Here is a 54,843-nt window from a genome sequence, read left to right on the forward strand (position 1 = left end):
TCTCCGCCAAGTCCCGCCTCGGCGAAAAGCTCGCCTATATCCATAACCACTGGAACGGGTTGCAGACCTTCCTGACCGACGGCCGCGTCGAGATCGACTCCAACAATGTCGAAAATCTGGTTCGTCCGATTGCCCTGAATCGCAAGAATGCACTCTTCGCCGGTCATGACGAGGGCGGCAGAACCTGGGGCCGCATCGCCTCGCTGATCGAGACCTGCAAGATCAACGGCGTGGAGCCCTTCGCCTAGCTCCCCCAACCCGGTCTCGCGCACCGTCCGCTCGAAATCCGGCTCGATCTGCTGGTGCAGGATCATCAGGACCATCGCGGAGATACCCAGCCACTTGTGGACCCGGTACATGCGGTCGAGCCCACCGAACAACGGCTCCAGCAGACGCGGTCGTGCGGCAAGGATCAGGGTCTGGCTCATGGCGACCACCGCCGCGGCCCCGACGGCAATACCAATGGCTGCCTCCGAACCGTAGGACGCATACGTGGTGAAGCCGAGCAGCCCCGCCAGAACGCACATCAGGGCGACCAGAAAGGGGCCAGACAGGTTCAGAAGGTCGCCAACGGCTGTCGTCCAGGAAATTGACGACCGGATTGGCCCCAAGTTGACGTTCTTTGCGAGCTGCGCCGGATCAGTCATCGCTTCGCTGCTCCCGATCCCTGCGAGAGCGATCATCTTCGTCCTCATCGTCCTCGTATTCCAGCTCGATCACCTCCAGCGTGCCAGGATGAACCGTGACCTCGATACGGCGCCCCTCGGCATCCCGGCCGTCGATCTCGTAGCAGCCGTCATCGATCTTGATGCGGCGCACGGTCCAGCCGCTGTCTTCGGCGAGGCGCTGAACGGCATCCCTCGGCTGCCAGTCCGCCATGGGCACGAAGCAGTCGTCATCGGCAAGCGCTACCCCAGCCGGGAAGACCGCGAGAAAGCCGAGAATTGTCAATGTCTTCTTCATGGGGCAAACTCCTCGTGGCACGCCTCTTGATGCAACACATGCGCGGCGAAGCTGACGGGAGCCTGAAGCTCGGAACCCGGCGGTGTCAGCTTTGCGTCAGCCAGACAAGTCATGGAGGATCATCGGGAAAGGATCGGGACCAACATGCGCATCCTGCTGATCGAGGACGACACGGTTCTGGGCGCTGCCGTGCGCGACCAGATCGCAGGCGACGGTCAGTCGGTGGACTGGGTCACGCGGCTGGATGCGGCGGGAGATGCCATGGCCGGCGCCGCTTACGATCTCGTGCTGCTCGACCTGATGCTGCCCGATGGCCGCGGCATCGGCTTTCTCAAAACCCTGCGCGCGCGCGGCGACGTGACACCCGTGATCATCCTGACCGCGCTCGACCAGGTGTCGGACCGGATCGAAGGATTGAATGCCGGGGCCGACGACTACCTCGTGAAGCCGTTCGACCTGTCGGAACTGTCGGCGCGCATCGGCTCGGTCGCCCGGCGCTACACCGGCAATCCGAACCCGATCATCAGCCACGGCGCGCTGGAGATCGACCTTGCCGCGCGCAGCATTCGCCGTGACGGCAAACTGATCGCGCTGACGGCACGCGAATGGGCGCTGTTCGAGGCGCTCCTGTCCCGCCCCGGGCAGCTTCTGTCGAAGGCGCAGCTGGAAGAGAAACTCTACGCCTTCGACGCCGAGGTGGAGAGCAACACCATCGAGGTGCATGTCAGCCGCCTGCGCAAGAAGCTCGGCAGCGCCATCATCGAGACCGAGCGCGGTATGGGCTACCGCCTGGGCAAGCCATGAGGTGGCCCGCGAGCCTTCAGGCCCGGCTCGGATTGTTCCTTGGCATTCTGTTGACCGTGCTGTGGATCGCTGCCGCCTCTGTGACGGCTTTGATCCTGCGGGGTGAGATGGACGAGGTCTTCGATTCCGCGCTGCAGGAAACCGCGCAGCGCCTGTTGCCGCTGGCGGTCGTGGATGTCGTCGGGCGCGAGGACGATGGTGTAACGCAGCGTCTCGGCGCGATCCGCGAGCACGACGAGTTCTTCACCTACATCGTGCGTGACGCCGCTGGTCGTATCCTGCTGCAATCCCACGAGGCCGACGTGGCGGTTTTTCCGGAATATGACGGCCCGGGCTTCCGCCATACCGCAACCCACCGCCTCTACAACGAAGACGCGCTGCAGGGGACCGTCAGGATCACGGTCGCCGAACCCCTGGAGCACCGCGCCTCCGTCGCGCGCGAGATACAGATGGGTCTGGGTCTGCCCTTGCTGATCGTGGTGCCCCTGGCGTTGCTGTCCATCGTTTTCGCCGTCAAGGCGAGCCTCGCACCCCTTCGACGCTTCGGCGAACGGTTGGATGCGCGCAGTGCCCGCGACCTGTCACCCGTTCCGGACGGTGACATCCCGTCCGAAATCGCTCCTGTGGCAGCCACCCTCAACAGGCTGCTCGACCGGCTGAAGGCCGCCTTTGATGCCGAACGAAGCTTCGCCGCGAACGCCGCGCATGAGCTTCGCACACCCTTGGCCGGCGCCATCGCCCAAGTCCAGCGCCTGCAGTCGGAAACTGGCGACACGGCCGCCAGGGCGCGGGCGGCCGAGATCGAGGCCACTCTCAAGAGACTGACCCGGCTGTCCGAACGCCTGATGCAACTCGCGCGGGCCGAAGGCGGACAGCTTCGCCTGGATCGATGCTCCGATCTCAGGATCGTTGCACGGCTGGTAGTCGACGATGTCGCCCGAAATGGATCGCCTGGCCGCATCGCGTTGACGCTGCCGGAGGCACCGGTGATGTCGGACCTCGATCCCGACGCCTTCGGGATCCTGTGTCGAAACCTCGTGGAGAACGCTCTGCGACATGGCTCGGACGCCGCCCCGGTCGACGTGACCTTGACGCGGGATGGCCAGTTGATCGTCGCGAACGACGGGCCCGTCCTGCCACCTGAAACTCTGGACCGTCTCACAGCCCGCTTTGAGCGCGCGGGCGCAAGTGCAGATGGCAGCGGGCTGGGTCTCGCGATTGTTGCCGCCATTGCGGATCGCATCGAAAGCCCGCTGGTTCTGAGATCCCCGCGTCCCGGCGCTGCTTCGGGGTTTCAGGCGTCCATCAAATTGCCGGGAGACAATTCCAGTGCTTCGTCGCGGTCAAGCTTGTCCACACGCTGAACACCTGCGAACAGGCGAGGGCAGATCAGGCTCGTCACGCTGTTGTTGTTTTCCGGACGACCCAAGGGGATGATCTTGCGGCGTTCGGGGTGATGCTGAGCATGGGGTCGATCACCTCCTTGTCCATGTGGGCGAATGGCTTGCCCCTCATGTCGCGGCTCTTTGTCTGCCACTCGTCCTTCCGCTCATCCAGAACGGCGCCGATCAGGTGCGTGATGGAGGCCTCGTTCGGGATCGGGCCCCGAGCTGGATGCGGCATCGTCACCACATGCCACACTTCGCCACCAACGTGAAGCCCGAGGTCGCGGTCGTGGCTCGGGCCCAACACACCGGCCCCAAGAAGCACTGTGGCGTCCTGCCCCATGTTGTGGCGAGCTGCGATGAAACGGCGCATCCGAATTCTGAGGATCAGGGGGATGGGATGATGAACTGGAACGACATGGGCTCCGGAATGGGTTTCGGAATGGAATTTGGCTGGCTCTTCGGCCTGCTGATCCTTTTGCTGGTGGTTTTGGACATCGCGGCGCTCATCAAATATCTTCGGAAATGAGAGAAAGGACTTCTCAATGGCCTATACGATCAATCGAATGATCTCCGCGTCGAGTATCGACGACGTCGACGCACGCGCGCGCAAGGCGTTGGCTGACCATGGCTTCGGCGTCCTGACCGAGATCGACGTCAAGGCGACGATGAAGAAGAAGCTCGATGTCGAGATGCCCGCCTATCGCATACTCGGCGCTTGCAACCCGAAGATGGCGCATCAGGCCATCGGGATCGAACCGCGCGTGGGTGCGATGCTCCCCTGCAACGTCATCCTGCGCGAGGTGGGGGGCGGCGTGGAAGTCAGCGCCATCGATCCTGTGGCGTCGATGCAGGCCATCGAGAACGCCGAACTGACGGCCGTGGCGGGCGAGGTGCGCGACCTCCTGGCGAAGGCCGTCGCGGCGGTCTGAGATGAGGCTGCGCGCCACCATTCTCGCGGGCCTTGCGATCCTCGGCATCGGACTGCTCGCTGTCTGGCAGTTCGCGCCTTCGGCATTCGCCGAGGCGCACAGTCTTCTGGACGTCGAGCGTCTGGAAATGCTGGTGGCGCGCGCCGGTCTCTGGGGGCCGGTCCTGATAGTCACTCTCATGACCCTTGCAGTCGTAGCCAGCCCCATCCCGAGCGCGCCGATCGCACTGGTGGCCGGAACGGCCTACGGACATCTCTGGGGGACCGTGCAGGTCGTTATTTGCGCGGAGCTTGGGGCACTGATCGCCTTCGGTCTCGCACGGGTTCTGGGGCATGATGTCTTGCGGCGGGTGTTCGGCGACCACGTCGATGCCGGGCTTCTCGGCTCGCAGACCGGGTTGACGGCGACGGTTTTTTCCAGCCGCCTGAAGCCCTTCGAGTCCTTCGACATGATCAGCTATGCGGCCTGGCTTAGGCGACTGCACGCCTGGCGTTTCGCACTAGCGACGCTGGCGGGCATCATCCCAGCAAGCTTCCTGCTCGCCCAATTCGGTGGCGAAGCGGTCAGCGGAGACCTGGGACGCGCGACGTGGGCTGTGCTTGGCCTCGGCCTGGTCGCCGGATTGCCGCTGCTCTGGGTGGCGATGCAGGGAAGGCCCGAAGATGACGCGCATGACCGACGTTCAAAAGGGCTTGAGCTTCCAATGAGTCGAAGCCGCAAACTGAAACGCGATACTGAAAGGCTGGCAGACCATGGAGCATGATCATCATCACGCGGCGCCTGAAATTCCGGCGGGGACCGAGACGGCGATGGACCCGGTCTGCGGGATGACGGTCGCGGTCAAGACGGACGGGCGTCACGCCGCGTTCCAGGGCGAGACCTTTCATTTCTGCTCCGAGAAGTGCCAGACGAAGTTCAAGGCGGATCCGTGGTTCTACGCTTCCGGCCGGGCCGCGGGACAGAAGAAGGCCGCTCCGGCCAACGTCCAGTACACCTGCCCGATGCATCCGGAGATCGTTCGCGATGCACCGGGATCCTGCCCGATCTGCGGCATGGCGCTGGAGCCGATGGTCCCCTCGGACGAGCCGAGCGAGGAGTTGACCGACTTCACGCGGCGGATGTGGATCTCGGCGGCGGCTGCGGTGCCGCTCATCATCCTGACGATGGGTGAACTGGTCGCGCTGCCAGTGCGCGACTGGATCGGGCATCAGACCGCCAGCTATCTTGAATTCGTGCTTGCCACGCCAATCATCCTCTGGGCCGCCTTGCCCTTCTTCCGGCGCGGCTGGGACTCGATCGTGAACCGCAGCCCCAACATGTGGACGCTGATCAGCATCGGCGTGGCGGCGGCCTACCTTTACTCGCTCGTAGCCACGTTCCTGCCGGGTGTCTTTCCGGACCAATACCGGATGGGCCACGGCGTCGGCACCTATTTCGAGGCGGCCGTGGTGATCGTCACCTTGGTCTTCGTGGGCCAGGTGCTGGAACTGCGGGCACGCGAACGCACCGGGGATGCGATCCGCGCACTTCTGGACCTCGCGCCCAAGACCGCGCGGCGCATCCTGCCGGATGGCACGGAGTACGACGCGCCGCTCGAGAACGTCATGGAGGGGGACAGGCTGCGGGTGCGCCCCGGTGATGCGGTCCCGGTGGACGGGACTGTGATCGAGGGCCGCTCATCGCTCGATGAAAGCATGCTGACCGGCGAGTCGATGCCCGTCGAAAAGGGTCCGGGCGATGCGGTGACCGGGGCCACGATCAACAAGAACGGCTCTCTGGTGATCGAGGCGGGCAAGGTCGGGTCCGACACTGTGCTGGCGCAGATCGTGGCCATGGTGTCGAACGCGCGCCGGTCGCGCGCGCCGATCCAGGGTCTGGCCGACCGTGTTTCGGCGGTGTTCGTGCCGACGGTGGTCGCTATCGCCGTAATAGCCTTCGTCGTCTGGCTGACCGTCGGCCCCGAACCTGCGCTGGTCTTCGCCATAGCATCCGCCGTTTCGGTCCTCATCATTGCCTGTCCCTGTGCGCTCGGACTCGCGACGCCGATCTCCATCACCACGGCCGCGGGGCGCGGCGCGCAGGCGGGCGTGCTGATCAAGGACGCCGAGGCGCTGGAGCGCATGGCGGGTGTCGATACGCTGATCGTCGACAAGACCGGCACCCTGACCATGGGCAAGCCGAAGCTGACCGATACGGTTGCGCTCGGGGACGTCACCGAGACCGACCTGCTGTCGCTGGCCGCTGCCCTCGAGCGCGGTTCGGAGCACCCGCTGGCCGAAGCGATCGTCGAAGGGGCGGAGGCGCAGGGTGCGGCGCGTCTGGAAGCGACCGACTTCGAGGCCGTCACCGGCAAGGGCGTGCGTGGCAGTGTCGGGGGACGCGCGGTGGCGCTTGGAAATGCCGCGATGATGCGGGAGATGGGATTGGACACTGGCGCCGCAGAGGCAAAGGCCAACACTCTACGCGCCGAAGGGAAGACGGCGATGTTCATCGCGGTCGATGGTGCGCTTGCCGGCATCGTGGCGGTGGCCGACCCGATCAAGGACTCCACCGCGCAGGCCATCAGGGAACTTCATGCCCAAGGGCTGCGCGTGATCATGGCGACCGGCGACAACGAGCGCACGGCGCAGGCGGTGGCGGGCAAGCTTGGCATCGACGAGGTGCGCGCGGGCATCCTGCCCGAGGCGAAGAAGGACCTGATCGACCAGCTGCGCCGCGACGGCCACAAGATCGCGATGGCGGGCGATGGGGTGAACGACGCCCCGGCACTGGCCGCAGCCGATGTCGGCATCGCCATGGGCACCGGTGCGGATGTGGCGATGGAGAGCGCCGGCATCACCCTGCTGGGCGGCGACCTGATGGGAATCGTGCGAGCGCGCAAGCTGGCCCGCGCCACCCTGCGCAACATCAAGCAGAACCTGTTCTTTGCCTTCGCCTACAACGCTCTTGGCGTCCCCATCGCGGCCGGACTGCTGTATCCCGTCACCGGCCTTTTGCTCTCGCCGATGATCGCCGCGGCGGCCATGAGTCTGTCCTCCGTTTCAGTGATCACGAACGCGCTGCGGCTGCGGCGGATCGATCTGTGAAAGGGTTGGCGGCAGAATCCCGGAACGGTCTAACGGCTACCAGAGTGGGCAGGTTGGAGTATAGCGAATGAGCGGCCTGCTTTCACTGCTCGACGACATAGCCGCGCTTGCCAAGCTCGCGGCTGTTCATATTGACGATGTCGCGTCTCAGGCTTCGCGCGCAGGTGTGAAGATCGCCGGCTCGGTGATCGATGACGCCGCAAAGGCCGGCACAAAATCGCTCGGCGTCGTGATCGACGATGCCGCCGTTACGCCCAAGTACGTTCAGAACCTGCCCGCCGCGCGCGAGCTACCGATGGTCTGGAAGATCGCGCGCGGGTCGATCTTCAACAAGCTGGTCATCCTGCTGCCGGCGGCAATGCTGCTCTCGGCCTTCGCGCCCTGGCTTCTGACGCCCCTGCTGATGCTGGGTGGTACCTATCTGTGTTTCGAAGGGGCGGAGAAGATCCTGCATCTGATCCGCCCCGAGGCCGATCACGGACCCGCGCCCGAAACGCTTGACGCCGCGCACCTGGAGGCCGACCGTGTCGCGGGGGCGATCAAGACGGACTTCATACTCTCTGCCGAGATCATGACCATCGCGTTGGCGCAGATCACATCCGACAGCCTCTGGGTTACGGGATCGGCCCTCGCGGTAGTCGCCATCGGCATAACCATTCTCGTCTACGGCAGCGTCGCCATTCTGGTTAAAGCAGATGATTTCGGTCTGCGGTTGGCGCAGGTCGGGCGCTGGCCGGTCACACGCTCCCTTGGCGTGGGGATCGTGAAGGCGATGCCCTCCGTGCTGGCAGTGATATCCGCAATCGGCACGGCCGCGATGCTGTGGGTCGGAGGATCGATCGTGATCCATGGCCTGGACGTGCTGGGATGGGGCATGATCGGTCACCAAATCCATGATCTGGCGGCGGGTGCAGCGCGACTGGTTGGCATTGCAGGCGCCGTCGTGCAGTGGACAGTGACCGCCGGTCTGGACGGCCTCTTCGGACTTGCGCTCGGTCTCACAACGATCCCGCTCGTCAAGTACCTGGTGGCGCCCGCCGCCAGGTTAGTCTCGTCGTGGAGGAAGTGAGGCATGCTCCCCGGCACTACATCTCTGCCAAGGTCTGACCTGCAACTGAATCGAGACACGGCTTGAGCCACCCGAAACCGCATCGGAACAGACATCGCCGCCGGACCCCGCCGGGTGCCGCCCCCGGAACATTGACCGTGGCGCCGGAGGCCGTGCATCCGCAGATCCAGACGATTGCCTACGGTGCGGACAGCTTTGAAGAAACCGCGTCCGCGGTCCTCACCGACCTGGCCGCATCTGTGCATGCCCCGGCTGTCCGCTGGATCAATGTCGACGGGCTGGGAGACATCCCCACGCTTCAGCACATCGGCAAGGAATTCGGGCTTCATCCGCTGGCGCTCGAGGACATCGTGAACCTGCACCAGCGCCCCAAGGTCGAGGCCTATGACAGCTATCTCTTCATCGTCCTGCGCATGCCGGTGGCCTCTCCATCGACGGTGGACGTTTCACCGTCCAGACTGGAGACGGAGCAGGTCACCATGGCACTGGGGCGCGACTTCGTCGTGACGTTCCAGGAGCGCCCGGGAGACAGTTTCGACCCGGTGCGCCACCGGCTGCGCAATCCCGGCGGCCAGATCCGCCAGCGCGGCCCGGACTATCTGGCCTATGCGCTGATCGACGCCGCGATCGACGCGTTCTTTCCGATCCTTGAGGCGTATGGCGAGCAAGTCGAGGAACTGGAGGACGATGTCATTGCACAGCCCGGAAACCGGCAGATCGCCCGCATCCATGAACTGAAGCGGAACCTCTTGACGGCCCGACGCGCATTGTGGCCCCTGCGCGACATGGTCAATGCGCTGCTGCGCGAGGACTCACCCCTGATCGAGAAGCAGACCCTGATCTATCTGCGCGATTGCCACGACCACGCGATCCAGCTGATCGACATGATCGAGACCTATCGTGAAATATGCTCGGGCCTGGTCGACATCCATCTCTCCAGCGTCAGCAACCGGATGAACGAGGTGATGAAGGTGCTGACCATCATCGCCACGATCTTCATCCCGCTGACCTTCATCGTCGGCGTCTACGGCATGAACTTCGATCCCGAAGCAGGGCCATTGTCCATGCCGGAGCTCGGCTGGCGCTACGGCTATCCGGCGATCCTGATGCTCATGGCGATAATCGCGGCCGGGCTGCTGATCTGGTTTCGCAGCAAGGGCTGGATCGGTCGGGGGCGGGAGTGAGCGCGGATACGCCAGCTTCCATTCGACCCCGCCGACCTGGGATTCGGTTCATCGAACTGGCCGCCTTTATCCTGCGCTGCGTGTTTTTGACCTTTTCTGGCCTCTCCTGTTGCAGATGGACAGTGGGCTTCTATCGCTTCAATAGCCGTCACCTGCGACGGACCGAGTTTCCACCAGCAAGAATGCCGTTGATCAGGGCCGCGACTGCGGCGTGGACCTCGGTCTGTCCGTCATCACCCGTGTCATTCGCGTGCGCCGCGGCGGCATCGCGAAGGATTCCGACGATCTCGCGTTCCGGCAGGATGTTGCGGTCATTCAGTGCAAGCAGAAGCGACTCGCAGATCGCGAGCGCCGCACTTCCTGGCACGTCGGGGATGTGGGGCATTGGCTTGGCCTTCCGTGAACAGATGTCGGGTGTGAGACGCCCGTTGATCGGGATCAGTGCGCCAGTGTCGCAGATGTGTGGTAGCGTTGGCTGAGGCAGATCAGTTCGAACAGGTGTCCTGGCGCCTATGTGTCGTTTGCACAGACACAGTCCCATGTGCCCGCGTCCGTCCCTCCGGGACATCTGTCGTCAGAGGAGCGTTGGCATTGAGTGTCATTCACAGCCCATTCGCGCGTAAACTCGGTGCCTTTGTCGCCCTGTCCAACAAAGAGCAGTCGGCGCTTGACAGATTGCATGGTCGGCGAAAGGTCTTTCCCGCCGGCGTGGACATGGTGCATCAGGGGCAGACCGATCAGGCGGCCTATATCCTGGCATCGGGCTGGGTCTGTTCCTACAAGATCCTCGCGGATGGCACGCGACAGATCGTCGATTTCCAGATCCCCGGTGATTTCCTTGGCCTGCGGTCTGTGCTGTTCCGAACTTCGGACCACAACATTGAACCCGTGACGAAGGTCGAGGCTTCCGAAGTGCTGGTGCGCGATCTGCTGGAGACCTTCAACGAGACGCCCCGACTTGCCACCGCTGTGCTCTGGGCCGCGTCGCGTGATGAGGCCATGGTGGTCGAGCATCTGGTGAGCATCGGCCGTCGGGATGCGAAGGAGCGTACCGCGCATTTCCTTCTGGAACTGGGGGCGAGGCTGAAACTGGTTGGGCTGGGATCGACGTCGGGTTATGCCTGCCCGCTGTCGCAATACCTGCTGGCCGACACGTTGGGGCTGAGCGCGGTTCATGTGAATCGCGTACTGCGCGAATTGCGCGAGGACGGCCTTGTGACGTTCCAGCATGGTCAGGTCGAGATTCACGATCTGGACGGATTGGTGGCGCTTGCAGAGTTCGACAAGACCTATCTCGATCACGACGGACCATTGCTCAAGTGATCAGGCGGCCGTCATGCCGCCATCGACTGTATAGGCTGCTCCGTTGACATAGGCGGCATCGTCGGATGCAAGAAAAGCCACGACACCTGCGACTTCGTCCGGCGTCCCATAGCGCTTCATCGGAATCGTCGCCGCGAAACCGTCATGAACGGCGGCGGCTGCGCCGGGGCTGGCGCCTTCCTCGATCGAAGACATCATCCGGCTTTCGATCGGGCCGGGGTTGATGCAGTTCACGCGGATGCCCCTGGCCCCCCACTCGACCGCCGCCGCCCGCGTCAGGCCAAGAACCGCGTGCTTGCTGGCGACATAGGCACACAGGCCTGCAGATCCGGTCAGCCCGGCCACGCTGGAGGAATTGATGATGCTGCCGCGCCCAGCCTTGGCCATGATCGGGATAACCAGTTTCAGCCCGAGGAAGATGCCCGACACGTTGACGTCCATCACCTTGCGGAAGCCGTCAGTCGGGAAATCCGGGATGGGGGCGACCGGCCCTTCGATCCCTGCATTGTTGAAGAAGATGTCGATGGTGCCGAACCTCTCGACGGTCGCCGCTACGGCAGCACCGAACGCAGCCTCATCGGTCACATCGGCCTCAACGATCAGCAAGCGTTGCGCATCCGGGATTGCCGCGCGCAGTGGACCGAAATCCGCGCCCGCCATGTCAGTGGCGGCGATAGTCGCGCCTCGGTCTGCAAGCAACCTTGCGGCAGCCATCCCAAGAGCACCTGCGGCGCCGGTGACGAGAGCGATCTTGCCGGTCATGGAATGGGTCATCTTCTATCCTTCTGGGTCACCCACCGCCGCATCTGAGCGCAGGCATTGGACCGTCCACCCGATGCATCGGACGAGGGGGACAGGTGCATCGGGTGGGACGGGGTATCACCCTGCGGAGCCATCGGGGACGAGGCCTGCCGCAAGGTTGTAATCTACGATGAACCGTCAAGCATGGCCCCGCACTGATTCATGTTGGTGGTTCGCCAGCTTTACGGAGCTCTTTTCGCCGGGCAATCGATTTTCATCCGGCAGTTGTTCCATGCGCACTTGCGTGCCAGCGTGCCCTTCAACGATCCGGCGCGCGTCTTGCAGGCGGCCAATCCCGGCCATGGCACCGCCCGACCGCACGAAATCGCAGGCGGCGGTGATCTTTGGCCCCATTGAGCCTGCCGCGAAGCTCATGGCGTCGAGCGCATCCGGCGTGACCTGGCCGATGGCGGCCTGATGCTGCCCACCCCAGTCGCGATACACCGCTTCCACGTCGGTCAGCATCAAGAGGACATCGGCGTGCAGAGCCTGCGCCAGCAAGGCCGAAGTGCGATCCTTGTCGATCACCGCTTCGACGCCCTCCATCTTGCCATCTGCACCACGCACCACCGGGATGCCACCACCGCCCGCACAGATCACGCAGACACCGGCTTCGACCAGCAAACGGATCGGCCCGATGCCCAGAATGGCCACCGGCAGCGGGGATGGCACCACACGGCGCAACCCGCCCTTCGACTCTTCCACCATCGACCAGCGGTGTTCGGCGCGCACCAGTTTTGCCTCTTCCGCCGTGTAGACCGGGCCGATGGGTTTCGTGGGCTGGTCAAATGCGGGGTCTTGCGGGTCCACCTCCACCCGCGTCAGCAGCGTGGCGCAATCGGTGCCCTTCGGCAGGGCGTTCATCAGTTCCTGCTCGATCAGATAACCGATCATGCCTTCGGTCTCGGCGCCAAGGATATCCAGCGGCCAGGGGTTGTCCGGCGCATAGGCGGCAGAGCGCAGCGCCATCAGCCCGACCTGCGGGCCGTTGCCATGCGCCACGATGATCTGATGATCGCGCGCGAGATCGGCCAGAGCGGCCGCCGCGACGCGGACATTGGTATGCTGCGCCTCCGCGGTCATCGGCTCGCCGCGCTTCAACAGGGCATTGCCGCCCAGGGCAACCACGATCCGCATCTCAGGCGCCTATCGTGGCGACAAGAACCGCCTTGATAGAGTGCAGCCGGTTTTCCGCCTGATCGAACACGACGGATGCGGGGGATTCAAACACCTCGTCCGTCACCTCCATGCAGTCGATGCCATATGTCTGGAACATTACCTCGCCTGTCTTGGTGTCGCGGTTGTGGAAGGCAGGCAGGCAATGCAGGAACTTGGTGTGCGGGTTGCCGGACAGGTCCATCACGTCCCGCGTCACGGTATAGGGCGACAGCAATGCGATGCGTTCGGCCCAGACCTCTTCGGGCTCGCCCATCGACACCCAGACATCAGTGTAGATGTAGTCGCAGCCCTCCACCCCTTCGGCCAGTTTCTCGGTCCGGGTGAGCCGCGCGCCGCTGGTTTCCGCCAGTTTGTGACATTGATCGACCAATGCCTGATCGGGCCACAGGCTTTGCGGGCCGCACAGCCTGATATCCATACCGATCAAGGCCGCCCCAAACATTAGGGATGTTCCCATGTTGCTGCCGGTGTCGCCGATGAAACAGAACGAAATGTCGGACAGGTGCTTGTGGGTGTATTCGCGCATCGTCATCAGATCGGCAAGGATCTGCGTCGGGTGAAATTCGTCCGTCAGCCCGTTGTAGACGGGCACCCCGGCAAATTGCGCCAGCACTTCTGCATCCGCCTGGCCAAAGCCGCGATACTCGATGGCGTCGTAGAACCGGCCCAGAACCCGCGCCGTGTCCTTCATCGTCTCCTTGGTGCCGATATGGCTGCCCGAAGGTCCCAGATAGGTGACATGTGCGCCCTGATCGAAGGCGGCAACTTCGAACGCGCTGCGGGTCCGCGTGCTATCTTTCTCGAAGATAAGGGCGATATTCTTGCCCTTCAGAAGCTGTTTTTCGGTGCCTGTCGCCTTGGCCTCCTTCAGGCTGGCACCGAGGCGAAGGAGAAACCTCAACTCGTCGGGTGAGAAGTCCAACAGTTTCAGGAAACTGCGACCGTGCAGGTTTTGGGGCATGGGGTGGTCCTTTCACGAAAATTGCGCGCATCACACCGCATCGCGGACGAGCGGACAGGTCATGCAGTGCGACCCGCCGCGACCGCGCCCCAGTTCGGCGCCGGAAATGGTGATGACCTCGACCCCGGCCTTGCGCAGGAGCGTGTTGGAATGAGTGTTGCGCGCGTAGCCCACCACGACGCCGGGGCTGATGCACAGCAGGTTGTTGGCGTCGTCCCATTGTTCGCGCTGGCTTTCATAGGCATTGCCGCCAGTGGACACGGTTCGCAGTTTCTTCAGGCCCATTGCCTCGGCAACGACATCAAGGAATGGTGCCTTTTCTGCCGTAACCTCTACGCCGCCCTTTTCACCGGGCCGCAACGAGTAGGTCTGGATCGCATCGGTCACTTCGGCAAAGACCGTCACCAGATCGCGATCACAGAAAGTGAAGACGGTATCGAGATGCATCGAGGACCGGGCGCGCGGGAACTGGCAGGCGATCACCCGTTCCGCCCCGCCGCCGGCAAACAGCGCGCGCGCCAGTTGGCCGACCGCCTGCGGCGTGGTGCGCTCGCCCATGCCGACCAGCACGACCCCATTGCCAACTGGCATCACATCGCCGCCTTCGAGCGTGGCAAGGCCGTGATCCACCATCGGATCGCCATACCAGATCGGGAAACCGGCATTCTTGAAATCGGGGTGAAACCGGTAGATCGCGGCCAGGTTCAGCGTCTCCAGCCGGCGGGCGGGCCAGAACATCGGGTTGAGCGTCACTCCGCCGTAGATCCAGCAGGAACTGTCGCGCGTGAATATCTGGTTGGGCATCGGCTGCAGCAGGAAATCCTCGTCCCGCAGCATGGGGGCCACGACGCCCTTCATCGGAATGGGCAGTTCCGCCCGGCTCATTCCACCGATCAGGATATGGGTCAGCGCGTTGGCCGGCATCTCCATCAGACAGGCGTGCAGGTCGGCGGCCAGTCCCACGCCCACCGAATTGTCGTTGATCCGGGCATCCAGCAGCCAACGACGCGCCTCCGGGTTGGTGACGACCTCCTCCAGCAGTTCCCGCAGGAGAACCACCTCGACGCCGCGCTCGCGCAGCACATCGACGAACGCCATGTGGTCAATGCGGGCCTGCTTGACCCAGAGCACATCGTCGAACAGCAGACTTTCCGCATTGGCGGGCGTCAGCCGCGCCATTTCCGACCCGGGCCGGTGAACCATGACGCGGCGCAACTGGCCCGCCTCGGAATGAACGCCGTAAGTGAGTGTCATGCGGGGGCTCCAAACAGGACGGCGAGCGCGAGGGCGGCCATGACGATGACAGTGAGAACAAGAAGAAGCGGCCAGACAAAGCGCAGCCAGCGTTCATAGGGAACGCGGCCAATGGCCAACCCGCCCATGACCACGGCCGACGTGGGCGTGATCAGATTGACCATGCCGCTGGCGGTGGCGAAGGCGGTGACGACCAGTTCGCGCTTGACGCCCGCGAAATCAGCGACTGGGGCGAGAATGGGCATGGACAGCACGGCCAGCCCGGAGGTGGAAGGCACGAAGAACGACAGCCCGACCTGAACCCAGTAGATCACGAGGATAAAGGCGGTCTGCGACAGGCCGGCCACGCTGGTCTCCGCCGCGTGCAGGATAGTGTCGGTGATCATCCCGGCATCCATCACGACGACAATTCCGCGTGCGAGCCCGATGATCAGCGCGACCCCCAGCAGATCGCGCGCGCCGTTCACGAAAGCCTCCACCAGCTTGCCCTCACCCAGCCGGGCGACGATGCCGATCACGATTGCGGCGGCCAGAAACAGCCCGCTCATTTCCGCCATCCACCAGCCGCCGATGGACACGCCCCAGATCATCACGCCGAAGGTCAGCGCGAACAGGATCAGAACGATCTTGTGCAGCACGGTGAATCCGACGTTCTCTGACGGGGTCTCGGCAAGGAAATGCGCCTCGTTCGCTGCCTGTCTGTCATAGACCAGCGATTTCGTCGGATCGGCCCGAACCTTTGCCGCATAGCGCATCACGAAGGCCACCGTGACCCCCCAGCAAACCACCAGAATGATCAGCCGCAGCACCAGACCATCGGCGAAACTGATCCCCGCCGCATCGGAGGCGATGACGGTCGAGAAAGCGTTGACCGTTGATCCCAGGACGCCCACACCGGCCCCCAGCAGGATTACAGCCACCGCCGTCAGCGCGTCGTATTTTGCCGCGATCATCACCGGAATCAGCAGGACGTAGAAAGCCAGCGTTTCCTCGGCCATGCCATAGGTCGTGCCGCCAAGGGCAAATAGCGCCATCAGGATCGGGATCATCCAGTTCTCGCGCCCCTTAAGACGCACCATGGCCCGCGCAATCCCGGCATCGATGGCGCCTGTCCTCGTCACCACCCCGATGAACCCGCCGATGATCAGCACGAACAGCGACACGTCGATGGCACGGGCTACGTATTCGACGGGGTCATAGAAGCCCGCGATCGGGGCGAGGATGACGTCGAAAAAGCCCTGCGGGGCGGCGTCCGTGGGCGCATAGGTGCCCGCGACGGGCACATCCTTGCCAAGGGCCTCGGAGGCGACGCGCTCATACTGTCCTGCGGGGATGATCCAGGTCAGGACTGCGACCAGGACGATCAGCGCGAACAGAATGGTGAACGCCGACGGGAAGCGAAACCCCGATTTTATATCCGGTTCTTCAGTGGATGGCATGAGGCTGCTCCCGGAAGTGAAGTGTCGGGATCAGGGTAGCCGGGATGAGGCCGGGATGTGCTGACGCAGGTTAGGTGTGGACACTCTGAACCGCGCTGCGCCCTTGGCGGCCCGCCATCGCCCCAGACGCGATCTCGATGATCTCGGCGGTGATCGCTTCTTGCCGCTCTCTGCGTGCAAGGGCCTCCAGGACACCCAACTCATCCTCAATCTGGCGGGATGCGGCGGACATGGCGGCCATCCGCGCCTCGTTCTCTGCGACGAAAGCATGGAGTGCGGCACGGGTCAGTGCGGCGTGAAGTTGGTCCAGTGCCAGCGCGGTAGCAAGATCGGCGGCAGGCAGGTTGGTCAGCGGTGCGGCCCGAGGTGCGGCGTCTTTCGCGGGCGGCAGCGGGAACAAGGCGCTGCGCTCAACCGCCGCCTGTCCATGGTTCCAGATCGCATGAACCACGGACACCGGGCGCAGGTCGCCGTCTGCGAGCACCGCCCCCAGCACCCGGTCCGCGAACTTCGGCAGGCTGGCAGAGCGGGACGGCATCGCGGCCGACCATACGGGAAGGGTCCCCCGTGCCGCCGCAATCGCCGTCCCGCGATTTCCGATCAGGAACAGATCGGTGCCTTCCGGGATCGCGCCAACGGCGTCCAGCACACGCTCCGAGAATCCGCCGACGAACCCCTGTTCGGCGCAGAACACCAAAAGCGCCGGACGGGCCGTCAGATCAGGTTCTTCCTGCGGCATCCCCGCCAGGCCCTGCGACAATGCCGCGTCCAGCGTGGCGGCATAGTCGTCCACGGCCGCGATCTGGGCGCGGGCGGTGCGGGCGCGGGCACCGGCAATACCTGTCATCGCGCGCACGACGCTGCCCAGTTGGCGGATGCCGTCAATCCGGGCAGAGAGGTCGGCGTCAGACATCGGTGGTGGCCTGTGAAATGGCCAGCTTGCTCAGAACCGCCAGCAGCGCGGCCTCGTCAGCCGTCTCCAGTTTCCCCGTTGTCTCGATCTTGCGCAGCACGTCAGCGGCTCCTGCTTCCAGAGACTTGGCCAGTTCATCGCGAAATCTGGCGAGCTGATCGGGCGCCAGCGCGTCCAGCAGCCCCTCCTGCACCGCCAGCACCAGCGCCACCTCTTCGCCCAGCCGCATCGGCGTATGCTGGTTCTGGCGCAGCACCGCGCGCAGCCGCGCCCCGCGCGTCAGCTTTGCCTGCACCCGCGGCTCGATGGTGCCGCCGAAGCGGGTGAACACCTCCATCTCCAGAAACTGCGCATAGTCCAGCCGCAGGGATTTCGCCGCATCGCGCAGCGCGGGGGCCTGCGTCTTGCCGCCCACGCGACTGACCGACACGCCCACATCGACAGCGGGTTTCTGGCCTTCTTGGAACAGCCGCGCATCCAGCACGATCTGCCCGTCGGTGATCGAGATGAGGTTGGTCGGGATATAGGCCGACAGGTTCCCCGCCTCGGTCTGCGCAATCGGCAGCGCCGTGAGCGACCCACTGCCTTTGGCTACTGACAGCTTGGCTGCGCGTTCCAGCAGGCGGGCGTGGACGTAAAACACATCGCCCGGATAGGCCTCGCGCCCCGGTGACTGGCGGGTCAGCAGCGCAATCTCGCGGTGGGTGGCGGCGTGTTTGCTCAGATCGTCGATCACGATCAGGGCATGCTGGCCCTTGTCGCGGAAATGCTCGGCCATCGTCATGCCGGCAAAGGGGGCGATCCATTGCAGGCCGGGCGGGGTGGCGGGCCCGGCCACCACGACGATGCAACGGTCGAACGCAGCATGGGTCTGCAACGCATCGACGGCGCGGCGCACGGCCGACGTCTTCTGCCCCACAGCAACATAGATGCAGATCATGTCGGTGTCGCGCTGCGCGATGATCGTATCAATCGCCAGCGTCGTCTTGCCCGTCGCCGGATCGCCGATGATCAACTCGCGCTGGCCCCTACCCAACGCGAACAGCGTATCGACCACCAGCACCCCGGTTTGCACCGGATTGACGACCAGGTCGCGCTCGATGATGCCGGGGGCGTCGCGTTCGACCGGCAAGGTCGCGTCGGCGGTGATCGACCCCTTGCCATCCAGCGGGCGACCCAGCGGATCGACGATGCGCCCCAAAAGGCCGGCCCCCACTGGCACACGCACCACATCGCCCGTGCCGTGGACGGCGTCCCCTGCTTGCAGGGCGTGGGCGGCATCCAGCAGCACACAGCCGATCCGGTCGGGTTCCAGAACCTGCGCAAAGCCAAAAGGCCCGGTGTCAAAGCGCAGCAATTCATCGAGCCGCACGTCCGGCAGGCCTGAAATCATCGCAACACCGTCGGCAATCTCCTCGACCCGACCCCGGTGTTCGGCGAGGGGGCCGAGTGCGGTGGACCTGACGCGGGCGGCGGCGTCTTTTAGCCAGAGCGCATCATGCGGCATCAGAAAGATCGCCCTTTTCGCCAAGGGCCGCGGCGATGCGGTCCAGATCGGCGCGCCACGAATTCCGCAAGCTGAAATGCGGCGCGTGAAGTTCATGCCCCGCAATCAGCGCCGGTTCGGTGCGGAAGGTCAGCTTGGCAGGGGTGCCAAGGGCGTTTGTGATTGCTGCGGCAATCCGGTCCTGGACCGGGCTGTCCTGATCGGCGGCACTCACGAGCTCCAACTCCACACCCGCCAGCGCCGTGCGCTCGGTATCGGACAGCGCCGCAAGACCCTCCACCAGCCAGCGCAGAAACGCCGCATCGGTCGCCGGGCCGTCGAGCCGCGCAGCAAGTTGACCGGCAATGGTCAGCGCCAGGCCCTGGGCCTCGTCCATCGCGTTCGTCTTCAGAGTCTCGGCGGCGCGGACGCGGGCGGCCTTGGCGGTGGCGTACAGGGCTTCGGCTTCGGCCCGCGCTTCGGCCAGCAAGGTTTCTCGGGCGGCCTCTGCATCCTTGCGGGCCGTGGCCAGCATCGCGTCACGCTCGGTGGCAAGCCCCGCCCTTGTGGCGGCAATCTTGTCCAGTTCAGCCTCGGCCTCGGCCTGTTTTGCCTTTGCCTCGTCCAGCAGGGTCGCAACGGTTGCCTGCCGCGCGGCGATCATCGCAGCCACTGGTTTCCAGAAGAACCGGTGCAGCAACCAGATCAGGACAAGGACATTGACCGCCTGAAAGCCAAGGGTCCAGTAGTCGAACGTCATGGCATCATCGGGTTGGCGAACAGCAGCAACAGCGCGATGACAAGGCAGTAGATGGCCGTCGTCTCGATCATCGCCAGACCTACGAACAGCGTGCGCGAGATGGTGTTGGCGGCCTCGGGCTGGCGAGCGATGGCCTCCATCGCGGCGGCGACCGCGCGGCCTTCGGCCAAGGCCGGGCCAAGCGCGCCGAAGGACACCGCGAAGGCGGCGCAAAAGATGCTGACTAAGGGAACATATTCCATTCAGGACTCCTTGTTGTGGGGTTTGCCCTTCTCGACGGCGGATGTGATGAACACCATCGACAGCACGGCAAAGATGTAGGCCTGCACGGCGCCTGTCAGCAGATCGAGCACCATCAGCGGGATTGGCACCAACAGGGCGGCCAAGGATCCGACGATGGCGATTACGAACACCCCGCTCATCACATTGCCGAACAGGCGCACGAACATCGAAAAGCTGCGGGTGATGCTTTCGAGCATGTTGAGCGGGATCATCACGGGGTTGGGCAGGGCAAAGCCGCGCAGAAAGCCGCCCACGCCGCCGCCCCGGATGCCGAAGAAGATGATCGACAGGAACACGATGGCGGCCAGCGCGGCCGGCGTTTCCATCGTGGCGGTGGGCGGTGTGACGCCGGGGATGAGCGAGGACCAGTTGGCGATCAGGATGAACATGAAGAGCGTGCCGACAAAGGCGCGGTAAGGCGCCGGCGCGGCTCCGGTCACATCGCGGATCTGCTGATCGACGGTGCCGACCAGCAATTCCGCCGTCGCCTGCGCCCTTGACGGGACCATTGTCAGGCGGCGAGTCAGCAAGGCCGCGCCCAATACCAGCATCGCCATGATCGCCCATGTCACCACCACCGACGCCATGATCGGCACAGCGAACGATTCTGGCCCCACCATGAACAGCGGGAATGTTTCCAGCGGGCTGTCCATCACACCGCCCTCCGCATCATGGCAAAGCGCCCAATCAGCAGTCCAAGTGCGGCTGCCAGCAACGGCCCGGCCCCCTGCATCGCCGCGATGACAAGCACCCCGCCAAGCCCGGCCATCCGCAACAGCACAAGCGCCACACCGAACCATGGGCCGCCGCGCCGCCGCGACAGCATGAGATCGGCGCTGTGCCGCACCATGCGGAAGTAGATCAGGCCGATCAGCACCCCACCCGCCAGCCACAGCGTCAGGATCAACAGACCGCTCATGCGCTGCCCATCCAGCGCCAGGCGAACCAGCCACCAAGCACAAGCCCGACCATCAGCAGCGGTGCCGTCCAGAACAGCCCCGTATCGAACCGCCCGTCCAGCCAGCGACCCAGAGCAATCCCGCCCAGCATCGGCGCCACGATGATCCAGCCCAACACGCCGATCTGCGCCAGCCGCCGACCGACCGATGCCTCTCCGTCACGCGCCCATGCCGCACGCCTTGCCTGATGGGTGCGCACTTCGCGGATCAGGGGATCGTCGTCTTCGGGGTCGCTCATACACCCGCCCCCCGTGGTTTCGGCTGCAAGCGGGCCAGCATCTGCCGCATCGCGCTCAGGTGCAGGCGGGTGGTTTCCACATGCTCGACCCGTTCCTCGTCCATCTCGGCGCGGAACCGGGCCAGCACCTCGCGGTCGAGCGTTGCCAGATCGTCGCCCGTCACCGCCTCGCGTGTGGCGATGGCGACCTGGCCCGCGTTCACTGTCAGCGCCCCGCCGCGGACGGCGCAAAACCGGGCCGCACCGTCTGGCGCCGTCCACGAGACGACCGACACCGCAAGCCGGGTCAGGAAATCGGCATGGCCCGGCAGGATGCCAAAGCTGCCGCTGGCATCCATGGCGCGCAGGCTGCCGGCCGGCTGATCCACGATGATCGCCAGCGGGGTCATTATGCGCAGGGATATGGAGCGGGTCATGCGGCGGCCGTTTCTTTCGCACGCACGTCTGCAAAACGGCCAACCATGTAAAGAGATGCCTCGGCCCACTGATCCGCCTCGCCGTCCAGAATGGCGCGGCATCCGGCGAGTGTGTCAGCGCGCGTGACGGACTGGCCCGGTGTGCCGGTAAATGCCTCGGTCACGGCAAAGGGTTGGCTCAGGAAACGTTGCAGGCGCCGCGCACGCGTGACGATGCGCTTGTCGGCGCTGCCCAGCTCCTCGACGCCTAGAAGCGAGATGATGTCCTGCAATTCGGCAAACCGTGCCAGCATCTCGCGCACCTCGCTGGCAATCCGGTAGTGGTCATCGCCCACCACGGCCGGATCGAGCAGTGTGGAAGAGGATGCCAGCGGATCAATCGCCGGGTAGAAGCCTTGCCCCGCCAGCGCGCGGCTCAGCACGATCACGCAATCCATGTGGCCCGAAATCGTCGTCACTGCCGGATCGGTGAAATCGTCGGCCGGGACATAAACCGCTTGAATCGACGTCACCGCCGCGCCTGCGACCGAGGCGATGCGTTCCTGCAATCCCGCCACCTCGGAGGCCAGCGTCGGCTGATACCCGACGCGCGAGGGCAACCGGCCCAGCAGGCTGGATACCTCGGCCCCCGCCTGAACAAAGCGGAACACGTTGTCCATGAGCAGCAAAACGTTCTGGTGCTTTGTATCGCGAAAGTATTCCGAGATGGTCAGCGCGGTCAGTGGCGCGCGCCACCTTGCCCCCGGCGGTTCGTTCATCTGGCCGTAGACCAGCACCGTACGGGGCAGAACGCCCGACTCCGACATCTCGGTCAGCAACTCGTGCCCCTCGCGCGACCGCTCGCCGATGCCCGCAAAGACCGAGATGCCCTCATATTTCTCGACCATGGCGTGGATCAGTTCCATCACCAGAACCGTCTTGCCCACGCCCGCACCGCCGAACATCGCCGCCTTGCCGCCCTGCGCCATGGGCGTCAGCAGGTCGATCACCTTGATGCCGGTCTCGAACACCTCGGTCGTGGTGCTTTGCGCAGACAGCGGCGGCGGGGCGGCATGGATCGACCGGCGCGGCGTGTCCTCGGGCAGCGCCTCACCCAGATCGCGAAGGCCACCCGTCACATCGAGAAGTCGGCCCAGCACCGCGGCCCCCACCGGCACGGTGATCGGTGCACCGGATGCGCGCACGGGCACGCCACGCGCCAAGCCCGCCGTTGCATGCAAAGCGACCGCGCGCAGGGTCGTTAGGTCAAGATGGCTCTGCACCTCCAGCATCAGCGGGCCGGGGCGGTCCCATTCGACCAGCAGCGCCTCGTTGAGCGCTGGCAGCGTGCCCGAATCGTAACGCACATCGACCACCGCGCCGCGCACGGCATGGACCCGCCCTGCGGGTGTCGCCTTGGGCATCGGGTCTCCTTTCGGGGTCGTGACTCACGCCGCATCGGGCGTTTGACCCGATTGTGATCGAGTGGACCGGTCCCTGCACTGATGTGTATCAGGGACGGAGCAGACAATTGCGCGTTGACTGCCCTTGAGTTGGCGTCCGATCGGACGCCGCCAGATGCAGCCATGGAAAGGGAGACCGCGATGAAGGGCTATGTTGCCGATATCGAGAAGCTGACCGAGAAGAACGAGGATTTCCGGCATGTTCTCTACACCGGCGCGCATCTGCAACTGGTGTTGATGGCGCTGAAACCCGGGCAGGACATCGGGACCGAGACGCACGCGACCCATGACCAGTTCTTTCGCATCGAAAAAGGCAAGGGTGCCATCGTGATCGACGGCGTGACCCACAAGGTCAAGGACGGCGATTGCGTCATCGTGCCCGCCGGCGCGGTCCACAACCTGACCAATACCGGCGACAAGCCCCTGCATCTCTACACGCTCTATGGTCCGCCCGAACACATGGATCGTCTGGTCCAGCACAAGAAGGCCGAGGCCGAGGCTTCGCATGAGGCCTTCGATGGCGTGGCAACCGAGTAGCCGTCGCAGGCTTCTGATTGGCAGCGCAGCGGCTCTTGGCGCTGCGCTTGTCGGGACTGGTGGATTGTTGCGGGCCCTGAGCCCCGGTGAGCCGGCGCGGCTGTTGGGTGAGGCCGGGCAGCGGATCGCAGGGAGTTTGTCTGAACGGGTTTTTGCCCCGATCAACGGCATCCGTCAGGGGATGATCATCCAAAGCAGGGATACGTCCAATCCCGTGCTGTTGTTCCTGCACGGCGGACCGGGCGTGCCCGAGTTCTTTCTGAACACCACCCATCCCACGGGACTCGAGAATGACTTCACCGTGGTCTGGTGGGAACAGCGCGGTGCGGGCCTGTCATTCTCAGCCGATATCCCGCCACAGAGCATGACTGTCGCGCAAATGATCGCGGACACGGTCGCGGTGGCAGACTATCTGCGCGTCCGCTTCCAACAGGACAAGATCTACCTTCTTGGTCATTCCTGGGGCAGCTTTCTGGGCATTCAGGTCGCAGCGGCGGCCCCAGAGCGGTTTCATGCCTATATCGGCATGGGACAGGTATCCCATCAACTGCAATCAGAGGTCGCGGCCCACGCGTTCTTGCTGGAGCAATACCGCGCGCTGGGTGACACCGTGATGGTGCGCAGGCTGGAGGCGGCCCCCGTCAGCGTGACTGACGGCCTGTCGAATGCCTGGCTGCGAGCGCGGGACGATGCGATGCACGGGCTCGGCGTCGGCACGACGCGCGACACGAGATCGGTCATCTCCGGGGTGTTCATTCCCGTGTGGCGCTGCCGGGCCTATACCATCCGAGAAAAGATCGCGATCTGGCGTGGCCTCGCGTGGTCCAGACGTTTCCTATGGGATGAATTCATCGCAACGGACCTAACGACACGGATCCACCGGCTTGATCTGCCGGTGTACTTCTTTGCCGGCGCGCATGACCTGACAGCAAATCACGACCTGTCGCGCATGTACTTCGACCAGAGCGATGCCCCGGTGAAGGGGTTCTACACATTCGATGCATCGGCCCACAGTCCGCTGTTCGAAGAGCCGCTGCGCGCCCGCGAGATCCTGAGACAGGACGTGTTGTTCAATCGCGTCCGGTTGGCGGACGGGCCGGCAGGGGACTGACGCAGGTTGCGACCGGCTGAAGGCTTCCGCGTTACGGTGACTACTACTCCAAAAGGACTCAGTCATGTTGCGATCCCTGATTCTTGCCTCTTGCCTTCTGACGGGTCCGGTACTTGCCGACACCTCTTTGCTGACCATCGCGCAGGACCGATACGAGGCAGGCGCCAACCTGCGGTTCGACGGACCACCGGGGCAGAACCTGTTCATGGCGGGCAATCGCGTGGTCGTGGCGGTCCCCGTTGGGGGATCTGCGCATTTGGCCGGACGGCGCGTGACGGTCGAGGGGGCGGTGGCGGGCGATCTGTTCGCGGCAGGCTACCGGGTCGAGGTCACCGGAGCGGTGGGTGGCGATGCCACTGCCATCGGCTATGAGGTGATCACAGGGTCCATTACAGGCAACCTGCGTGCCACTGGGTCCGAGATCACGGTGGGGTCTGTCGGAGGCTATGCGCTGATCATCGGGGCCGATGTCAGCCTGAACGGCACGATTGCGGGCGATGCCGTGCTGGTGGCGGATGACATCACCTTCGGCCCCGAATCCACGGTTGCTGGGGCGCTGACGATCTATGCCGATGATCCCGCGCGCGTCAGCGTCCCTGATGGTGTCGCCCCGGCGGCGCGGGTCACCATCGAGCGGCGGGCGAACTATGACCGAGCGAACTGGTCAAGAATGGCGCCGCCGAGGCCCTCGCTGTGGCAGATCGTCGGCGGGTTTCTGGTCGGTGTCCTGATCTCGGGCCTGATCCTGGCCATGGTGATCGCCATCGCGCCCAAAGCGGTGCAAAGCTGGCGGGAACTGGCGCTGGCGCATCCAGGCCGGGCGATCTGGTCGGGGTTTCTCGTGTCCTCGGCGCTGGCAGGATCGGGCTTTGTGCTGATGCTGACCATCATCGGCGTGTTCCTGCTGCCGGTCATGCTGATCGTCACCGCCGTGGCGATCTTCGCGGGCTATGCGCTGGGATCCTATGTGCTGGGCGTCGGGCTGTGGCTGGCGGCGGGGCGGGCGATGCCAGACGGGATCGCGGGGAAGTTCGGGCTTGCTTGTCTTGGCGCCTTCCTTGCCGGCCTGGCCTGGCTGGTGCCGGTGGCGGGCTGGTTCTTCGTCCTGGGCCTGACAATGCTGGGGATCGGCACGCTTGCGGCTTTCGTTCTGCCGAGCGGCATGTTGCTACGACGTAGTGAGGCGGCGACATGACGATGGGTCGCAGACGCCTGCTGACTGGCGGCGGGGCGGTGTTGGGGGGTCTGGGCGCTGCGGGCTGGTTGGGATGGCGCGGCATGGGGTCGTCGGCGGAGATGGCGGCCCTTGTTACCCGTCAGCGGCAGACCCTGCCCCTCCCGGCATCCAGCCGCGATCTGATCCGCTATGCGACGCTCGCCGCGAACGGGCACAATACGCAGCCCTGGCTGTTCCGTTCGGATGCGCGCGGCATCGACATCCTGCCCGACGTCACGCGCCGCACCCCCGTCGTGGACCCCGACGATCACCACATCTTCGCAAGCCTCGGATGCGCGGCGGAGAATCTCGCACTGGCCGCTGGCGCGCGCGGGCAAGCAGGCGAGATTGGGTTCGATCCCGAAGGCGGCGGCAGGGTGCGCGTCGATCTTGGCACGGCTCAGGGCGGGAATACGGCCCTTTTCGACGCGATCCCGCTGCGGCAATCCACGCGGTCCGACTATGACGGCAGCGCGGTGAGTGCCGCCGATCTGTCGCAGCTTGCGATGTCAGCAGCGGTTCCAGGCGTCGATCTGATCCTGATCTCCGAGCGGGCGCAGATCGACCAACTGCGCGATCTCGTGATCGCGGGCAATACCGCGCAGATGGCCGACCCGGCCTTCGTGACGGAACTCATGCACTGGCTGCGGTTCAATCCGGCAGCGGCGATGACAACCGGCGATGGCCTCTACAGCGTCGCCAGCGGCAACCCAGCTCTCCCGGATTGGCTGGGGCCACGCCTCTTTGACATGGTGTTCACCGCGCAGGCGGAGAACGAGAAATACGCCCGCCAGATCGCTTCCTCCTCCGGGGTCGCGGTGTTTGTCGCAGCACAAGCCAACCCCGAACACTGGGTGCAGGCCGGTCGCGCCTGCCAGCGGTTTTCCTTGCAGGCGACCACGCTGGGATTGAAGACCACATACATCAACCAGCCCGTCGAAGTACCGGGTCTGCGGGCCGACCTCGCCGCACTGGTCGGTCTGCCGGGGCGCAGACCCGACATCGTGATGCGGTTCGGCCGCGCGGCCGCGATGCCGATGTCGGCGCGCAGGCCCGTTGAAGCGGTCATGGTGTGACCATGCCCTTCGCCATCGACGAGTTCCTGGCCGTCTTTGCTGCCTACAATGCGGCGATCTGGCCGTTTCAGATCGTCGCCTATGGGCTGGGGCTTGTCGTGGCCTTCGCACTTGTCGTGCAGAGCCGTGCGCTGATGCGGCTGGGGTTTGCGGGCCTGGCAGTGCTTTGGGCAGTCAACGGCGTCGGCTATCACCTGATCTTCTTTGCGCCGATCAATCCGGTTGCGCCGGTGTTTGCAGCGTTTTTCGTCCTTCAGGCCGTGCTGTTGCTGGCCAGTGCAATCCAACCCGGCGACCTGCGCCTGCGCCGAAGGTGGGGCTTTCGGTTCGTCGCGGGTCTGATGACGATTGTCTATGCGCTGGCGATCTATCCGGTCCTTGGACTGTGGGCGGGAAATGGATTGATGGCTGGCCCGATGTTCGGCGTGGCGCCATGCCCGACGACGATCTTCACGATCGGAATACTGATGATCGCCCATGGGCGCTGGGTCGTCTGGCTGTCCACCATCCCGATCCTGTGGTCACTCATCGGACTGTCCGCCGCAGTTCAGCTTGGCATCCCGGAGGATCTGGGAATGCCCATCGCAGGAGCCCTGCTTGCAGCACTTCTGGCGGCTGCCTTCTGGCAGGGTCGAGCGACACGATGATCGCCGCGACGCCTCATGCAACTGCGCAACGGCACCCGCAAGCTGCAATCTGGACCTTTGTTGCGCTGACCTTCGGATGGACATGGGGGTTATGGGCCGCCGTCTCGCTGATTGGCCCCTCAGCGCCGCGCCTGAGCGGGGCGCTGTTTCTGGCGTCAGCCTTCGGTCCGGGCGTGGCGGCTTTCGTCACGGTCCTGGGCTTCCACGGCAAGGCAGGCTTTGCGCACTGGCTCAGACGGTGCCTGCGCTGGCGGCTTGGATGGGGATGGTATGCGCTTGCGGTGGTTGCCGCTCCGCTGGCGATGGGGACAGCGCTCGGGCTGAATGCGATTTCAGGCGGCACCACACCCCCGATGCCCGTTCAGGGTCCGGCCCTGATCATCATCACGCAACTCGCTCTGATCACGGTTTTCGGCGGCCCACTGGGCGAGGAATTCGGCTGGCGCGGCTACGCGCTGCCTGCTCTGACGGAGCTCTGGGGCTGGCGATGGGCGGCGATCCTGATCGGCGCTGTCTGGGGGCTCTGGCACCTGCCATTGTTCTGGATGCCCGGCACGGTGCAGGCCGAGCTGCCGATGGGGCTGTTTCTGGCGAGCACTGTCGCGCTGTCGGTGGTCTTTGCGCGACTGTCCGTGAACACGCAGTTCAGCGTCCTGCCCGCAATCCTGCTGCACGGGGTGATCAACTGGTCTTCACTGGTGCTGCCGGTCATGCCGGCGGGCGGCGATGCCCGCCCCTACACCATCGTCATGGGGCTCGTGATGCTGCTCGCTGTTGCGGTGATGCTGAAACCTGGCCCACATCCAGCTGCGGCGGGAAATCCGCCATGATTGTCATCTACGTCCTGCAAACACTTCTGCCCCTGACGCTGGTCCTCTGGATGGCGCTTCTGCCGCCGCGCAACCTGGTCGGCTTCTGGCTGTTGTCTGTTGCCGCAGCGCTCCTGATCCTGATGGTCGCGTTGCAGGGCGTATGGGTGTTTCCGCCATGGTGGGTGCCATATCTGCTGGCCCTGTCGCTCGTTGCCGCCGTGACGTTGCACCTCATCCGGGCGCGGGGCAGACCCGTCTTGCCCACCAGCGGTCTCGGATACCTGCCAGTCGCGATGACTGTCGTGATCGCCGGATATTCCGGCGCCCAATCATGGACAGCGATTTCGGCGCGTCAGATCCCCCAAGGGCAAGCGATCGACCTTGGCTGGCCACTGGCGCCCGGGATCTATCTTGTCGCCAACGGCGGCGCATCACCGTCAATTAACGCGCATGCGGCGCTGATCGACCCCTCGCATCCCCTGCACGCAGGGTTTGGTGGCAGCGGCTACGGCGTCGATCTTGTCGCCGTCAATCGCTGGGGGTTTCGTACCAGAGGCATTCAGCCTTCGGAACCCGCGGCCTATGCCATTTTCGGTACACCCGTTCTTGCGCCCTGCGCGGGCGAGGTCGTGGTGGCAGAGGGCGACCGCCCCGACATGCCTGTGCCCATGGTCGACGATGGTTATCCGGCCGGGAGCCATATCCTTCTGCGCTGCGCCAGCATCGACATCCTGCTGGGTCACTTCCGGCAGGGCAGCGTGCGGGTCTCGACGGGCGATAGCATCGCTCTGGGTCAGCAAATCGCAGAGGTCGGCAATTCAGGCGAAACCGGCGAGCCGCATCTGCACATTCACGCCCAGCTTCCGGGCACGACGGAGCGGCCATTCTCGGGCACCCCGGTTCCCATCCGCCTTGAGGGGCGCTTTCTGGTCCGCAACGACATCGTGGACATCACCGTGCCACCGCACTCGCCCAGCCTGGAAAGGTGACACGAATGGACATTCTGAAATGGACCGCCGCTGCGTTGATCCTGGTCGCAATCCTCTACGGCGGCCTCGTGGCCTTTGGTGCGTGGCGCTGGAAGGAGGCGACAAAGGTGCTTGTCGCGCGGCTGGACGCGGCGGACTTTACGAATGGCCCCCTGCGCTACGATGCCCGCGATATTGCCGATCTTCCCGCCCCGGTCAGGCGATACTTCGAGCAGGTTCTGACAGACGGCCAGCCGATGGTCAGATCGGTCGATCTTGAACTGGGCGGCATGTTCAACTTGAGCCTTGATGCACCACAATGGAAGCCGTTCACCTCCACGCAGCATGTCGTTGCCAACCGCCCGGGCTTTGTCTGGAGCGGGCGGATTTCGATGTTTCCCGGCGTCCCCGTGCGCGTGCATGATGCCTATGTGGCGGGGACAGGTGTGCTCCGCCCCGCGCTGTTCGGGCTTTTTTCGCTGGGAACGGTTGAGGGCGATGGAGAAATCGCGCGGGGCGAGCTGATGCGCTGGCTGGCGGAAAGCGTGTGGTATCCGACCGTCCTGCTGCCCGGACAAGGCGTCACCTGGCAACCCGTGGATGAGGCGTCGGCGCAGGCCACACTGATCGACGGGTCGATCACGCTGACCATGCTGTTCCGCTTTGGCGAGGATGGGCTGGTGTCAGGCATCCGTGTCGAGGAGCGCGGCGCGCTGGTGGGGGGAGAAACCGTCATGATGCCGTGGGAAGGCCGATTCCGGGACTACCGCCTTCAGGATGGGATGATGGTCCCCTTTTTTCGGCGAGGTGGCATGGATCACACCGCAGGGCGAGCGGCCGTATTTTCGGGGGACGGTCGCGCGGGTCGCCTATCGATTTGCGCAATAACAGACCGGAACGCTCCGAGAGCGCTTCGCTGGGTATTGGCCATGCCCCTGACAGCGCGCGACCGGTCACCCAGTAACAACACCGTCGCCCACCACGATCTGCCGCCGGCAAAGGCCCGCGATCTTTTCGTCGTGAGTCGAGATCAGAAAGGTCGTGCCCTCGTCGCGGTTGATCTCGGCGATCAGGTCCATGACCTGCATGGCCGAGGCGCGGTCGAGGTTTCCGGTGGGCTCGTCTGCCAGCACCAGTTCGGGCCGGTTCATCAGCGCACGTGCCACCGCGACGCGCTGTTTCTGCCCGCCTGACAGATTGGCCGAGGGGAAGTCGATCCGTGCTTCCAGTCCCATGCGCGTCAGCAGTTCGCGCCCGCGTTGCAGGGCGGCCGGGGTCTCGCGCCCTATCCGCACGGCGGTGGGGAACACCACGTTTTCCAGCGCGGTGAAATCGGGCAACAGGTTGTGGAACTGAAAGACAAAACCGATGTGCAGGTTGCGAAATTCGGTCAGGGCGCGGTCATTGGCGGCCACCAGATCCTGCCCCAGCATGGCGTGGCGGCCCGATGTCGGCTTCATCAGCGTGCCGAGGATCGTCAGCAGCGTGCTTTTGCCCGACCCTGACGGCCCCAGCAGCGCCGCCATCTCGCCCACATCCAGCGTCAGCGACAGGCCGCGCAGAACGCGGGTTTCTGCCTCGCCGGTCCCGAAGGTTTTGACCAGATCCGACACCTCCAGCAGCGCGGTCATTGGCCGATCGCCGTGACCGGATCGACCCGCGCCGCCGCCCGTGCGGGCAGGATCGAGGCCAGGATCGCGCCGATCACCGTCAGCGTGATCGCGAGGCCATAGGAGCCTTGGGTGATGTCCATCGGCAGGGTGCCGACCTCGAACGCGTCGCGCGAGGGAAAGGGCAGCAGGGCCAGATACCCCAGCGCCGCGCCGGACAGCCCGCCCATCAGCCCGATCAGCGCGCCCTGGGTCACGAACACGAAGATCACGAACCCGCGCCCCGCCCCCATCGCGCGCATGATCCCGATTTCCGGGCGACGGCGGTAGGTGGACAGCAGGAGCGCCGAGGCCACACCGATCACGATGGTGATCAGCGCAAAGGATTTGAGGAAATACCCGGTCTGGGCCTGCGCGTTCAGCGCCTCCATCAGCTGTTCCGCGCCGTCGGTCCAGGGCACGGCATCCAGCCCCGTCAGCGCCCGGATGCGCAGGGCCGTGGCGTCGGCGGCGTTCAGGTCGGCCAGCTTGATCTCGATCCGTGTGACGCCCTGCGGCAACGCAAAGAGTGTTCGCGCGGTGGACAGGCTCACATAGGTGCTGCTGGCGTCGATCATGCCATTGCCGGTGCTATAGATGCCGCTCAGCGTCAGCACTGCGGAAACCCCACTCGAGGATTGCAGCCGCAGAGTCTGGCCCAGTCGGAGCGACAGATCGTCGGCCAGGGTCTCGCCCAGCACGATCAACCCCGCACCCAGACGGGCCGAGCCTTGGGTCATGTAGCCGTCCAGGTTGAGGATCGCGGATTCGCGACCCGGCTCCAGCCCGGTCACCGACACCTGCGCCACCTGTGCCCCTCTTGTCAGGAACCCTGCACCGGTGATCTGGGGCGAGACGGCGATGACCCCCGGTACGGTCTCAATGAGAGGGACAAAGGTTGCGGCCTCGGCCAGCGTTGCGGTGCGGGCGCGGCCGCGTTCGATGACGGCAAGGATCATGCCATCGGGGCTGATCAGGATGGCTGGGTCGCGGTCCTCGGCCGTTATGGTGACATGGCTGATGTCGCCCACGGTGCGCGACAGGATGAACTCCGCCAGCCCGCCGATCAGCGCCGACATGAAGATGAAGATGAAGACCCCCACCGCGACCCCCAGCACCAGAAGGGCCGTCTGCGCCTTGCTAGCGGTCAGATAGCGGGTGGCGATCTTGAGCGCATAGAGCATCAGGGTGCCCCCACGCGCACCGCTTGCCCGCCGGTGATCCCGGTCGCGTCCAGGATCAGCACCTCGCCCGGGGCCAGTCCGGCGGTCACGATCAGCCGCGCGGCGGGCCAGTCGATCACCGATACGGGGCGGCGTTGCGCGGTCCCATCGGTGATCACGAAGACCGCGTCGCCCGCCTCGGTCGTCTGGATCGCCGCGCGCGGCACGGTGATCGCTGCATCAGGGCTGTCCACGATGATGTTGATCGTGACCGTCAGGCCGACCGGGGCAAGCACCGGCGCGTCGAAGCCGAGTTCGACCGCAAGGCCCCCGGTCGCCGCATCGACCCGCTGCGACACACGCGCGACACGGCCATCGCGCCGGGCCGTCTCACCGGCCAGTTGCATCACTGCGGGCAGGTCCGTGTGTATCTGGGTGGCGTAGGCCTCGTCGACATCCGTCCGGGCGACCAGTTGCTCAAGGTCGGCGATCGTCATCAACAGGGTCGAAGGGTCAATGCTTTGCCCAGGCTCGACATTCAGCGCCAGAATCGTGCCGGTCATGGGCGCGCGGATGGTGTGGCTGTCAAGCTGCACCCGCGCCTGATCGACCAGTGCGGTGGTCCGCGCCACTTCTTGTTCTGCCGATTGAAGGGCTCGGGTGGCAGCATCGAGCGATGAACGCGCGACATTCTCGCCAAGTGCCTCGGTCCGTGCAAGAGTGTCCCTTGCCTGCGCCTCGGCCACAAGTGCAGCGTCGAGTCCCGCCACGGCCTGCCGCACCATGGCTTGTTGAGCAGCGGCGTCGATCCGGGCCAGGTCTTCGCCCCTTTCCACGCTGTCACCCTCGGTCACTGGCACATCCGCGAGCGTGCCGCCGACCAGCGCACGCACATCGATCGTATGGAGAGCGGCAATCCTGCCGTTGACAGCCAGAACCCGTGTTGCGGGGGCGAGGGCAGCAGTTTCCACTGCAACGGCAAGCGGCCCGGTTGCCCACGGTTGGAAATAGAGGCCCAAACCCGCGGCCCCGGCAAGGACACCGCCAATGGCCCAGGTCCAGACGCGCCGCGATGGCCGGCGGACGGGAGCCGCAGGTTGCGGACGCACTGCTGGCAAACGGGGCTCACCGGCCCTGGTGGACGCGACGGCGACCTTGTCTGAAGGGTCGGATCCCTTTTGTCGTTCCGGCGTTTCCATCTGCCTCTCCAAGCCCGCGAACAGCCCGGATGGGACGGAAGACGGTTGATTGGATCATGATATCAGCTCGGTTTTTGCCATGTGCTGATCTGCATCAAGGCCCGCACCGACAGCCCCATGCGATGTGTGAGGCTGGTGGTCCTGCCGGGAAGGGAAGGCTGACGAATGACTGTCGATCCTTACGAGACGCTCGGCCTGACCAAATCCGCCACACCGGATGACATCAAGAAGGCGTACCGCAAGCTGGTGCGCACCAGCCATCCTGACCTGCACCCCGACGACGCCGGGGCGGAGGCGCGGTTCAAGGCCATCGCTGCCGCCCATGACCTGCTGAAGGATCCCGAAACCCGTGCCCGTTTCGACGCGGGCGAGATCGATGGGGCGGGGGCTGAACGGCCGCAGCGCCAATATTATCGCGATTTCGCCGAGGCCGGAGGAAATCCGTACCAGCAACGGCGCGGGTTTGAGAGCCACGTTGATCCGGCTGACATTTTTGCGGAAATCCTGCGCCAGCGAACACGACAGGGCAGCGATGATTTCAGCGGCCGCGGGTATTCCGCGCCCGGCCCTGATCTTCGATATGCGCTCGAAGTGCCCTTTCTCGACGCCGCGCGCGGGGGTGAGATGCGCATCACCCTGCCGGACGGCGCCAGTCTGGCGGTGCGGATCCCGCAAGGGGCACATGACGGTCAGACCCTGCGCCTTCGCGGCAAGGGTGGGCCAGGCTTTGGGGGTGGTGCTCCGGGCGACGCGCTGATCACGCTGTCCATCGGCCAGCATCCCGTCTTCCGGCGCGAGGGCGACGATATCTTCGTCACCCTGCCCATTACAATCGACGAAGCCATTCTTGGAGGGAAGGTCACGGCGCCGACTATCTCCGGACCTGTCAATCTGACGATCCCGAAAGGCGCAAGTTCCGGCCGGGTTCTGCGCCTGCGCGGACGCGGCGTATCGCATCCGGGGGGAAAGACCGCTGGCGATCAGCTTGTGGAACTGAAGATCGTGTCACCGCCGGAGATCGACGGATCTTTGCACGATTTCCTGACCGAATGGCGCAAGTCTCATGCACACAACCCGCGTATCGATCTGCTGAACGAGGCCGCATCATGACCGACCATCTGACTGAGGACGAAGTGCTTGCCGCCATTCCGTCGCTGACGCGCACCCGGCTGGTCGCCTTCGTCGAGTCCGACTTGATCATTCCCCTGCGCAGAGAAAGCGCGGGCGTGTCGATCCATGTCTTTCGCCGGATCGACTGTGCCCGCCTGCACTTGCTTTGCGATCTGACAGAAGGTCTTGAACTCGACGAAACGGCGCTCGGCGTCGTCATCACCCTGATCGATCAACTCCACGCCACACGCCAGGACCTTCTGGCCATTGCCCGTGCCGTGGATGGTGAACCACCCGATGTGCGTGCCCGGATCGGATCGGCTATCGTCGGATTTCAGGGGTGATACTGGACCAATGTTCGTGATCTCAGCCTGAGCGCTCACTTCACCAACCTGACCATCTTTTCAGCAGCGATGGTCGAGACGGTCCAAGTTCCTTCAATGGCCTAACGCCCCGCGACAGCCCGACATGGGCGGCGTACTGGCGCTCGCTCATGCCCTGCATCGACGGCTCCGTTTATCGTTCCGATTCATGTGCTTATCGAGTTGATAAGCCTCGCGGACAGAGGGAACGTGTCTCCAGAAGGACGATGCAACTCACCACGGAGCCACCACGATGACCACCCGCCTGAGCCCGATCACCACCCCGCGCCACGAACTCCGCGCCGAGAAGGCGCGCCGGAACAAGGAAGCCGCGCTGAACGCCTTCATCGGCAAGAAGGCGGAGATCGACGAGATGCTCGCCCGCCTGCAGGCGCTCAGCGACGACCACTTCAACGCCCACCCCGACGAAGTGAACTGGGGCCACGTCGGCACCCTCGGACACTACGCCAGCCTCCTCAAGCGCATCACCGACTCCGAACGCCTCGGCGCGCACGATGAAATCCGAGGGCCGTGCCGCCCTCTGCAGGCTGGCCTTGCCATCCTCTACCCGGACGGCACGAAGTTCGTAGTGATGGGCGTGACCGGTGCCGAGCGAGGACAGATCCTCCATCAGCATCTCGAAGACAAGTCGGCTCTCGACTGTGGACGAAAGCATGCCCTTGACGTTTTCCATCACGAAGGCGGCCGGGCGAAGCTTGTCGAGAACCCGGATGTATTCGCGAAAGAGGTAGTGCCGCGCATCCTCCTCCGGGACATAGCCGACCTTGCCCCTGGAACGGACGCGCCCCACCAGGGAATATGCCTGACAGGGCGGGCCACCGATCAGGATCGTGTCGTCGTACTTTCGTTTCAGCGTCGCGATGGCGCCATCAATGGCGGTTGCCGCAGCCTCGGTGCCGAGCTCAAGCGCGCAGGCTTCGTCGATGGCATGTTGCCACGCTTCGGCATCGACGGCTGACAAGTCCGGTTCGGATGCCAGCCCGGCATGGAAATCGATGAACTCTTTCGGCAAGACGCCATGACGCGCACGGTACTCGCGCAGAAATGCGCGCAGCGTCAGGGTCCGATGGGCCGACGCCTCCTTCTCGACCGAAATGCCGATCCGGAACGGCGCATGGCCGTCCTCGACGAGGGAAGCGAACCCCTCGCCAAGTCCGCCCGGGCCGGCAAACAGATCGACAATGCCGAAAGTGGAAGGCAAATCAGACTCCTGACGAATTTCATTCAGCCGGTGTATACCAGGTTCAGGGACGAAAACCAGGGCGGATGTGACCGATATCGTGGATCAGCAGACCCGTTCCCGGATGATGTCGGGGATCAGGGGAAAGGACACCAAGCCCGAGCTGGCTCTCAGGCGGGCATTGCACGCGCGCGGTTTCCGCTTCCGCCTTCATTCCGGCAAGGTTCATGGTCGGCCGGACCTTGTCCTTCCGAAGCACGGCGCCGTGGTCTTCGTCCACGGCTGCTTCTGGCATCGTCACGAGGGCTGTCGCTACACCACCACCCCAGCGACCCGGCCGGAGTTCTGGCAGGCGAAGTTCGACGCGAACGTCGCTCGGGACAGCGCCGTTCGTACAAAACTCCTCGAAGACGGATGGCGAGTGGCGACGGTGTGGGAGTGCGCATTGCGGAAGCCGGATAAGGTTAGCGCTACAACTGATCGTCTCGCGGCATGGCTGCTCGCGGGGACGGTCGGCGTGGAGATCGGTGAAAGCGATATTCTGCAAAGCGGGATCTTCGCTACGGATTAGGAATGCGGCCGTTCGATTTCGGTTCCTTCTCGACGCGCGACCCTGAAATCGAAGTGTTCAGCTGGCGTTTGATAAATCAACAAATTTTCAGTGTCTTATCAGAAATTCACCAAATCGGCGCAGTCATAAGGTCCAGAGAATATCGACCCTGAGAGACAGCTTTCAGACGTTCCGGCGACAGGGCCGGTGCTCAGCCCCTCCCGCATAACCCTCGAAAAAAACGGAAAAATCCGGCCGGAGCCGGATGGGGAGAACGCTTTCGCGAGGGCAAGTGGCGGAGAGACAGGGATTCGAACCCTGGGAACCCGTGAAGGCTCAACGGTTTTCGAGACCGCCCCGTTCGACCACTCCGGCACCTCTCCGCAGCCTGTGGCCTTGTGGGAGGGTGATCTAGTGCGAAGCGCGCAGGGTTGCAACCGTTTTTCTGGGTGGGTGGCGTTTCGCGCGACGGACTCTGCGGGAGGTTGGAATCCTCGTGGTTCAGGTTTACCTGTAGGGACAGCCAGCCATCCCGGATGCACCGATGCGACGCCTGATCATCCTGCCCGTGCTCATCCTTCTGTTCGCGCTGCCGGTGCCCGTCCGGGCCGGGCCGTCGGCACCGCTCGAGGCGCTGCTTTCGGCGCTTGCGCTTGACGATCTGGTGGCGGTCATGCGCGAGGAAGGCATGAGCCATGCCGACGAACTGGCGACCGAGATGTTTCCCGGTCGCGGTGGTGCGCGTTGGGCGGCGGAAGTGAGGCGGATCTACGATGGCGGCCGCATGTCCCGAGAGTTGCGTGACAGCCTGTCCGGCTCGCTGGCGGAGGCCGATCTCGAACCGCTTGTGGCCTTCTTCACTTCCGGGGATGGGGCGCGGATCGTTTCGCTGGAACTGTCTGCGCGGCGCGCTCTTCTGGACGAGGCGGTGAAGTCGGGCAGTCGTGAGCGGCTTGAGGAGATGCGGGCCGACGACGATCCGCGGCTCGACCTGATTGGACGGTTCATCGAGGCGAACGACCTGATCGAAGCGAATGTGGCGGGCGCGTTGAACGCGAATTATGCCTTTTATTCCGGGCTTGCCGACGGCCGCGCGTTCGATTTCGACCTGGGCGAGGAACAGATGCTCGCCGATGTCTGGGGCCAGGAGCAGGAGATCCGCGACGAGACACGGGACTGGATCTTTTCCTATCTGGCGATGGCCTATGCGCCGCTGTCCGATACCGCGCTGGAAGCCTATGTCGCGATATCGGAAACCCGGGAGGGCGCGGCCCTGAACGCCGCGCTGTTCAAGGCCTTCGACATCAGCTTCACCCGGATCTCGCGCGAACTGGGTCTGGCCGCTGCCGGATTCATCGCCGGTCAGGATCTCTGATCCGGGCGTGCCGCGGCCCTTGACTTGGCGGCATGAATCGCGGATACGCACGGCTCCGGCCCCGCTGCACAGCTTCGGGGCCGTCAATGTTGACAACGTCCCGCACGGGGCGCGCTGTCCGAGGCGCTGATGCCGAACGCCGCCCGCCGGGCGGGGCCACAGGACGCGGCAGAAAAGAAGGAAAAGGCCCATGTTTGCGGTCCTCAAGACCGGTGGCAAGCAGTACAAGGTCCAGTCGGGCGATGTGCTGCGCGTCGAGAAGCTCGCCGCCGATGCCGGCGACACGGTTCAGTTCAACGAGATCCTCATGGTCGGCGACACGATCGGCACGCCCAATGTGGCGGGTGCCGCGGTGCAGGCCCAGGTGATCGACCAGATCAAGGGTGACAAGGTCATCCACTTCGTAAAGCGCCGCCGGAAGCACAGCTCCAAGCGCACCAAGGGCCACCGCCAGCAGTTGACGCTGGTTCGGGTGACCGAGATCCTCGCCGCAGGCGGCGAAGGGACCGGCGTGAAGGCCGCGATCGGCGCGGGCAGCGTTGCCTCTGTCGCGTCGGGTGTCGTGGCCGCGAAACCGGCCGTGGCCGGTGGCGACGATCTGAAGAAGCTGTCGGGCGTCGGTCCGGCGATGGAAAAGAAATTCCACGAGGCGGGCATCACCGGCTATGCCCAGATCGCGGCCTGGACCCCCGAGCAGGTGGCCGCCATGGAAGAGCGCCTTGGGACCAAGGGCAAGATCGAGAAAGAGGGCTGGGTCGAACAAGCCAAGACCCTGGCCCAGGGCTAAGCGAGAGGAGAGGACGACATGGCACACAAGAAAGCAGGCGGCTCCTCGCGTAACGGTCGCGACTCGGCCGGACGGCGCCTCGGCGTCAAGATCTACGGTGGCCAGTCGGCCATCCCGGGCAACATCATCGTGCGCCAGCGCGGAACGAAGTTCTGGCCGGGCGAGGGTGTCGGCATGGGCCGCGACCACACGATCTTTGCGGTCTGCGAGGGCGCCGTGACCTTCCGGAAGGGGCTGAAGGGGCGCACCTTCATTTCCGTCCTGCCGATAGCCGGGGCCGCAGAGTAAGCCGAAACCACGCGAGAACTGACACAGGTGGGGGATCGGTAGCGTGCCGGTCCCCCCTTCGTTATTCGTGACCGACGCGATGCCTGGGGAGGCTTGGATCGGGGAAGTGGAGCGGGAGACCGCCCTGCCGCCCGGCGCGACTTGCGGAAAAGCCGCGAGGTTGCCATCTGACCCGAGAGGGGGCGAGGAGGAAGAGCATGAAACTGGACGTCGTTTCCAGCCAGCCCGTGATCGAAGCGACGCGCTTCATCCTGCGGCCGGTGCGCCGGTCCGATGCGGGACTGCTGGGCCTTTACACGGGCGACGCGCGCGTCGCGCGCTTTACCCGCACGATCCCCCATCCGCTGCCGCCCGGCGCGACCGAGGCGTTCATCCAGCGCGCCCAGAATCCCGACCGTGGCGAGGATGTCTGGGTCATGGACGGAACCGACCACGGGCTGTCCGAGGTGCTGGGGGTGATCGGCCTCGACCGGATGGAGCGCGACCAGTCGCAGATCGGCTATTGGGTGGCGCCCGCCTTCTGGAATACCGGGATCGCGTCCGAGGCGGTGCATGCGCTTCTCGATGCCAATCCGCAGCGCTGCAAGACGATCTTTGCCGAGGTGTTCCAGGATAATCCGGGTTCGGCGCGCGTTCTGACCAATGCCGGGTTCGAATATATCGGCGATGCCGAGGCGTTCTCGGTTGCGCGCGGGGCCAAGGTGCTGACCTGGACCTATCTCAAGCGGCTCGACTAGGGCCGATGGGCGCGGCGTCCGGTCTTGTGCTGCTGACGCCGCGGCTGTCGATCCGGCCCCTCTCGGCGGCGGATGCGCCGGTGCTGGGCCGCATCGCGACCGACCCGCGCGTGGCGCCGATGATGGGCACGATTCCGGTCCCTTGGCCCGAGGCCGAGCGCGCGCTTTGGATCGCCCGGGGGCGGTTCCGGGGCGAGGTCGGGTTTCGGCTGGGCATCGCGCTGGCGGACGGTCCGCTGATCGGGGCGTGCGGGCTTTGGGGGGCACCGCCGGGGCTGTTCTACTTCCTTGACCCCGCGCGTTGGGGCAGGGGGCTGGCGACCGAGGCGATGCGCGCCCTGCTTGCCGCCTGTTTCGCGCGACTGCCGGGGCTTGACGTGGTCACAGCCGATCATTTCGCCGACAACCCCGCTTCGGCCCGGGTGCTGCAAAAGCTGGGCTTCCAGCGCATCGGCGCCGGAATGGGGCATTCGCTGGCGCGGCTTGAGCCTGCGCCGAATATCCACTATCGCCTGTTCCGCACCAGCTTCGAGGCCGTCCATGAAATTTCTTGACCTCGCCAGGGTCCATATCCGGTCGGGCAGCGGCGGGAATGGCTGCGCCAGTTTCCGACGCGAGAAATTCGTCGAATATGGCGGCCCCGATGGCGGCGATGGCGGGCGCGGCGGCGATGTCTGGGTCGAGGCGGTCGACGGGCTGAACACGCTGATCGACTTTCGCTACCAGCAGCATTTCTTTGCCGACAACGGCCGCCCCGGCATGGGCCGTCAGAAGACCGGCGTTTCGGGCGACGACATCGTGCTGCGCGTGCCCGTGGGCACCGAGATCCTGGATGAGGACGAGGAAACCCTGATCGCCGATATGACCGAACTGGGCCAGCGCGTGCTATTGGCCAGGGGCGGCAACGGAGGCTGGGGGAACCTGCATTTCAAGACCGCGACCAACCAGGCGCCGCGCCATGCGAATCCGGGGCAGGACGGCGTCGAGCGGACGATCTGGCTGCGGCTGAAGCTGATCGCCGATGCCGGGCTTCTGGGGATGCCGAACGCGGGCAAGTCGACCTTTCTGGCCGCCACCTCGAACGCCCGGCCCAAGATCGCCGATTATCCCTTCACCACGCTGCACCCGAACCTGGGCGTGGTCGGCATCGACGGGGTGGAATTCGTGATCGCGGACATTCCCGGGCTGATCGAGGGCGCGCACGAGGGCCGCGGCATCGGCGACCGGTTCCTTGGCCATGTGGAACGCTGCGCCGTGCTTCTGCACCTGATCGACGGCACGTCCGAGGATGTGGTGGCCGATTACCGCACGATCATCAACGAGCTCGAGGCCTATGGCGGGCATCTGGCCGACAAGCCGCGGGTCACCGCGCTGAACAAGGTCGACGCGCTGGACGACGACGAGCGCGCCGAAAAGATTGCCGCGCTGGAGGCCGAGATCGGCCGGCCGGTGATGGCGATGTCGGGCGTCTCGCGCGAGGGCATCGCCGAGGTGCTGCGCGCGCTCAGGGCCGAGATCGACGAGGACCGGTTGCGCCACAAGGCAACGGACGGGGAGGCCGGGTCGTGGCGTCCCTGACGGCTGCGCGGCGGATCGTCGTCAAGATCGGCTCGGCGCTGCTGGTCGACCGGGCGACCGGCGCGCTGCGCGCGGACTGGCTGCGCGCGCTGGCCGAGGATGTGGCCATGCTCAAGGCGCGCGGCGCGGATGTGATCCTGGTCTCGTCCGGGTCCATCGCGCTGGGGCGCGGCGTGCTGGGGCTGGGGCTGGGCACGCTGGCGTTGGAACAGTCGCAGGCCGCCGCAGCGGTCGGCCAGATCCGGCTGGCGCGGGCCTATGAGGAAGTGCTGGCGCCGCACGGGATCACCACGGGCCAGGTTCTGGTGACGCTGGAGGACAGCGCGGACCGGCGGCGTTACCTCAACTCGCGCGCCACGATGGAGACGCTTCTGGGCTTTGGCGTGGTCCCCATCGTGAACGAGAACGACACGATCGCCACCGACGAGATCCGCTATGGCGACAACGATCGGCTGGCCGCGCAGGTGGCGGTGACGGTGGGGGCGGATGTCGCGGTGCTGCTGTCGGACGTCGACGGGTTCTATACCGCCAATCCCGGGCTCGACCCCGCCGCGCACCGCTTCGACCTGATCGAGGAGATCACCCCCGAGATCGAGGCGATGGCGGGCGATGCGGCCTCGGGCCTGTCCAAGGGCGGCATGAAGACCAAGCTGATGGCCGCCAAGACCGCGACCGGGGCGGGCTGCGCGCTGGCGATCACCCAAGGCGCGGTGCTGCGGCCCCTGAAGGCGCTGGAGGACGGCGCGCCCTGCACCTGGTTCCGGCCCAAGGGCGACCCGCAGGCCGCGCGCAAACGCTGGATCGCGGCGATGAAGCCGCGGGGCACGATCACCGTGGACGCAGGCGCGGTCGCGGCGCTTGGCACCGGCAAGTCGCTGCTGCCCGCGGGTGTGGCGGCGGTCACCGGCGATTTCGGGCGGGGCGATCCGGTGGCGATCCTGGGGCCCGAAGGGCAGGGGCTGGGCACGGGGCTCGCGCGCTATACCGCCGCCGAGGCGCGGCTGATCAAGGGCTGCCGCTCGGGTGACATCGAGGCGATCCTCGGCTATCCCGGTCGGGCGGCGCTGATCCACAGGGACGACATGGCGACATGAGGGACGAGACCGACATTCCCGCGATGATGGCCGAACTTGGCGCCCGCGCGAAGGCCGCGGCGGCGGACCTCGCCTTTGCCGATCCGGCCGCCAAGCGGCACGCGCTGGAGGCTGCGGCTGACGCCGTCGCGGCGCATGAGGCCGAGATTCTGGCCGCCAACGAAAAGGACATGGTGTTCGGGCGCGACAAGGGGCTGAGCCCGGCGATGCTCGACCGGCTGAAGCTCGATGGAGCCCGGATCGCCGGGATCGTCGCGGGGCTGCGTGCGGTGGCCGCCCAGCCCGACCCGGTGGGGCAGGTGATGGCGGAGTGGGACATGCCGAGCGGCCTGCACATCCGCCGGGTGCGCACGCCACTGGGCGTGATCGGCGTGATCTATGAAAGCCGGCCGAACGTGACGGCGGATGCCGGCGCGCTGTGCCTCAAGGCCGGCAATGCCGTGATCCTGCGCGGCGGGTCCGAGAGCTTCCATTCCTCGGGCGCGCTCCATGCCTGTCTGGTCGAGGGGTTGCGCGCAGCCGGGCTGCCCGAGGACGCGATCCAGCGCGTGCCGACGCGGGACCGGGCGGCGGTGAGCGCCATGCTGGGGATGACCGGGGTGATCGACGTGATCGTGCCCCGCGGCGGCAAGGGGCTGGTCGGCCTTGTCCAGCGCGAGGCCCGCGTGCCGGTCTTTGCCCATCTCGAAGGGATCGTGCATGTCTATGTCGACCGCGCGGCCGACCCCGAAAAGGCGCTGCGCGTGGTGCTGAACGCCAAGACGCGGCGGACGGGGATCTGCGGCGCGGCCGAATGCCTGCTGGTGCACCGCGACGTGGCCGACACGCTGGGCGCGGAACTGGTGGGGGCGCTGGTCGCCGCGGGCGTGCGGGTGCATGCGGACGAGGCGCTGGCGCGGCTGCCCGGAACGATCCCGGCCACCGCCGAGGATTGGGGGCGCGAATACCTCGACATGGACATCGCGGCAAAGGTGGTCGAGGACATCGACGCGGCGATCGACCATGTCCGGACCTTCGGGTCGGGCCACACCGACGCGATCCTGACCGAGGATGATGCGGCAGCGGCGCGGTTCTTCGAGCGGCTGGACAGCGCGATCCTGATGCGCAACGCCTCGACCCAGTTCGCCGATGGCGGCGAGTTCGGCATGGGCGCCGAGATCGGCATCGCCACCGGCAAGCTGCACGCGCGTGGCCCGGTGGGGGCCGAGCAGCTGACGAGCTTCAAGTATCTGGTCGAGGGCGCGGGAACCATCCGCGGCTGAACGGGAAAGAACGGAGCGCTCCCGCCCCCGTCCGGCGCAAGGCGCATGCGCCTTGCTTGTCCGGGGTTGGGCGTGGCGCGGCCTTGCGGCCGCGGCCTCCGGCGGGGATATTTGTCGCCAGAAGAAGGGCCGGGTCTCAGCCCGAGGGGCGTTCCGCCCAGCCCGCGAAGATGCGTTCGAGCACCAGCACCGCGTAGTAGAGCAGGATGCCGAGCGCGGCGAGCGCGATCAGGACGGCGAACATCAGCGGATAGTCGCCATTGGTCTCTCCCGACTTGAAGAGCGCGCCGAGGCCGCGGCCATGCGGCGAGACGATTTCCACGAGATTGGTGCCGATGAACGCCAGCGTCACCGAGACCTTGAGCGCGCCGAAGAACTCCGGCAGCGTCTTGGGCAGCGCGATCTTCCAGAAGATCGTCATGCGCGAGGCGCCGAGGCTGCGCAGGATGTCGCGATATTCCGGCTCCAGCGTCGAGAGCCCGATGCCGACCGAGACGGCGATGGGGAAGAAGCTGATCAGGAAGGCCATGAGCACGGTGTTGAAATCATGCTGGCCGACGAACAGCAGCGCGATCACCGGCACCAGCGTCGCCTTGGGGATGGCGTTGAAGCCCACCAGAAGCGGGTAGAGCGCATCGCGGGCGATCCGGGAAAAGCCCATGAGCACGCCGATACCCGTGCCCACCACCACCGCGATACACAGCCCCAGCACCGTTCGCCAGAGCGTCTGCCAGCCCATTTCCAGGAACAGGTGGCGGAACTTCCAGAAGGCGGGCGGCAGGTCCGAGGGCGAGGCCATCTTGTAGTTCGGCCATTGGTTGACCCAGACCAGCGCCTCCCACAGGCAAAGGAAGATCAGCACGGCGGCGATCGGCACGGCGATCTTGCGCATCATGTCCATCAGTGGGTCTCTCCGTCACGGCCCTGCGCGATGCGGATCTGGTCGCGCAGGTAATGCAGCATGTCCTGGGCCTCGGGCTCGAACAGGATGTCGAGCGTGCGGTCCGCGGGCAGGGTCACATCCAGCACGGCCTGGGTGCGGGCTGGCCGACCCGACAGCACGAAGACCTGATCGCCCAGGAAGACGCTTTCGCGCAGGTCATGGGTGATGAGAACGCAGGTGAAGGGTTCGGCCGCGCGCAGATCGCGCATGGTCTGCCACAGATCCTCGCGGGTGAAGGCGTCGAGCGCGCCGAAAGGTTCGTCCATGATCAGCACGTCGGGCTTGTGCACGATGGCGCGGCAGAGGCTGGCGCGCTGGCGCATGCCGCCCGACAGCTCGCTCGGGCGCTTGTGCTCGAATCCCTTCAGGCCGACCATCTCGAGCAGGTGCAGCGCGCGCGCCTCTCGGTCCCGGCGCGGCATCCCCGGCGCGACGATCTCAAGCGGGAGGATCACGTTCTGCAGGATCGTGCGCCATTCCAGCAGGACCGGGTTCTGGAACGCCATGCCCACCGTCCTGCGCGGGCCGGTGACGCGTTCGCCATGCAGCCAGACCTCCCCCCGGTCGGGTTTCATCAGCCCCGCGATCAGCCGCGTCAGGGTGGACTTGCCGCAGCCCGAGGGGCCAACGACGGCGGCGAATTCGCCCTCGGGCACCGAGATGTTCAGATCGTCCAGCACCGGCAGCGGGCCGGACTTTGTGCGATAGGCGTGGGTGACGCCCTTGATGTCGATGAGATTGTCCATGCCGGATGAGGGATCGCCCCCGGGCCTGCGCAAGGCGGGCCCGGAGGCGGAACCCTTGTCACTCCATCGACAGGCTGCCGTCAGCGGGCAGGAAGGAGGCGTCGAAATACAGCGCCATGTCGGGGGCGTTGGTGAACTCGTACACCGATTTCGTCTGCTCGATGGCCAGCGCCATGCGCTCGGGGTCGATATTGCCCATGCCATTGGCCATGACCCAATCGGTCATCACATTGTCGGCCAGCGCCATCTGAAGCCGCTCGATCTCGAGCGCCTTGTCGGCGGCGGGGTTGCGCCGGATCAGGCTGTCGATGGCGGCCTCGGGGTCGGCCACGGTGTCCTTCCAGCCCCTGGCCACGGCGCGCAGGAAGCCGGTGATAACCTCGGGATTGGCCTGGGCAAAATCGCTGTTGGCGATGATCGCGTTGCCGTAAAGCGCCACGCCATGATCGGCCATCAGGATCACCGAGATATCCTCGGCCGGAACGCCGAGCCGCTTGAGGTTCAGCGTCGAGGAAAATGAAAAGCCGGTGACCGCGGCCACCTTGCCCTCGGCCAGCATCGGCTCGCGCACCGGGAAGCCAACGGGTTCGACCGTGACCGTCGCCATGTCGATGCCGTTCTCGGCGGCGAAGATCGGGAATTGCGCCCAGGCGCCATCGGGGGGCGGGGCGCCCAGCACCTTGCCTGCGATATCGCCCGGCGCCTCGATGCCCAGCGACTTGCGCCCGACCATGGCGAAGGGCGGCTTGTCATAGACCATCATCACCGCGATCACGGGGGCGCCGGGGTTCTGGTCGAGGAATTTCATCAGGCTGTTGATATCGGCGAAGCCCACCGGGAAGGCGCCGGTCGCAACTTTCGGGATCGCATCGAGCGAGCCCGCGCCCTCGCTGATCTCGACCTTCAGCCCTTCCTCGGCAAAGAGGCCCTTGTCCACGGCCACGAAATAGGGTGCCGCAGGGCCTTCGAATTTCCAGTCGAGCGCAAAGGACAGCGAGGTTTCGGCCTGGCTTGCCGTGGCGACCAGCGCCGCGGCGGCGAAGCTGGCAAGGGCATGTCGGAACATGGGTCTCTCCACTTGGTGTTGTCCGGCGACCGTGGCCGCGGCGTGCGCAAAGTTTAATCGACGTGGCCCGGAATCGGGACAAGAGCAGAAATCCGGTTCGGAAAACAGGCGTTTCGGCGAGATGATGCTGAAAAACCATGCGCATGGCTATTGAAATGCGGGCGCCGGGGGCGTGACGTTGCCAACCGTCGGCCCGACAGACCGTTTCGGCAGGGAATCATCCTCCCCTTTGTCGCCGCGCGGTGCGTGGCCCCCCGACGCGGTCCGGTTTGCCGTTGCCAAGGCCTCGCAGGTGTTGTGAACTCGCGCGCCAGCGATGCAGGCGAAGCGGCCCCTTGACGGTGCCCGTTCCGCGTCATCTGGCCGGAGGCACCCATGCCGCGACATGGCAACGTGACACCCACGCGCTGCGCGGCCAATGGCTGCGGCGGGCAGGGGCGTGCCGCGTGACCCCCGGCCTCGATCAGGTCGGCAGCATCGCGGCGACGATGGTCGGTGGTCTCGCGCTGTTCCTCTTCGGGATGGAGATCATGACCCGCGCGCTCAAGCAGGTCGCGGGCGAGTCGATGAAGACGATCCTGGCGCGGATGACAGGCAACCGGTTTGCCGGGCTGACCGCAGGGGCGGTGGTGACGGCGCTGATCCAGTCCTCCTCGGTGACGACGGTCCTCTTGGTCGGGTTCATCTCGGCAGGGCTGATGACCTCGGCGCAAAGCGTCGCGGTGATCCTTGGCGCGAATATCGGTACGACGCTGACCGCGCAGGTTCTGGCCTTCGATGTCGACTCGCTCGGCCTGCCGATGCTGTCGCTAGGCTTTTTCGGCTCGCTGCTGGCGCGGCGCAGCCGTCATGCCGAGATCGGGCGGATTGTGCTGGGGATTGGGATGATCTTCTTCGGCATGGCGACGATGAAGACGGCGATGGCGCCGCTGCGCGACGTTCCGGCCTTTCTCGATCTGCTGGCGACACTCGACAACCTGGTGCTGGCGGCTCTTGCCGGGGCGATGCTGACCGCGCTGCTGCAATCCTCATCCATCTCGACCGGGCTTGCGATCGTGCTGACGGGGCAAGGTCTGGTCGGGCTCGAAACCGCCATCGCGATCGCGCTGGGTGCCAATGTCGGCACTTGCATGACCGCACTTCTGGCCTCGATCGGGCAGCCGCGCGAGGCGGTCCGGGCGGCGATGGTACATGTGATCTTCAATGTCGCGGGGGTCGTGCTCTGGATCGGGTTCATCGACCAGCTTGCGGTTCTGGCGCACCTCTCCGCCCCCGAGGGCGCCTCGACGCCGCGCCATATGGCCAATGCCCACACGATCTTCAATTTGGCCAATGCGTTCCTGTTCCTGGGCTTTACCGGGCAACTCAGCCGCCTGGTGCTCTGGCTGCTGCCGGACCGCCCCGAGCGGGTCGAGCCGCTGCACGCACCGCGCCATCTGGACCGGCAACTCCTTCAGGTGCCCGCCTTCGCCCTGGATGCCGCGCGGCTCGAGGTGGGGCACCTGTCCGAGCTTGTCCGGAGCCAGCTGGACGCTGCAATGCCTACGGTCGTCTCGGGCAGCCCGTTCGAGATCGACCGGCTGAAGGTGGCGGACCGCCCCGTGGATCTGCTGCACCGCGAGATCGTCGGTTATCTGAGAGAGGCGGGGCTGGGCCGACTGCCCGAGGAACAGTCCAAACGGCTGCTGGCGCTGATGCGCATCGCCAATGACCTTGAACATATCGGCGATCTGGTGGCCACGGGGCTTGTGACCTCGGCGCGCAAGCGCCACGAGGAGAACGTGGTGATAAGCCCGCAAACCGCGGCGATGCTGGGGCGGCTGCATCGCGAGGTTCTGCGCGCCTTCGACGGGGTCGCCGCCGCGCTGGAGACGCAGGATGCCGGGCCAGCGAAAAAGGTGCGCGAGATGAAGGCGGGGTTCTCGGCGCTGATGGAGGAAGCTGCCGCGCACGAGGTCGTGCGGTTGAGGGCCGATGCGCCGCGTCGGTTGCACACCTATACCCGAGAGATCGAACTGACCCAGACCTTCGACGACATCTTTCGCATCCTGCGCCGGATCGCGCGGACGGAGATTGGAATCTTCGTGGAGCGTTCTGCGCCCGATGCCGGTGACGCCAACGGCCCAGCGGAAAACCGCGCCGCGGAGTGAATGTCGCGCCCGGTCGCGCGGAATTGGGCCGGGCGGGGACGGTGCATTCGGGTCCCCCGTGCTGCGACCTTGAGTGATCGGAACGGGAGATGGGAAACACACCTTCCGGGCCGTGCAGCGCCGATATGGCTACCCCGAAAGGGATATTTGGTCCTTTGGGCGAGATGTCCGGCATCAAGCGTATTCCGCCTCGCATCCCCTGACGCCTGTGCGGTGCTTGACGGCGGTCAATTACAGGGCATCGGCCGCGTGGCAGACAGGGCGATCTGTCCGCAAGGGGGGCTTGCCATGGGAAGCGTCCGGGTCTGGGGTCTTGCGATGACGGCGACGCGCGCGCGCATTCTGCGCGGGCTTTCCCTGCCCGGCGCGGGCGGGATGGCCACGGAACTGGTCATGCGGGCCAGGCACCGTCACCTGATCGAGGCGATGCAGCATCCGCCCGTCGATCCGGGGGCCGCCGCCCCGATCCCACCGCCTGTCCCTGAAGGTGGCAGCGATCCTCTGGCCCTGGACCAGCGCGACTTCGTGCGTCAGGTGGTGCAGATCCTGGAAACGCACCGGGTTGCCGGAGATTTCGACCGGCTCGCGATCTTCGCGCCCCCGGCCATCCTGGCACAATTGCGCGCGGAGATGCCCTCGCGACTGGCGAAGGTGATTGCTGCGGAACGGGGCGGATGCGCGATCCATCTCTCGGAAACCGAGTTGCAGGACGTTCTGCGGGCCGAACTGGCGACCCTGAAAGCCTGAAAACCGCCGCGCCGTGCGGTAGGGCGCGGTGCGATCATGGGCATTCTTTCGCAGATGCACAGCATGGAGGGCAACGCCCCGGCGCAGCGCGTGTCAACTATTGCGCGCGCCCCGGGCAATGACGATCCCCCCCGGATCAGGCCCACCCCCAGATAGCCTTTGCAGCGGTCAATCCGGCCGTCTTCCCCTCCATGCTGGCAGTACCGAGACTAATGGCTCACCCGCACAGGATGCATTGACGAGTGTCATCGGCCCGTGCGCGAGGCCAGGCTTCGGTCCGACAGGCCCCGGCGCGCAAGGCTCTTCGCCATCGGTCAGGCCGGCACGTCCTGCCAATGCGTCGATGTCGAGAAACAGGATATGGGCTGGATCCAGCAGGCGGATCAGGCCATCGCGTTCGAGCGCCTTGAATACCCGGCAGATCGTCTCGACCGAGGTGGCCAGAAGATCGGCGATGTCGCGCCGCGCGACGGCAAGCGAGATCAGCCCGGTGCCATCGGGCAGCGCACGGTAGGGCATGTAGCTGCGCGCGCTCAGCAGGAACGCCGCGATCCGTTCGTCCGGGCGCATGGCACCGATGGTCCATGTCAGCCAGCGCAGCCGTTCCAGATGGCCCGCGTTGAAACGGTACAGCGCGCGGCGCAGCATGCCATCCTCGGTCACCAGCCGGTCGAAAACGCGCCGGTCGAACCGGCACAGCGTCGCCTCGGTGGCACTCTCGAGCGTATAGCCGTTGCGGCCCTCGCTCTCCTGGCCGAAAAGATCGCCCGGAACGGCCAGGTTCAGGATCTGCCGCCGCCCATCGCGGCTGTGACGCTGGAAACGCAGATAGCCGGAGACCACGATGCCCACGGCAGATGGCGGCGCGTCGTCGTGCCAGAGCACCTTGTCGGCGGGAACGGTCTCGACATGCGCAGCTTCCGCCAGCCGCCGACAGGCCGGCTCGCCGATCTCGGCGCAAAAGACCGACCCCGCCATATAGGTCGCGCCCGCCGGTGCCCCGCGGGCTGTCTTTCCGAAACTCCGCATCGCCTGCCTCCCGTTGGGGCGCGGTCCCGGGATGCGCCGAACCTGCCCCTTCGGACGCACCGTGCCCGATTGTCGCCACGAAAACATTGACGGTGGTCAATGCTTGACGAATAGGGTCCACTACCAGACGGCGCGTTTATGACGATTTCGCCCTTCCCCCTGAGGAAATGGGTGACGATGGGGAGGACGCATGGCGAACCGTGACCTGCATGGCGGTCTGCCGGGTCCGCAGGGGGGCGATATCGGCGGGCTGCTGGCAGAGGTGCTGGCAGATATGCCCGATGCGCAGCTTCACGGCCTCGAAGGCATTGCCCGGCTGCGCGACATCCCGCGCGGCGGCGTGGTGGTGACCGAAGGCGGACGGCCGGACGAGATAGGCTATTTGATCCACGGGGCCCTGGGCATGCAAAAGCAATTGCCCGATGGACGGGTCCACATCATAGGGCTGCTGGTGCCGACCGACATGTATGGTCGGCTGTTCGATGGTCCCGCCGCCTATGACATCGTCGCGCTGACCGATGCGCGCGTGCTGGCTTTCCCGCGCGATGCATTCGAGCGGATTCTGGTCTCCAGCCCCGAGATCGAGCGGCGCTTCCTCGTCAACGTGCTGGACGAGCTTGATTCGGCGCGGGAATGGATCCTGCTGATGGGCGGGCACAAGATCGTCGAGCGTCTGGCCTCGTTCCTGCTGATCCTGTTGCGGCGAATGCTGCGCGGTGGGAGGCACCGGGTTCCGGGTGCGCCGATCATGGTGCGGATCCCGATCCGCCGCGTGGATCTTGCGCATTACCTGGGCACGACGCCGGAATCGGTCAGCCGCGCGCTGCACGAGCTGGAGGGGCAGGGGCTTGTGCGCCTGCGGGACGCCTACGAGATCGAGATCGCAGACCTGCCGGGGCTGGTGCGGGTGTCGGGGGCCGATCATCTGGGGGCGGAGCGCGCGGGCTGATGGGCGCGTGCCGGGGGGGGCGCCGTCAACTGCGCAAGACATGGATGCAGCGCGTCTCGGCCAGAAGCGCGGCAAGTCTTGGGGCCTCGTACCGCGAAAACAGGACGCTTCCCGCGCCAAGCTGCGGCAGGCCTGGCACCAAGAGCCGACGCAGCGGGCGGCTCATGCGTGTGGCGGCGGCCTCCGCCAGGGGGGTGAGTGCCGCGTCTGCGCCCGCGGCAAGGACGATCTCGCGCAGCGGCGTGCGCAGCGGTCCAGCGGGCAGAACCAGCAGGTCGCCGGGCGCGGCGATGCTGGCCAGCGCTTCGGTCAGTCGCCCGCGCGCATGGCGAAAGCTCCAGCGCAAAGCGGCGTCCTCGGCGGCCCGGGACAGCAGCCGCTCGAACCGGGCGGCATCGCGGGCATAGGCCGCACCCATGCGCGAGGGGTCCAGCCCCACCAGCGTGCGCCCTGCCGGGTCCACGATCCGCGCCGCCCCCACCAGCGCCAGCGCGATGCTGTCGGCCTCCTCGAACAGCAGGCCTTCGAGGGTCGCGCCTGCCTCGGCGGCCAGCCCCGTGGCCAGTGGCAGCATTGCCTCGGCCTCGGCTAGGCAAGCGACCGAAAGGATCACCCGTGCGCCGCTTCCCGGGTGGCTCATCCGCCCGCCTCCGACGGGCTGGCTTTCTGGCCGAACCGCTGCCGCGCCTCGGCATAGCCGATCAGCCGAGCCTCGACCCGGCCGTTCACGCTGTCGGGCGGGAAGATGCCGTCGGGACCGCGCGACCCCGCCGACCGGCCGGTGAGCAGTGCGATGCCCTCGTCGACGGTCGCAATCGGGATCACCCGGAAGCGGCCCGCTTCCATCGCGTCGCGCACGCGGGGGCGCAGCACCAGATGGGGTACGTTCGAGACCGGGATCAGCACGCCCTGCCGCCCGGTCAGACCCCGCGCGGCGCAGGTGTCGAAGAAGCCCTCGACCTTTTCGTTCACCCCGCCGATGGCCTGCACATCGCCGAATTGGTTGACCGAGCCGGTCACCGCCAGCGACTGGTCGATGGGCAGATCGGCCAGCGCCGAGAGCAGCGCGAACAGCTCGGCCGCCGAGGCGCTGTCCCCCTCGACGCCGCCATAGCTTTGCTCGAAGACCAGGCTCGCCCAGAGCGAGAAGGGCAGATCGGGGGCGTAACTGCCCGCCAGATAGCCCGACAGGATCATCACGCCCTTGGAATGGATCGGCCCGCCCAGTTCGGCCTCGCGCTCGATATCGACCAGCTTGCCCGCGCCCATCCGCACCCGCGCGCTGACCCGGCCAGGACGGCCGAAGCGGGTCTTGCCGATTTCCAGCACCGACAACGCGTTGACCTGGCCCACGCGCGCGCCGTCGGTGTCGATCAGCAGGACGCCGCGGGCGATGGCCTCCTGGCTGCGCTCGCGCAGCCGCCCGGCGCGCCGTTCCGCCGCGGCAATCGCCGCCTCGACATCGTCGCGCCCGATCGCTTCCGCCGCTGCCGCGCCCGCAAGGTGATCTGCCTCGCGCAGGATATCGCCCAGCGCGGCAAGGTTCAGCGCGAAGCGTTCCCCGTCATCGGCCAGCCGCAGGCTTTCGGCCAGCAGCCGCGCAACGCCGCCCGCCGCAACCGGCCGCAGCCCGTCGGCGCGCGCCATGGTGCCGATGAGCCGAGCCAGCAGCAGTGCGCTTTCGGCGTTGCGCTCCATCCGGTCGTCGAAATCGGCCTCGAGCTTGAACAGCCGCCCGAAATCGGGATCGAACGCGGCCAGCAGGTAGTAAAGCGTCCGGTCGCCCACCAGTACCACCCGCAGCTTGAGCGGCATCGGGTCGGGGTCCAGCGTCTCGGTCGAGATCAGGCTGAAGCGCTCGCCCGCGGAATAGATCGCGATCTCGCCCGACTTGAGGCTGCGCTTGAGCGCGTCCCAGGCCAGCGGCTCGCTCAGCACCTGCATCGCGTCGAGGATCAGGAACCCGCCATTGGCACGATGCAGCGCGCCGGGCCGGATCATGGTGAAATTCATCACCAGCGTCCCCTGGTCCGAGGCGTATTCGATCCGCCCGATCAGGTTGGCCAATGTCGGCAGGCTTTCCTCGACCACCGGCGCACCGGTGGCCTTTTCGGGGTCCTGGCCGACGATCACATTGACCGCGTAGCGGCGGAACTGCGGCTTGAGGTGATGGCGCGAGGTTGCCACGGGAAAGGCCCCGGCCTGCGCGCCGTCTTCACGGATCAGGAACAGCTCGGCATTGTCGATCAGGTCCTCGCGCAGCGCCTGAAGATGCCGGGTGACGGGAGGGTGATCGGCAAAGCGGCGAACGGCATCGGCCAGCGCCGCATCGACGCCTTCGCGCGCCATGGCGACGTTCAGTTCCTCGACCTCGGCGCGCTGCGCCTTCAGCCCGCGCGGCACGTCCTTGAGCACATCCTCAAGCTGGTCGCGCAACTCGTCGATGGCCGCGCCGATCCGGTTTCGCTCGTCCTCGGGCAGTTTCTCGTATTCGTCGGGGGGCAGAATCTCGTCGCCCTTGCGCGGCGCCACGCCAAAGCCCATGGGCGTGCGCACGATCGCCATGCCGCGCGCCCGCGCCGCATCCGCCAGAACGCCCATCGCCTGTTCGTGCCGCTCGGAATAGCTGTCCTCGATGGCGCGGCGGCGGGTCTGGTAATCCTCGGATTCGAAGATCGCGGGGATCTCGTCGGCCAGATCGTTCACCACCTTGCGCAGCGCGTCGCGCAGTTCGACCGCCCGGCCCGGCGGCAGATCGATGGCGATGGGGCGGCGCGGATCGTCGAAGCGGTTGACATAGACCCGGTCGGGCGGTGGCGGGCGCCGGGCGGCGGCCTCGGCCAGAACCTGTCGGGTGGCGCTGTGCCGTCCGGTGCCGGGCGTGCCAAGAACGTAAAGGTTGAAATCACCGTGATCGGTGTCGGCTGCCAGCCGCAGCGCCTCGAGCGCGCGATCCTGCCCGGGCCAGTCGCTCAGCGGGTCCAGCTCGGCCGTGGTCGCGAAGCCGAGCGCGAAATCCTCCTCGCCCGCAAGGTGGCGGGCCGACAGCGGCTGGCCGGTCGCGATCTGGTCCATGGGTCTGCTTCGCTCGGGTTGCCGATGCCATGCGAACACGGTTTCGGGGCAGGGCGCAAGCCCGGCCGCGGCTCAGACCGCGTGCAGGATCGCGCGGCTGCCCAGCGGCACCTGTTCGTACAGATGGATCACATGGGCATTCAGCATCCGCACGCAGCCGTTCGAGGCACGCTGGCCGATGCTGGCCTGATCGTTGGTGCCGTGGATGCGCAGCATGCTGTCCGCACCGCCGAAGGTGAACAGGTAAAGCGCCCGCGCCCCCAGCGGATTGTCCGGCCCGCCGGGCATCCCGTCCTCGTATTTCTTGTAGAGATGCGGCTGGCGCGCGATCATCTCGTCGGTCGGCCGCCACGAGGGCCATTCCTTTTTGACGTCGATCCGGAACACCCCGGAATCGTAAAGTCCGTCACGCCCGATCGACACCGGATAGCGGATCGCGCGACCTTCGGGCAGGGTCCAGTAAAGCGCGAAATCCCTTGGAACGACATGGACGTCACCCGGCTCCACATTGCGGATGCGCACGATCCGGGGGGCAAGCGG

Annotated in this window: 57 protein-coding genes, 1 tRNA gene and 5 pseudogenes (1 of these 63 only partly in view); 33 read left to right on the plus strand and 30 right to left on the minus strand. The window is 65.7% G+C overall.

The annotated features are described in order from the left end of the window. Positions 1-245: pseudogene (locus NHN26_RS12215) on the plus strand (IS66 family transposase); the annotation flags it as partial. Positions 246-362: 117 nt separating this feature from the next. Here NHN26_RS12215 and NHN26_RS17590 read toward each other — a convergent pair. Together NHN26_RS17590 and NHN26_RS12225 are read right to left on the minus strand one after the other, a co-directional pair. Next, positions 363-695, minus strand: a pseudogene (locus NHN26_RS17590) (ferredoxin reductase family protein); the annotation flags it as partial. Beyond that, the gene (locus NHN26_RS12225) at positions 640-963 is read right to left on the minus strand and encodes a PepSY domain-containing protein (RefSeq protein ID WP_253089693.1); all 324 of its coding nucleotides are present in this window, start codon (positions 961-963) and stop codon (positions 640-642) included. The gene NHN26_RS12225 and the pseudogene NHN26_RS17590, both read right to left, overlap by 56 nt. A 144-nt stretch (positions 964-1,107) precedes the next feature. Here NHN26_RS12225 and NHN26_RS12230 point away from each other — a divergent pair, with 144 nt between their 5' ends. Beyond that, positions 1,108-1,767 (plus strand): response regulator transcription factor, encoded by a 660-nt coding sequence (locus tag NHN26_RS12230; RefSeq protein WP_253089694.1) that lies wholly within the window; start codon positions 1,108-1,110, stop codon positions 1,765-1,767. Next, on the plus strand, positions 1,764-3,131 hold the full coding sequence (locus tag NHN26_RS12235; protein ID WP_253089695.1) for an ATP-binding protein: 1,368 nt from the start codon (positions 1,764-1,766) through the stop codon (positions 3,129-3,131). Before NHN26_RS12230 ends, NHN26_RS12235 begins: the two co-directional genes overlap by 4 nt. Positions 3,132-3,165: 34 nt before the next feature. Here the strand turns inward: NHN26_RS12235 and NHN26_RS12240 are convergent, their stop codons facing one another. After that, entirely contained in the window at positions 3,166-3,525 is a 360-nt protein-coding gene (locus tag NHN26_RS12240; protein WP_153749733.1) for a hypothetical protein, read from the minus strand. A gap of 30 nt (positions 3,526-3,555) precedes the next feature. Here NHN26_RS12240 and NHN26_RS17500 point away from each other — a divergent pair, with 30 nt between their 5' ends. The 6 genes from NHN26_RS17500 to corA all read left to right on the plus strand — a co-directional run bounded on the left by NHN26_RS17500 (position 3,556) and on the right by corA (position 9,423). Continuing rightward, a complete protein-coding gene (locus NHN26_RS17500) occupies positions 3,556-3,681 on the plus strand; it encodes a hypothetical protein (RefSeq protein ID WP_290442957.1) in 126 nt (41 codons plus the stop codon). Positions 3,682-3,697: 16 nt separating this feature from the next. Continuing rightward, positions 3,698-4,084 (plus strand): DUF302 domain-containing protein, encoded by a 387-nt coding sequence (locus NHN26_RS12245; protein ID WP_153749732.1) that lies wholly within the window; start codon positions 3,698-3,700, stop codon positions 4,082-4,084. 1 nt (position 4,085) lies between these two features. After that, complete coding sequence (locus NHN26_RS12250) at positions 4,086-4,847, plus strand: TVP38/TMEM64 family protein (RefSeq protein ID WP_153749731.1); 762 nt, start codon at positions 4,086-4,088, stop codon at positions 4,845-4,847. Continuing rightward, a complete protein-coding gene (locus NHN26_RS12255) occupies positions 4,837-7,170 on the plus strand; it encodes a heavy metal translocating P-type ATPase (RefSeq protein ID WP_153749730.1) in 2,334 nt (777 codons plus the stop codon). The genes NHN26_RS12250 and NHN26_RS12255 overlap by 11 nt, the downstream gene beginning before the upstream one ends. Before the next feature lie 67 nt (positions 7,171-7,237). Beyond that, positions 7,238-8,239, plus strand: coding sequence for a DUF808 domain-containing protein (locus tag NHN26_RS12260; protein ID WP_253089696.1), 1,002 nt, complete (start codon positions 7,238-7,240; stop codon positions 8,237-8,239). A gap of 137 nt (positions 8,240-8,376) precedes the next feature. Beyond that, the gene (corA, locus tag NHN26_RS12265) at positions 8,377-9,423 is read left to right on the plus strand and encodes a magnesium/cobalt transporter CorA (RefSeq protein ID WP_253089697.1); all 1,047 of its coding nucleotides are present in this window, start codon (positions 8,377-8,379) and stop codon (positions 9,421-9,423) included. 148 nt (positions 9,424-9,571) lie between these two features. Here corA and NHN26_RS12270 read toward each other — a convergent pair whose 3' ends face one another. Further along, positions 9,572-9,808: a hypothetical protein gene (locus tag NHN26_RS12270; RefSeq protein WP_253089698.1), complete on the minus strand. Its 237-nt coding sequence runs from the start codon at positions 9,806-9,808 to the stop codon at positions 9,572-9,574. 206 nt (positions 9,809-10,014) lie between these two features. Between NHN26_RS12270 and NHN26_RS12275 the strand changes: the two genes are divergently transcribed. Then, a complete protein-coding gene (locus tag NHN26_RS12275; RefSeq protein ID WP_253089761.1) occupies positions 10,015-10,746 on the plus strand; it encodes a Crp/Fnr family transcriptional regulator in 732 nt (243 codons plus the stop codon). Here NHN26_RS12275 and NHN26_RS12280 read toward each other — a convergent pair whose 3' ends face one another. The 14 genes from NHN26_RS12280 to atpD all read right to left on the minus strand — a co-directional run bounded on the left by NHN26_RS12280 (position 10,747) and on the right by atpD (position 22,837). Further along, positions 10,747-11,520, minus strand: coding sequence for an SDR family NAD(P)-dependent oxidoreductase (locus NHN26_RS12280; protein ID WP_253089699.1), 774 nt, complete (start codon positions 11,518-11,520; stop codon positions 10,747-10,749). A 165-nt stretch (positions 11,521-11,685) separates the two neighbouring features. Next, positions 11,686-12,684, minus strand: a complete 999-nt coding sequence (gene arcC / locus NHN26_RS12285) for a carbamate kinase (RefSeq protein ID WP_253089700.1) — start codon at positions 12,682-12,684, stop codon at positions 11,686-11,688. 1 nt (position 12,685) lies between these two features. Next, positions 12,686-13,687: an ornithine carbamoyltransferase gene (gene argF, locus NHN26_RS12290; RefSeq protein WP_253089701.1), complete on the minus strand. Its 1,002-nt coding sequence runs from the start codon at positions 13,685-13,687 to the stop codon at positions 12,686-12,688. A 30-nt stretch (positions 13,688-13,717) separates the two neighbouring features. Then, positions 13,718-14,941 carry an arginine deiminase gene (gene arcA / locus NHN26_RS12295; protein WP_253089702.1) on the minus strand — a complete coding sequence of 408 codons (1,224 nt, stop codon included), beginning with the start codon at positions 14,939-14,941 and terminating at the stop codon, positions 13,718-13,720. After that, positions 14,938-16,380: a YfcC family protein gene (locus NHN26_RS12300; RefSeq protein ID WP_253089703.1), complete on the minus strand. Its 1,443-nt coding sequence runs from the start codon at positions 16,378-16,380 to the stop codon at positions 14,938-14,940. Before NHN26_RS12300 ends, arcA begins: the two co-directional genes overlap by 4 nt. Positions 16,381-16,450: 70 nt before the next feature. Continuing rightward, complete coding sequence (locus tag NHN26_RS12305; protein ID WP_253089704.1) at positions 16,451-17,293, minus strand: F0F1 ATP synthase subunit gamma; 843 nt, start codon at positions 17,291-17,293, stop codon at positions 16,451-16,453. Further along, positions 17,286-18,800, minus strand: a complete 1,515-nt coding sequence (locus tag NHN26_RS12310; protein WP_253089705.1) for a F0F1 ATP synthase subunit alpha — start codon at positions 18,798-18,800, stop codon at positions 17,286-17,288. Before NHN26_RS12310 ends, NHN26_RS12305 begins: the two co-directional genes overlap by 8 nt. Beyond that, positions 18,790-19,539, minus strand: coding sequence for a F0F1 ATP synthase subunit B (locus NHN26_RS12315; RefSeq protein ID WP_253089706.1), 750 nt, complete (start codon positions 19,537-19,539; stop codon positions 18,790-18,792). The genes NHN26_RS12310 and NHN26_RS12315 overlap by 11 nt, the downstream gene beginning before the upstream one ends. Continuing rightward, positions 19,536-19,781, minus strand: a complete 246-nt coding sequence (locus NHN26_RS12320) for a F0F1 ATP synthase subunit C (protein ID WP_253089707.1) — start codon at positions 19,779-19,781, stop codon at positions 19,536-19,538. Before NHN26_RS12320 ends, NHN26_RS12315 begins: the two co-directional genes overlap by 4 nt. Beyond that, entirely contained in the window at positions 19,782-20,474 is a 693-nt protein-coding gene (locus NHN26_RS12325) for a F0F1 ATP synthase subunit A (RefSeq protein WP_253089708.1), read from the minus strand. Next, positions 20,474-20,740 carry an N-ATPase subunit AtpR gene (locus tag NHN26_RS12330; RefSeq protein ID WP_132696360.1) on the minus strand — a complete coding sequence of 89 codons (267 nt, stop codon included), beginning with the start codon at positions 20,738-20,740 and terminating at the stop codon, positions 20,474-20,476. Before NHN26_RS12330 ends, NHN26_RS12325 begins: the two co-directional genes overlap by 1 nt. Next, positions 20,737-21,018 carry an AtpZ/AtpI family protein gene (locus tag NHN26_RS12335; RefSeq protein ID WP_132696359.1) on the minus strand — a complete coding sequence of 94 codons (282 nt, stop codon included), beginning with the start codon at positions 21,016-21,018 and terminating at the stop codon, positions 20,737-20,739. The genes NHN26_RS12330 and NHN26_RS12335 overlap by 4 nt, the downstream gene beginning before the upstream one ends. Next, entirely contained in the window at positions 21,015-21,434 is a 420-nt protein-coding gene (locus NHN26_RS12340; protein ID WP_243642097.1) for a F0F1 ATP synthase subunit epsilon, read from the minus strand. Before NHN26_RS12340 ends, NHN26_RS12335 begins: the two co-directional genes overlap by 4 nt. Beyond that, positions 21,431-22,837, minus strand: a complete 1,407-nt coding sequence (gene atpD, locus NHN26_RS12345) for a F0F1 ATP synthase subunit beta (protein WP_253089709.1) — start codon at positions 22,835-22,837, stop codon at positions 21,431-21,433. The genes NHN26_RS12340 and atpD overlap by 4 nt, the downstream gene beginning before the upstream one ends. Before the next feature lie 180 nt (positions 22,838-23,017). Between atpD and NHN26_RS12350 the strand changes: the two genes are divergently transcribed. From NHN26_RS12350 to NHN26_RS17595, 8 genes and pseudogenes are all read left to right on the plus strand, one after another. After that, a complete protein-coding gene (locus tag NHN26_RS12350) occupies positions 23,018-23,413 on the plus strand; it encodes a cupin domain-containing protein (RefSeq protein ID WP_253089710.1) in 396 nt (131 codons plus the stop codon). Between the two features lie 64 nt (positions 23,414-23,477). Then, the gene (locus NHN26_RS12355; RefSeq protein ID WP_253089711.1) at positions 23,478-24,524 is read left to right on the plus strand and encodes an alpha/beta hydrolase; all 1,047 of its coding nucleotides are present in this window, start codon (positions 23,478-23,480) and stop codon (positions 24,522-24,524) included. A 64-nt stretch (positions 24,525-24,588) separates the two neighbouring features. Further along, positions 24,589-25,719, plus strand: a complete 1,131-nt coding sequence (locus tag NHN26_RS12360) for a hypothetical protein (RefSeq protein ID WP_253089712.1) — start codon at positions 24,589-24,591, stop codon at positions 25,717-25,719. Between the two features lie 2 nt (positions 25,720-25,721). Continuing rightward, positions 25,722-26,816 (plus strand): Acg family FMN-binding oxidoreductase, encoded by a 1,095-nt coding sequence (locus tag NHN26_RS12365; protein WP_253089713.1) that lies wholly within the window; start codon positions 25,722-25,724, stop codon positions 26,814-26,816. Between the two features lie 2 nt (positions 26,817-26,818). Beyond that, a complete protein-coding gene (locus NHN26_RS12370; RefSeq protein ID WP_253089714.1) occupies positions 26,819-27,463 on the plus strand; it encodes a DUF6064 family protein in 645 nt (214 codons plus the stop codon). Then, a complete protein-coding gene (locus NHN26_RS12375) occupies positions 27,460-28,293 on the plus strand; it encodes a CPBP family intramembrane glutamic endopeptidase (protein ID WP_253089715.1) in 834 nt (277 codons plus the stop codon). The genes NHN26_RS12370 and NHN26_RS12375 overlap by 4 nt, the downstream gene beginning before the upstream one ends. Beyond that, a complete protein-coding gene (locus NHN26_RS12380) occupies positions 28,290-29,264 on the plus strand; it encodes a M23 family metallopeptidase (RefSeq protein WP_253089716.1) in 975 nt (324 codons plus the stop codon). Before NHN26_RS12375 ends, NHN26_RS12380 begins: the two co-directional genes overlap by 4 nt. Positions 29,265-29,269: 5 nt before the next feature. Continuing rightward, positions 29,270-30,028 (plus strand): annotated as a pseudogene (locus tag NHN26_RS17595) (DUF6920 family protein); the annotation flags it as partial. 168 nt (positions 30,029-30,196) lie between these two features. Here the strand turns inward: NHN26_RS17595 and NHN26_RS12385 are convergent. Genes NHN26_RS12385 through NHN26_RS12395 form a run of 3 tightly spaced genes read right to left on the minus strand, consistent with a single transcriptional unit; the run spans position 30,197 to position 33,026 of the window. After that, complete coding sequence (locus NHN26_RS12385; protein WP_253089717.1) at positions 30,197-30,874, minus strand: ABC transporter ATP-binding protein; 678 nt, start codon at positions 30,872-30,874, stop codon at positions 30,197-30,199. Further along, the gene (locus NHN26_RS12390; protein ID WP_253089718.1) at positions 30,871-32,076 is read right to left on the minus strand and encodes an ABC transporter permease; all 1,206 of its coding nucleotides are present in this window, start codon (positions 32,074-32,076) and stop codon (positions 30,871-30,873) included. The genes NHN26_RS12385 and NHN26_RS12390 overlap by 4 nt, the downstream gene beginning before the upstream one ends. Next, positions 32,076-33,026 carry an efflux RND transporter periplasmic adaptor subunit gene (locus NHN26_RS12395; protein WP_253089719.1) on the minus strand — a complete coding sequence of 317 codons (951 nt, stop codon included), beginning with the start codon at positions 33,024-33,026 and terminating at the stop codon, positions 32,076-32,078. The genes NHN26_RS12390 and NHN26_RS12395 overlap by 1 nt, the downstream gene beginning before the upstream one ends. A gap of 393 nt (positions 33,027-33,419) precedes the next feature. Between NHN26_RS12395 and NHN26_RS12400 the strand changes: the two genes are divergently transcribed. The 3 genes and pseudogenes from NHN26_RS12400 to NHN26_RS12410 form a co-directional block, all read left to right on the plus strand. After that, positions 33,420-34,364: a DnaJ C-terminal domain-containing protein gene (locus NHN26_RS12400; protein ID WP_253089720.1), complete on the plus strand. Its 945-nt coding sequence runs from the start codon at positions 33,420-33,422 to the stop codon at positions 34,362-34,364. Continuing rightward, a complete protein-coding gene (locus tag NHN26_RS12405) occupies positions 34,361-34,708 on the plus strand; it encodes a hypothetical protein (RefSeq protein WP_253089721.1) in 348 nt (115 codons plus the stop codon). The genes NHN26_RS12400 and NHN26_RS12405 overlap by 4 nt, the downstream gene beginning before the upstream one ends. Before the next feature lie 271 nt (positions 34,709-34,979). Further along, a pseudogene (locus NHN26_RS12410) lies at positions 34,980-35,222 on the plus strand (hypothetical protein); the annotation flags it as partial. 171 nt (positions 35,223-35,393) lie between these two features. Here NHN26_RS12410 and NHN26_RS17700 read toward each other — a convergent pair. Beyond that, a pseudogene (locus NHN26_RS17700) lies at positions 35,394-35,537 on the minus strand (DNA cytosine methyltransferase); the annotation flags it as partial. A gap of 478 nt (positions 35,538-36,015) precedes the next feature. Here NHN26_RS17700 and NHN26_RS12420 point away from each other — a divergent pair. After that, the gene (locus NHN26_RS12420) at positions 36,016-36,498 is read left to right on the plus strand and encodes a very short patch repair endonuclease (RefSeq protein WP_253089722.1); all 483 of its coding nucleotides are present in this window, start codon (positions 36,016-36,018) and stop codon (positions 36,496-36,498) included. 272 nt (positions 36,499-36,770) lie between these two features. Here the strand turns inward: NHN26_RS12420 and NHN26_RS12425 are convergent. Continuing rightward, positions 36,771-36,860: transfer RNA gene (locus NHN26_RS12425), tRNA-Ser, on the minus strand. A gap of 161 nt (positions 36,861-37,021) precedes the next feature. Here NHN26_RS12425 and NHN26_RS12430 point away from each other — a divergent pair. From NHN26_RS12430 to NHN26_RS12465, 8 genes are all read left to right on the plus strand, one after another. Then, complete coding sequence (locus NHN26_RS12430; protein WP_253089723.1) at positions 37,022-37,852, plus strand: DUF2059 domain-containing protein; 831 nt, start codon at positions 37,022-37,024, stop codon at positions 37,850-37,852. Between the two features lie 190 nt (positions 37,853-38,042). Beyond that, entirely contained in the window at positions 38,043-38,639 is a 597-nt protein-coding gene (locus NHN26_RS12435; RefSeq protein WP_253089724.1) for a 50S ribosomal protein L21, read from the plus strand. 18 nt (positions 38,640-38,657) lie between these two features. Beyond that, positions 38,658-38,927 carry a 50S ribosomal protein L27 gene (gene rpmA / locus NHN26_RS12440; RefSeq protein ID WP_253089725.1) on the plus strand — a complete coding sequence of 90 codons (270 nt, stop codon included), beginning with the start codon at positions 38,658-38,660 and terminating at the stop codon, positions 38,925-38,927. Between the two features lie 197 nt (positions 38,928-39,124). After that, complete coding sequence (locus NHN26_RS12445) at positions 39,125-39,664, plus strand: GNAT family N-acetyltransferase (RefSeq protein ID WP_253089726.1); 540 nt, start codon at positions 39,125-39,127, stop codon at positions 39,662-39,664. Between the two features lie 5 nt (positions 39,665-39,669). After that, on the plus strand, positions 39,670-40,218 hold the full coding sequence (locus tag NHN26_RS12450; RefSeq protein ID WP_253089727.1) for a GNAT family N-acetyltransferase: 549 nt from the start codon (positions 39,670-39,672) through the stop codon (positions 40,216-40,218). Further along, positions 40,205-41,242, plus strand: coding sequence for a GTPase ObgE (gene obgE / locus NHN26_RS12455; protein WP_253089728.1), 1,038 nt, complete (start codon positions 40,205-40,207; stop codon positions 41,240-41,242). The genes NHN26_RS12450 and obgE overlap by 14 nt, the downstream gene beginning before the upstream one ends. After that, positions 41,230-42,336 carry a glutamate 5-kinase gene (gene proB / locus NHN26_RS12460; RefSeq protein WP_253089729.1) on the plus strand — a complete coding sequence of 369 codons (1,107 nt, stop codon included), beginning with the start codon at positions 41,230-41,232 and terminating at the stop codon, positions 42,334-42,336. Before obgE ends, proB begins: the two co-directional genes overlap by 13 nt. Then, positions 42,333-43,598 (plus strand): glutamate-5-semialdehyde dehydrogenase, encoded by a 1,266-nt coding sequence (locus NHN26_RS12465; RefSeq protein ID WP_253089730.1) that lies wholly within the window; start codon positions 42,333-42,335, stop codon positions 43,596-43,598. Before proB ends, NHN26_RS12465 begins: the two co-directional genes overlap by 4 nt. Positions 43,599-43,734: 136 nt before the next feature. Here the strand turns inward: NHN26_RS12465 and NHN26_RS12470 are convergent, their stop codons facing one another. The 3 genes from NHN26_RS12470 to NHN26_RS12480 are packed head-to-tail and all read right to left on the minus strand — an operon-like array spanning position 43,735 to position 46,353. Next, positions 43,735-44,499: an ABC transporter permease gene (locus NHN26_RS12470; RefSeq protein WP_253089731.1), complete on the minus strand. Its 765-nt coding sequence runs from the start codon at positions 44,497-44,499 to the stop codon at positions 43,735-43,737. Then, a complete protein-coding gene (locus tag NHN26_RS12475) occupies positions 44,499-45,287 on the minus strand; it encodes an ABC transporter ATP-binding protein (protein ID WP_253089732.1) in 789 nt (262 codons plus the stop codon). The genes NHN26_RS12470 and NHN26_RS12475 overlap by 1 nt, the downstream gene beginning before the upstream one ends. A 58-nt stretch (positions 45,288-45,345) precedes the next feature. Continuing rightward, complete coding sequence (locus NHN26_RS12480; RefSeq protein WP_253089733.1) at positions 45,346-46,353, minus strand: ABC transporter substrate-binding protein; 1,008 nt, start codon at positions 46,351-46,353, stop codon at positions 45,346-45,348. A gap of 446 nt (positions 46,354-46,799) precedes the next feature. Here NHN26_RS12480 and NHN26_RS12485 point away from each other — a divergent pair, with 446 nt between their 5' ends. Beyond that, the gene (locus NHN26_RS12485) at positions 46,800-48,503 is read left to right on the plus strand and encodes a Na/Pi cotransporter family protein (RefSeq protein WP_253089734.1); all 1,704 of its coding nucleotides are present in this window, start codon (positions 46,800-46,802) and stop codon (positions 48,501-48,503) included. A gap of 318 nt (positions 48,504-48,821) precedes the next feature. Further along, positions 48,822-49,250 carry a host attachment protein gene (locus NHN26_RS12490; RefSeq protein WP_253089735.1) on the plus strand — a complete coding sequence of 143 codons (429 nt, stop codon included), beginning with the start codon at positions 48,822-48,824 and terminating at the stop codon, positions 49,248-49,250. A gap of 168 nt (positions 49,251-49,418) precedes the next feature. On the opposite strand, the gene NHN26_RS12495 is transcribed toward NHN26_RS12490, so the two are convergent. After that, the gene (locus NHN26_RS12495; protein WP_253089736.1) at positions 49,419-50,279 is read right to left on the minus strand and encodes a Crp/Fnr family transcriptional regulator; all 861 of its coding nucleotides are present in this window, start codon (positions 50,277-50,279) and stop codon (positions 49,419-49,421) included. Between the two features lie 190 nt (positions 50,280-50,469). On the opposite strand from NHN26_RS12495, the gene NHN26_RS12500 reads away from it, so the two are divergent. Beyond that, positions 50,470-51,228 (plus strand): Crp/Fnr family transcriptional regulator, encoded by a 759-nt coding sequence (locus NHN26_RS12500; RefSeq protein WP_253089737.1) that lies wholly within the window; start codon positions 50,470-50,472, stop codon positions 51,226-51,228. Positions 51,229-51,253: 25 nt separating this feature from the next. Here the strand turns inward: NHN26_RS12500 and NHN26_RS12505 are convergent, their stop codons facing one another. The 3 genes from NHN26_RS12505 to NHN26_RS12515 form a co-directional block, all read right to left on the minus strand. Further along, positions 51,254-51,868 carry an acyl-CoA synthetase family protein gene (locus tag NHN26_RS12505; RefSeq protein WP_253089738.1) on the minus strand — a complete coding sequence of 205 codons (615 nt, stop codon included), beginning with the start codon at positions 51,866-51,868 and terminating at the stop codon, positions 51,254-51,256. Then, the gene (locus NHN26_RS12510) at positions 51,865-54,303 is read right to left on the minus strand and encodes a Lon protease family protein (RefSeq protein ID WP_253089739.1); all 2,439 of its coding nucleotides are present in this window, start codon (positions 54,301-54,303) and stop codon (positions 51,865-51,867) included. The genes NHN26_RS12505 and NHN26_RS12510 overlap by 4 nt, the downstream gene beginning before the upstream one ends. A gap of 72 nt (positions 54,304-54,375) precedes the next feature. Further along, positions 54,376-54,843 carry the 3' portion of a L,D-transpeptidase gene (locus tag NHN26_RS12515; RefSeq protein WP_253089740.1) on the minus strand. 99 nt of this gene lie beyond the right edge of the window, so 468 of the gene's 567 nt are visible here — the last part of the coding sequence; its start codon lies off the right edge, out of view; its stop codon occupies positions 54,376-54,378.

This window comes from Rhodovulum tesquicola (assembly GCF_024128855.1).
In the GTDB taxonomy this organism is placed as follows: Bacteria; Pseudomonadota; Alphaproteobacteria; order Rhodobacterales; family Rhodobacteraceae; genus Rhodovulum; species Rhodovulum tesquicola.

Coding starts and splice junctions, on each gene's coding strand:
- NHN26_RS12225 (WP_253089693.1), bottom strand. CDS start 963: ATGAAGAAGACATTGACAATTCTCGGCTTTCTCGCGGTCTTCCCGGCT.
- NHN26_RS12230 (WP_253089694.1), top strand. CDS start 1,108: ATGCGCATCCTGCTGATCGAGGACGACACGGTTCTGGGCGCTGCCGTG.
- NHN26_RS12235 (WP_253089695.1), top strand. CDS start 1,764: ATGAGGTGGCCCGCGAGCCTTCAGGCCCGGCTCGGATTGTTCCTTGGC.
- NHN26_RS12240 (WP_153749733.1), bottom strand. CDS start 3,525: ATGCGCCGTTTCATCGCAGCTCGCCACAACATGGGGCAGGACGCCACA.
- NHN26_RS17500 (WP_290442957.1), top strand. CDS start 3,556: ATGAACTGGAACGACATGGGCTCCGGAATGGGTTTCGGAATGGAATTT.
- NHN26_RS12245 (WP_153749732.1), top strand. CDS start 3,698: ATGGCCTATACGATCAATCGAATGATCTCCGCGTCGAGTATCGACGAC.
- NHN26_RS12250 (WP_153749731.1), top strand. CDS start 4,086: ATGAGGCTGCGCGCCACCATTCTCGCGGGCCTTGCGATCCTCGGCATC.
- NHN26_RS12255 (WP_153749730.1), top strand. CDS start 4,837: ATGGAGCATGATCATCATCACGCGGCGCCTGAAATTCCGGCGGGGACC.
- NHN26_RS12260 (WP_253089696.1), top strand. CDS start 7,238: ATGAGCGGCCTGCTTTCACTGCTCGACGACATAGCCGCGCTTGCCAAG.
- NHN26_RS12270 (WP_253089698.1), bottom strand. CDS start 9,808: ATGCCCCACATCCCCGACGTGCCAGGAAGTGCGGCGCTCGCGATCTGC.
- NHN26_RS12280 (WP_253089699.1), bottom strand. CDS start 11,520: ATGACCCATTCCATGACCGGCAAGATCGCTCTCGTCACCGGCGCCGCA.
- arcC (WP_253089700.1), bottom strand. CDS start 12,684: ATGCGGATCGTGGTTGCCCTGGGCGGCAATGCCCTGTTGAAGCGCGGC.
- argF (WP_253089701.1), bottom strand. CDS start 13,687: ATGCCCCAAAACCTGCACGGTCGCAGTTTCCTGAAACTGTTGGACTTC.
- arcA (WP_253089702.1), bottom strand. CDS start 14,941: ATGACACTCACTTACGGCGTTCATTCCGAGGCGGGCCAGTTGCGCCGC.
- NHN26_RS12300 (WP_253089703.1), bottom strand. CDS start 16,380: ATGCCATCCACTGAAGAACCGGATATAAAATCGGGGTTTCGCTTCCCG.
- NHN26_RS12305 (WP_253089704.1), bottom strand. CDS start 17,293: ATGTCTGACGCCGACCTCTCTGCCCGGATTGACGGCATCCGCCAACTG.
- NHN26_RS12310 (WP_253089705.1), bottom strand. CDS start 18,800: ATGCCGCATGATGCGCTCTGGCTAAAAGACGCCGCCGCCCGCGTCAGG.
- NHN26_RS12315 (WP_253089706.1), bottom strand. CDS start 19,539: ATGACGTTCGACTACTGGACCCTTGGCTTTCAGGCGGTCAATGTCCTT.
- NHN26_RS12320 (WP_253089707.1), bottom strand. CDS start 19,781: ATGGAATATGTTCCCTTAGTCAGCATCTTTTGCGCCGCCTTCGCGGTG.
- NHN26_RS12325 (WP_253089708.1), bottom strand. CDS start 20,474: ATGGACAGCCCGCTGGAAACATTCCCGCTGTTCATGGTGGGGCCAGAA.
- NHN26_RS12330 (WP_132696360.1), bottom strand. CDS start 20,740: ATGAGCGGTCTGTTGATCCTGACGCTGTGGCTGGCGGGTGGGGTGCTG.
- NHN26_RS12335 (WP_132696359.1), bottom strand. CDS start 21,018: ATGAGCGACCCCGAAGACGACGATCCCCTGATCCGCGAAGTGCGCACC.
- NHN26_RS12340 (WP_243642097.1), bottom strand. CDS start 21,434: ATGACCCGCTCCATATCCCTGCGCATAATGACCCCGCTGGCGATCATC.
- atpD (WP_253089709.1), bottom strand. CDS start 22,837: ATGCCCAAGGCGACACCCGCAGGGCGGGTCCATGCCGTGCGCGGCGCG.
- NHN26_RS12350 (WP_253089710.1), top strand. CDS start 23,018: ATGAAGGGCTATGTTGCCGATATCGAGAAGCTGACCGAGAAGAACGAG.
- NHN26_RS12360 (WP_253089712.1), top strand. CDS start 24,589: ATGTTGCGATCCCTGATTCTTGCCTCTTGCCTTCTGACGGGTCCGGTA.
- NHN26_RS12365 (WP_253089713.1), top strand. CDS start 25,722: ATGGGTCGCAGACGCCTGCTGACTGGCGGCGGGGCGGTGTTGGGGGGT.
- NHN26_RS12370 (WP_253089714.1), top strand. CDS start 26,819: ATGCCCTTCGCCATCGACGAGTTCCTGGCCGTCTTTGCTGCCTACAAT.
- NHN26_RS12375 (WP_253089715.1), top strand. CDS start 27,460: ATGATCGCCGCGACGCCTCATGCAACTGCGCAACGGCACCCGCAAGCT.
- NHN26_RS12380 (WP_253089716.1), top strand. CDS start 28,290: ATGATTGTCATCTACGTCCTGCAAACACTTCTGCCCCTGACGCTGGTC.
- NHN26_RS12385 (WP_253089717.1), bottom strand. CDS start 30,874: ATGACCGCGCTGCTGGAGGTGTCGGATCTGGTCAAAACCTTCGGGACC.
- NHN26_RS12390 (WP_253089718.1), bottom strand. CDS start 32,076: ATGCTCTATGCGCTCAAGATCGCCACCCGCTATCTGACCGCTAGCAAG.
- NHN26_RS12400 (WP_253089720.1), top strand. CDS start 33,420: ATGACTGTCGATCCTTACGAGACGCTCGGCCTGACCAAATCCGCCACA.
- NHN26_RS12405 (WP_253089721.1), top strand. CDS start 34,361: ATGACCGACCATCTGACTGAGGACGAAGTGCTTGCCGCCATTCCGTCG.
- NHN26_RS12430 (WP_253089723.1), top strand. CDS start 37,022: ATGCGACGCCTGATCATCCTGCCCGTGCTCATCCTTCTGTTCGCGCTG.
- NHN26_RS12435 (WP_253089724.1), top strand. CDS start 38,043: ATGTTTGCGGTCCTCAAGACCGGTGGCAAGCAGTACAAGGTCCAGTCG.
- rpmA (WP_253089725.1), top strand. CDS start 38,658: ATGGCACACAAGAAAGCAGGCGGCTCCTCGCGTAACGGTCGCGACTCG.
- NHN26_RS12445 (WP_253089726.1), top strand. CDS start 39,125: ATGAAACTGGACGTCGTTTCCAGCCAGCCCGTGATCGAAGCGACGCGC.
- NHN26_RS12450 (WP_253089727.1), top strand. CDS start 39,670: ATGGGCGCGGCGTCCGGTCTTGTGCTGCTGACGCCGCGGCTGTCGATC.
- obgE (WP_253089728.1), top strand. CDS start 40,205: ATGAAATTTCTTGACCTCGCCAGGGTCCATATCCGGTCGGGCAGCGGC.
- NHN26_RS12465 (WP_253089730.1), top strand. CDS start 42,333: ATGAGGGACGAGACCGACATTCCCGCGATGATGGCCGAACTTGGCGCC.
- NHN26_RS12470 (WP_253089731.1), bottom strand. CDS start 44,499: ATGGACATGATGCGCAAGATCGCCGTGCCGATCGCCGCCGTGCTGATC.
- NHN26_RS12475 (WP_253089732.1), bottom strand. CDS start 45,287: ATGGACAATCTCATCGACATCAAGGGCGTCACCCACGCCTATCGCACA.
- NHN26_RS12480 (WP_253089733.1), bottom strand. CDS start 46,353: ATGTTCCGACATGCCCTTGCCAGCTTCGCCGCCGCGGCGCTGGTCGCC.
- NHN26_RS12490 (WP_253089735.1), top strand. CDS start 48,822: ATGACGGCGACGCGCGCGCGCATTCTGCGCGGGCTTTCCCTGCCCGGC.
- NHN26_RS12495 (WP_253089736.1), bottom strand. CDS start 50,279: ATGCGGAGTTTCGGAAAGACAGCCCGCGGGGCACCGGCGGGCGCGACC.
- NHN26_RS12500 (WP_253089737.1), top strand. CDS start 50,470: ATGGCGAACCGTGACCTGCATGGCGGTCTGCCGGGTCCGCAGGGGGGC.
- NHN26_RS12505 (WP_253089738.1), bottom strand. CDS start 51,868: ATGAGCCACCCGGGAAGCGGCGCACGGGTGATCCTTTCGGTCGCTTGC.
- NHN26_RS12510 (WP_253089739.1), bottom strand. CDS start 54,303: ATGGACCAGATCGCGACCGGCCAGCCGCTGTCGGCCCGCCACCTTGCG.